33 protein-coding genes and 1 tRNA gene (1 of these 34 only partly in view) are annotated in these 47,472 nt (G+C 63.7%); 8 read left to right on the top strand and 26 right to left on the bottom strand.

What is annotated here, in order from left to right; genetic code table 11:
- Window positions 1-195: 195 nt before the first annotated feature.
- Window positions 196-462: a hypothetical protein gene (locus ACQ7JA_RS20910; protein WP_430901295.1), complete on the top strand. Its 267-nt coding sequence runs from the start codon at window positions 196-198 to the stop codon at window positions 460-462.
- A gap of 36 nt (window positions 463-498) precedes the next feature.
- On the opposite strand, the gene ACQ7JA_RS20905 is transcribed toward ACQ7JA_RS20910, so the two are convergent.
- Both ACQ7JA_RS20905 and ACQ7JA_RS20900 read right to left on the bottom strand, forming a co-directional pair.
- Window positions 499-813 (bottom strand): hypothetical protein, encoded by a 315-nt coding sequence (locus tag ACQ7JA_RS20905; RefSeq protein ID WP_430901293.1) that lies wholly within the window; start codon window positions 811-813, stop codon window positions 499-501.
- Window positions 810-10,805, bottom strand: coding sequence for an NBR1-Ig-like domain-containing protein (locus tag ACQ7JA_RS20900; RefSeq protein ID WP_430901291.1), 9,996 nt, complete (start codon window positions 10,803-10,805; stop codon window positions 810-812). The genes ACQ7JA_RS20905 and ACQ7JA_RS20900 overlap by 4 nt, the downstream gene beginning before the upstream one ends.
- Window positions 10,806-11,167: 362 nt before the next feature.
- Here ACQ7JA_RS20900 and ACQ7JA_RS20895 point away from each other — a divergent pair, with 362 nt between their 5' ends.
- Entirely contained in the window at window positions 11,168-11,482 is a 315-nt protein-coding gene (locus ACQ7JA_RS20895; protein ID WP_430901289.1) for a hypothetical protein, read from the top strand.
- Between the two features lie 7 nt (window positions 11,483-11,489).
- On the opposite strand, the gene ACQ7JA_RS20890 is transcribed toward ACQ7JA_RS20895, so the two are convergent.
- Window positions 11,490-11,693 carry a hypothetical protein gene (locus ACQ7JA_RS20890; protein ID WP_430901287.1) on the bottom strand — a complete coding sequence of 68 codons (204 nt, stop codon included), beginning with the start codon at window positions 11,691-11,693 and terminating at the stop codon, window positions 11,490-11,492.
- Between the two features lie 84 nt (window positions 11,694-11,777).
- Window positions 11,778-12,188, bottom strand: coding sequence for a hypothetical protein (locus tag ACQ7JA_RS20885; protein WP_430901285.1), 411 nt, complete (start codon window positions 12,186-12,188; stop codon window positions 11,778-11,780).
- 224 nt (window positions 12,189-12,412) lie between these two features.
- Between ACQ7JA_RS20885 and ACQ7JA_RS20880 the strand changes: the two genes are divergently transcribed.
- The 3 genes from ACQ7JA_RS20880 to ACQ7JA_RS20870 are packed head-to-tail and all read left to right on the top strand — an operon-like array spanning window position 12,413 to window position 16,448.
- On the top strand, window positions 12,413-13,246 hold the full coding sequence (locus ACQ7JA_RS20880; RefSeq protein ID WP_430901283.1) for an undecaprenyl-diphosphate phosphatase: 834 nt from the start codon (window positions 12,413-12,415) through the stop codon (window positions 13,244-13,246).
- Window positions 13,247-13,282: 36 nt separating this feature from the next.
- Entirely contained in the window at window positions 13,283-15,103 is a 1,821-nt protein-coding gene (gene recQ / locus ACQ7JA_RS20875) for a DNA helicase RecQ (protein ID WP_430901281.1), read from the top strand.
- 34 nt (window positions 15,104-15,137) lie between these two features.
- Entirely contained in the window at window positions 15,138-16,448 is a 1,311-nt protein-coding gene (locus tag ACQ7JA_RS20870) for a sugar MFS transporter (RefSeq protein WP_430901279.1), read from the top strand.
- Window positions 16,449-16,595: 147 nt separating this feature from the next.
- On the opposite strand, the gene trmB is transcribed toward ACQ7JA_RS20870, so the two are convergent.
- Window positions 16,596-17,276 (bottom strand): tRNA (guanosine(46)-N7)-methyltransferase TrmB, encoded by a 681-nt coding sequence (trmB, locus tag ACQ7JA_RS20865; protein ID WP_430901277.1) that lies wholly within the window; start codon window positions 17,274-17,276, stop codon window positions 16,596-16,598.
- A 160-nt stretch (window positions 17,277-17,436) separates the two neighbouring features.
- Here trmB and ACQ7JA_RS20860 point away from each other — a divergent pair, with 160 nt between their 5' ends.
- Window positions 17,437-18,552 (top strand): succinylglutamate desuccinylase/aspartoacylase family protein, encoded by a 1,116-nt coding sequence (locus ACQ7JA_RS20860; RefSeq protein ID WP_430901275.1) that lies wholly within the window; start codon window positions 17,437-17,439, stop codon window positions 18,550-18,552.
- Here ACQ7JA_RS20860 and ACQ7JA_RS20855 read toward each other — a convergent pair.
- Complete coding sequence (locus ACQ7JA_RS20855) at window positions 18,538-19,212, bottom strand: DUF6064 family protein (RefSeq protein ID WP_430901273.1); 675 nt, start codon at window positions 19,210-19,212, stop codon at window positions 18,538-18,540. The genes ACQ7JA_RS20860 and ACQ7JA_RS20855 overlap by 15 nt on opposite strands.
- Window positions 19,209-20,126: an aldo/keto reductase gene (locus tag ACQ7JA_RS20850; protein WP_430901271.1), complete on the bottom strand. Its 918-nt coding sequence runs from the start codon at window positions 20,124-20,126 to the stop codon at window positions 19,209-19,211. Before ACQ7JA_RS20850 ends, ACQ7JA_RS20855 begins: the two co-directional genes overlap by 4 nt.
- Window positions 20,127-20,188: 62 nt before the next feature.
- Here ACQ7JA_RS20850 and ACQ7JA_RS20845 point away from each other — a divergent pair, with 62 nt between their 5' ends.
- Entirely contained in the window at window positions 20,189-21,466 is a 1,278-nt protein-coding gene (locus ACQ7JA_RS20845) for a sialidase family protein (RefSeq protein ID WP_430901269.1), read from the top strand.
- A 1-nt stretch (window position 21,467) separates the two neighbouring features.
- On the opposite strand, the gene ACQ7JA_RS20840 is transcribed toward ACQ7JA_RS20845, so the two are convergent.
- The 3 genes from ACQ7JA_RS20840 to ACQ7JA_RS20830 form a co-directional block, all read right to left on the bottom strand.
- Complete coding sequence (locus ACQ7JA_RS20840; protein WP_430901267.1) at window positions 21,468-22,484, bottom strand: acyltransferase family protein; 1,017 nt, start codon at window positions 22,482-22,484, stop codon at window positions 21,468-21,470.
- Between the two features lie 172 nt (window positions 22,485-22,656).
- Window positions 22,657-22,730, bottom strand: a tRNA-Gly gene (locus tag ACQ7JA_RS20835).
- A 12-nt stretch (window positions 22,731-22,742) separates the two neighbouring features.
- Complete coding sequence (locus tag ACQ7JA_RS20830) at window positions 22,743-23,042, bottom strand: hypothetical protein (RefSeq protein WP_430901265.1); 300 nt, start codon at window positions 23,040-23,042, stop codon at window positions 22,743-22,745.
- Between the two features lie 14 nt (window positions 23,043-23,056).
- Here ACQ7JA_RS20830 and ACQ7JA_RS20825 point away from each other — a divergent pair, with 14 nt between their 5' ends.
- Entirely contained in the window at window positions 23,057-23,293 is a 237-nt protein-coding gene (locus ACQ7JA_RS20825; RefSeq protein ID WP_430901263.1) for a hypothetical protein, read from the top strand.
- 8 nt (window positions 23,294-23,301) lie between these two features.
- Here the strand turns inward: ACQ7JA_RS20825 and ACQ7JA_RS20820 are convergent, their stop codons facing one another.
- From ACQ7JA_RS20820 to leuS, 16 genes are all read right to left on the bottom strand, one after another.
- On the bottom strand, window positions 23,302-24,306 hold the full coding sequence (locus ACQ7JA_RS20820) for a TraB/GumN family protein (protein WP_430901261.1): 1,005 nt from the start codon (window positions 24,304-24,306) through the stop codon (window positions 23,302-23,304).
- A gap of 122 nt (window positions 24,307-24,428) precedes the next feature.
- Complete coding sequence (locus ACQ7JA_RS20815) at window positions 24,429-26,459, bottom strand: methyl-accepting chemotaxis protein (protein ID WP_430901259.1); 2,031 nt, start codon at window positions 26,457-26,459, stop codon at window positions 24,429-24,431.
- A gap of 16 nt (window positions 26,460-26,475) precedes the next feature.
- On the bottom strand, window positions 26,476-27,267 hold the full coding sequence (locus ACQ7JA_RS20810) for a TorF family putative porin (RefSeq protein ID WP_430901257.1): 792 nt from the start codon (window positions 27,265-27,267) through the stop codon (window positions 26,476-26,478).
- Window positions 27,268-27,440: 173 nt separating this feature from the next.
- On the bottom strand, window positions 27,441-28,940 hold the full coding sequence (locus tag ACQ7JA_RS20805; RefSeq protein WP_430901255.1) for a UdgX family uracil-DNA binding protein: 1,500 nt from the start codon (window positions 28,938-28,940) through the stop codon (window positions 27,441-27,443).
- Window positions 28,937-30,166, bottom strand: coding sequence for a putative DNA modification/repair radical SAM protein (locus ACQ7JA_RS20800; RefSeq protein WP_430901253.1), 1,230 nt, complete (start codon window positions 30,164-30,166; stop codon window positions 28,937-28,939). The genes ACQ7JA_RS20805 and ACQ7JA_RS20800 overlap by 4 nt, the downstream gene beginning before the upstream one ends.
- Window positions 30,167-30,401: 235 nt before the next feature.
- The gene (locus tag ACQ7JA_RS20795) at window positions 30,402-33,164 is read right to left on the bottom strand and encodes a M16 family metallopeptidase (protein ID WP_430901251.1); all 2,763 of its coding nucleotides are present in this window, start codon (window positions 33,162-33,164) and stop codon (window positions 30,402-30,404) included.
- Between the two features lie 276 nt (window positions 33,165-33,440).
- Complete coding sequence (locus ACQ7JA_RS20790; protein WP_430901249.1) at window positions 33,441-34,991, bottom strand: SEL1-like repeat protein; 1,551 nt, start codon at window positions 34,989-34,991, stop codon at window positions 33,441-33,443.
- Window positions 34,992-35,009: 18 nt separating this feature from the next.
- Window positions 35,010-37,226, bottom strand: coding sequence for an EAL domain-containing response regulator (locus ACQ7JA_RS20785; protein WP_430901247.1), 2,217 nt, complete (start codon window positions 37,224-37,226; stop codon window positions 35,010-35,012).
- A 4-nt stretch (window positions 37,227-37,230) separates the two neighbouring features.
- Window positions 37,231-39,396, bottom strand: coding sequence for an HDOD domain-containing protein (locus ACQ7JA_RS20780; protein WP_430901245.1), 2,166 nt, complete (start codon window positions 39,394-39,396; stop codon window positions 37,231-37,233).
- A 360-nt stretch (window positions 39,397-39,756) separates the two neighbouring features.
- Window positions 39,757-41,046: a multidrug effflux MFS transporter gene (locus ACQ7JA_RS20775; RefSeq protein WP_430901243.1), complete on the bottom strand. Its 1,290-nt coding sequence runs from the start codon at window positions 41,044-41,046 to the stop codon at window positions 39,757-39,759.
- Between the two features lie 6 nt (window positions 41,047-41,052).
- Complete coding sequence (locus ACQ7JA_RS20770) at window positions 41,053-42,258, bottom strand: THUMP domain-containing class I SAM-dependent RNA methyltransferase (protein WP_430901241.1); 1,206 nt, start codon at window positions 42,256-42,258, stop codon at window positions 41,053-41,055.
- Between the two features lie 83 nt (window positions 42,259-42,341).
- Entirely contained in the window at window positions 42,342-42,755 is a 414-nt protein-coding gene (locus ACQ7JA_RS20765) for a CopD family protein (RefSeq protein WP_430901239.1), read from the bottom strand.
- A 24-nt stretch (window positions 42,756-42,779) separates the two neighbouring features.
- A complete protein-coding gene (locus tag ACQ7JA_RS20760) occupies window positions 42,780-44,045 on the bottom strand; it encodes a glutamate-5-semialdehyde dehydrogenase (RefSeq protein ID WP_430901303.1) in 1,266 nt (421 codons plus the stop codon).
- A 139-nt stretch (window positions 44,046-44,184) separates the two neighbouring features.
- On the bottom strand, window positions 44,185-45,198 hold the full coding sequence (gene holA, locus ACQ7JA_RS20755; RefSeq protein WP_430901237.1) for a DNA polymerase III subunit delta: 1,014 nt from the start codon (window positions 45,196-45,198) through the stop codon (window positions 44,185-44,187).
- A gap of 12 nt (window positions 45,199-45,210) precedes the next feature.
- Window positions 45,211-45,720 carry an LPS assembly lipoprotein LptE gene (lptE, locus tag ACQ7JA_RS20750; protein WP_430901235.1) on the bottom strand — a complete coding sequence of 170 codons (510 nt, stop codon included), beginning with the start codon at window positions 45,718-45,720 and terminating at the stop codon, window positions 45,211-45,213.
- Between the two features lie 3 nt (window positions 45,721-45,723).
- Window positions 45,724-47,472 carry the 3' portion of a leucine--tRNA ligase gene (gene leuS, locus ACQ7JA_RS20745; RefSeq protein ID WP_430901233.1) on the bottom strand. 894 nt of this gene lie beyond the right edge of the window, so 1,749 of the gene's 2,643 nt are visible here — the last part of the coding sequence; its start codon lies beyond the right edge, outside the window; the stop codon is at window positions 45,724-45,726.

Raw genomic sequence — 47,472 nt, 5'->3', positions numbered from 1 at the left:
CAAATGCGGTATTTGATCAGCGCGAACAGGGCAAAAGAGCGTATTCAATCAAGCGGGTTTGGCATTGGCTAGCCCAGTTGCAGCAGAATTTCACGTAATTTCAGAGAGTTTGACTGAATTGCAAATACTTGCAGTGGATTGCAGATATTTGCAGCTTATTTCACTAGTTTTCAAGCTTTTTCAGGAAATTTCATCATGCCGAATATCCAGCCATCAGCAACCGCCGATATCGTATCGCTCGATGCAGCACGCCAGCGCCGGCATTACATCGACCTGGCTAACGCGCATCCAGCATGGCTGGAGATTAAAGCGTCATGGGCCTTGGAAGGCATTGAGCTAACCGATGATAACGCCATGAATGCAGGCCGTATGCTCGCTGGCGATGTCACTTATACCCAGCTCATCAACGAGCTGCGTATCAAACATGGCCGACAGCCATTGTCTGACAGCGCAGCGCCTTGATTTTGCAGACAAAGCAAAATGCTTCAAAAAACGCAATTACTGCGCCTCAATATCGTTCACTTTCTGAATTAATGAGTTCACAAGCACTTGAATCTCCTCATCAGTGCCCATTGGGTCTAAGGTATTTAAAATAACCTCGCTATCCAATCGATAATCATAAAGATGGTACTGGATTGACCCTGAACTCCAGAAATATAAAAATCCACCACAATGATCCGAATCAAACTGAACACCTTCAAGGTCCCCGAAATCACCTTGCTTTGCTGAGACGCTCTTGTACTCAAATTTAGACCCAAGTGTTGACTCTAAGTAGCGCAAAGCCAAATTGGATCGCTCACTAAATGACATCATTTTTTTACCGCCTGAATAAACGAAATATTTGAAACTGCTGGCGAAAGTTCACCCCCCTGTTTTCGGATTGCAGCTTGCATCGAACGAGATGCGTTAGCACTTACACCAGTCAGCCAATCAGCTTGCCCGCCTTGAACCACGCTATTTCTAGCGATGGAAAACTCAACGTAAACGTTGCCAGGTGCCGTCTGCCTGACGAAGGAAGCCGGCCCGCTAGTAGCCATTGAGGTCATGCCGCCAGCACCTTCTTGCAACTGGCCAGTCCGCTTCATAGCCTCGTACTCAGTTCGCGACATCCAGCGGCCAACACGAACCATTTCTGGCCCTGCTTCTGCCGCAGTTTTTGCCCCCAACCCAGCAACGCTCCTACCAGCAGGAACACCATCAGCTAAGTTTTGCACCTCAGACCCGAAACCAAAGAGTCCCAAAATTACCTGTCCGACTTTGGTGCTGCCCAACCAACCACCACCAAGCCCCCCCCCGAGCACGCCGGCACACGTTCCTTCGTGCCCCACACACGCCGCCCCCTGAGCAACGGCTGGGTTTGGGCTCGATAGCATTGCGTCGCGAACTATGTCATCCCTATTTGTGTTTGCCGAAGCTGCAGCCCCTCCCATTTTGGCTACTGGTGGAGCCGCCTTTGGGGACTTAGTCCACCAACCAATCGTGCCCATACGCGACGATCCGTAAGCACCATCACCGCCCCAGTGCTGACTAATAAACGTGCCCCTGTTGACTTTTTCTTCCTTTTCCCCCATTACAACTACTTTCTGCGGCTCAGGAGTCTCATCTCTCTTATTGGCATCAGAAGCGAACCCCGATGGATCTGTTCGGTTAGTTGGATTGTTAAGCACATAGCTATAACGATTGTAACTCTGGCTATCGTGCGGATCTTCCACCAATATGTCGGCGCTGATAAATTTAGCCGTTAATGAGTCATATACTCGGCCGTTCATATGCACCAGGCCAAGCTGGTCCAACATCTCGTGACCAGTATATCCCTTGTTGTCTATTCCCCCTTTGGATTTACGTTTGCCCCATGGGTCGTAAGTGTGAGTTTCAACCACGTTTCCGCTCGGGCCGACAATTGCGTAGACACTGCCCAGATAGTCCGTGTACGTCCAATTCAGCTCAGTAGGCTTATTCGGACGGTCAATCTCGACACCACTTCCACCAGGCCAGTACGTTTTTACAGTCACTGCACCGTTGGTTGTTTCAACCTCCTGAGCTCCCGCATAAATCAGGCTACTGTTGACGCCACCTTCGCTGCGATCCTGACGTAAACGTTGGTGTTCTGGTCCGTAGATGAAGCCTGCGGTAGTACTTCCTTGCGTAATTGTTTTCGGCATGTCGTAGCTTGTCCATGTATAGCTACGGCCGGCCCCATTCAACAGGTTACCGTTGTCGTCGTAGTTGAACGAGCCAAGTTGCGTACTGTTGGTAATTGCATGTGGACGGATAACTCCCGGCCCCGGTATAGGATAGCTATAGGTCCCAACGCCTGGCTTGCTGAGCAGATTACCCTGGGTGTCGTATGTGAACTCCTGCTCGGCCTGACCAAGCACTGTGCTATAGCGCAGACGATTCAATTCATCGTAGCGGAAGCTCTCCTGGAATCCTGCTTGGCCAACATATTGAGTCCTGTTGCTTACGTTGCCTAGCACGTCATATTGGTATCCTTCAGTGGCAACGGCAGTGCCTGCCGAAAGAAGGTTGACATCTTTCAGGCGGCCGGTACGCGGATCATGGATACGCTCTTGATTCAATCCGTTGCCGAAGCTAAGCAACGTTGGCTTTCCACTCGCGTCCTGCGTTTTCACTTCGTGCAAAACCATCGCGCCGCGAAGAATCTGAGACAGATAGCCAAAAGCATTGTATCGAGAGTCAAAAGCTTTCTCACCGTCCGTACCGCGCCGATAGCGCAGACGCGACACCCTGCCCCATGCATCAAAGTCCGTGTACGCGTAATACCAGTTATCGGTCAGCTTCTGGGAGGTTTGGATGAGCCGCCCGATGTTGTCGTACGTATAAAGCCTGCGGTAGTCTGGTGCGGCCGATGTACCCGTATGGGCTTCAGCCAATGCACCAATGCCGTTGGATGCCTTGTCGTAGATCCAGTGGCTTTCCAGATCTGGTTCCAGCTTGGCGGTCATGCGATCGAGCGCATCGAACTCCATTGTGACCTTCTTCGTCCCGATCTTGCGCACCTCCGGGCTACTGGTCTCGAATGTTCGGCCGAGTGGATCGACGCGGTATTGCTGCAGCCCCAAGTCTGGGTCGTTCAGAGAGATTCGTCGACCCAGGTCATCGTAGCCAATAGTGATGACATTGCCGCCAACATCGGTGGTCTTGCTCAAATCACCGAATGCCTCGAACTCGAAAGCTGTATCTTTTCCTAGCGCATCAGTAACTTTACTGATTTGATCGAGCATGTTGTACGACTCGATGCGCCGCTGCGATTTGAAATTAGTCAGCGTACGCACGAAGCCATTGTAATCAGTAGTACTGGTCCGCAACTCATTGCTTTCGTCGAACGAAGAAATCGACGTGATCCTATCGAGGTTATCGTACCCGAAACGTTGGGAAAAATAAGCGCTTTCATTTTCTTTTCGTGGCCGATCTGTTTCTTGCAGTCGCCCCTTTGCGTCGTAACGCTTATCCATCACGACTGGCTCGCCATCGAATCCCCAGCTCTTGGAACGCACTATACGACCGACATTATCGAGATAGGCCACCTCAGGCACACTGATGCGGTCGGTTCCACGGAAACGCTCTGTCACAACTGCGACTGTGGCGCCGAGGGGGCACGCTTGCTGGCAATCCTTCCGGTAATAACGCGTTTCGTTACCATCTGGCGTCAACGCCCGCGTGACTCTACCGAAACCGTTGGCTTCCCAACTCGTTTTCACGCTGTTTGCATCAAGAAGCTCGACCAGCACGCCGGTTGCGGGATCGTGGGTACGTGTCTCTGCGCGGAACAGGGCGTTACTCACGTTCTTCGGGAATCGCCCCATCGAGTCATAATCTGTCTTCGCGGAGACCCTGCTTTTATTCGCTTGTGAAACAGGATCGAGCCAAGTTTGCGTCGCCGCCGTGACCAGGCCAAACGCGTTATTGCCACGGTCGAAGGTGGTCTTTACTTCATACAATGGCCGCCCTGGCTCGACCGTTTGCGTCTCAACCAGTCCAGTCGTTGATGAATAGGTGAACTTGGTAGTACGCACCCGCTCGACGCTAGTGGCACTACGGCGTGTTTCCACAACATTGGTAGGCAATCCAACCAGCCAATTTGCGCTATCGTTGCTGTAGATCGTATCGACCTTCTTGAGGAACGTCTCGCTGTTGCCAGCACTCGTCACAGTCAAGTTTTCCAGGTTGCCCCAACCATCGCTGCTGTACACGTGCTTGGTCGTGATCTTGCCGAGGTCCGCACCATTCAGGTCGAGGCGGCTTTCCACCGTTTCCGAAATGTAAGGGAAAGCGGCTTGGGCAGTTACCTTCTGCTCGAGCGTATGAACGACGTCGGAAAGCAAAGTGCCATTGCTCGCACGACGCTGCACAGCTTCAGGCATGCCAGTAAAAGGCCATTGCTGTCGGTAGCGTGTGGTGATGTTAATACCGCTCTGCTCATCGGTTTCCTTCACTTCCGCAAAGCCGAGCGAGCCCCGTCCGTGCATATCGATCGCTTCATTCACATATTGGTAGGAACTAGTGCGCGGTGAACTCGCACCGTTGGCATGCCTGATACGGGAAACTACCTTTGCTCCCCTCGCTGTCAAGTGGCGTGGATAAGCCATGGTAGCGACACGTTGCGTGACGATGCCAGCCCCTAGCCCGTCCACATAGTCCACACTGGTAGATACTCCCTCACCATTGGTTACTTGGTGGATTTTGTCCAAGGCCTGTCCAGTTACGGCAAGATCACGTGGCGCATAAACCTCCCAACGGCCAGCTTGCTCCTGCCACTGTCCATTGGCGTCGAAGCTGCCCGGCCTGTAGATGACCAGCTGAGAGCGACCAGTTCCCATCAGATCCATGTAGAAGGCGGCCGGCTGGGCTTCGCGGAAGCCGTTGTCGCGTGGATACGTGACACCACTCCAAGGGGTGCAGTTCAGGTTGCTATCGCTGTTTTCTTCGAAGGGCGCTTTAGTTGTGTCGTCCCCCATGAGACGGCACACCTCCAGATTCCCAGTTGGTACGGGAAGCCGATCGGAACTGTTGTTCATTGTTTCTACCAATATTGCAGGTGCGCCGTCACCCACAAAGTCCCCGATCCCACGTACGCCCTTGTATTGCAATCCGCTAATTTTTTGGCGAACCCCGCAATCGAACGTCCGACCTGTAAATAGGCAGAATGTCGCTTCGGCGCGGCTCGCGTATGCGATACCAGTAGTCGGGTTAAGCTTATCCTCGACGAATCCGAACATGGTATTTGCATAACCAGATCCGTTGAAATCGGCAGCCAGACCCGCTGCAGCATGCGGGGTTTCGAAGTAATAAGGCGCGCGCGCGCAGCCGGCAAATGCGCATGGCATTACATACTCGTTATAAGAGTACGAAACAACTTTCCATGCGTTGGTAGCAAGCGTGGGATTAGCGAGCTCCGTCGCGATCATCTGGGGAGTCAAGTTCTCCCATCGATTGACGGAATGCACCTCGCCATTGGAGTCCGTCTCGAATTCCGTGAACCGCGACTGCGTCCATCGCACATCGTTTGGTTTGCCCGTACCCGTAAAATCAATCATTTTCACGAAGCTGACCACACTTTGCTCAGCCACTTCGGCCATTCCTGACCGAACATATTCGGGTGAAAGGATGGTGAGTGGCGGGGCAGTATCCGTAATACAAGCCGCTTGCAAACAAAACTTGGCGCTGCCGTTTTCTCTACTGATTGCAGAATATAGGCCAACACGACCGTCACCATTGACGTCTACTGGGTGTGGGAACTGAGTAATGTCGTTTGTGCCCATGCCAACGTAGTTAGCATTGCAGGTAAAGATGATTGGATTGGCAAGCCCGCTGTCGCCACCTTTTCCAAGAGGCGACAAGCACACTTTGGGACCGGTTGCGGTCGAAACGATGAGGTCCGGCGCACCGTCGCCATCAAAATCACTCGTCTCCAATACGGCGAAGTCCTGCGCAGGCTCGATGCGATACCTGTACTCGGTGAACCCAGTCCCGGTGTTATGGAAATAGCGATAGGAAGAACGTAAGGTCCCTCGAGGAATCGGGTTAGCCAAACTTGCAGCATCGCTTTCCTCTGAATATGGTTCTCCTGGCGATGCAACACGCTTCTCTAATACGTCCGTAAATCCATGGTTCTCGAAGTCGGCGTAGGCAAAGTAGTCGGCGTGGGTAGCCGAGAGACGCTTCCCAGAGACGGTGTTATGCGTGCTCAAGATAGGCGAATTCGGCCAATACCTCACAGGCTCAAACCCGGCAGTCTTGTTTAGATCAGGCTTGCCCCAGGCAAAATTCGTTTGTGGCAAACAGGTCTTTGCTCGGGTGCTCACATGGTACGCGCATGCCTGGACGGATTTCAGCAAGCTACGGCCGCTCGTTGGACTGCGCTCGTAGCTCAACGTGTAATCGCGTACAAGAACGTCCGGAGGGGCAGTGCTTGTAAGATCGGTCCGCACATAAGTCTTGATACGGCTGACCCTGCTGCGCAAATCGTTGCGGGTCTCGTCGACATAGCGCTTCCATGCATCGGGACGCGCCTCATACACCAACTCTACTGCGGCGTGTGCACTCAGCGTATTGCCGCCGTAGCGAATCCAGCGGAGCAGATGCTCACCTGTCTCGGTGCTCTGTTCGTACACGTAATTGATGTAATTACCGCTCCGGTCCTTAACCTGATCCATTGCCCAGAATTGCGCACCGGATTTCGCATCAGGCGTAAACGCTACCTCAGCGCTCGGGTCCATGCGTTGTACCGGCTTGACGATCGCTTTGACATAGCCGCTCTCCGTCGGACGGCCGAACGTTGCGATACGACCATTTTTGAACTCAACCTTGAAACTACGCTGGGCGACGCCCGTACCCTGGGCGCTGATCCGCGAGAAGCTGTCGATCTCGGTCCTGTACTGCGCATCGTCCGCCCAGTAGGTTTCGTCATTGTTGACGGTTTTGTTCACCAACACGAGGCGCTGCCCGTCGAGACACAGGCGATCGCGATTGGTAAAGGAAATCCGTTCATTGACGCCATCGGTCGCGATGATCTTGCCGCAACGGTGGATGCGCGAAACGCCGTTTAACCTCCAGCCCAAGCCAAGGATGTCATTGGCGCCGCTGCTGTCGTATTCCAGAGAGAGTTCCGGTTTGACGCCCGCAGTTCCCGGCGGAACCTCGATTGGCATGGAGTACGTCGCCGATCCGTTTGGAGATACCGCCATTGCTCCCGGCAGGGTGCCCGCATCCGGATTTGTCAGATGAGGTGGTGTGATATTGATCGACGTGAGCGTGCCGCCGCCTGCAGCCTGGGTTACCGTGACACTTACCGCTGCGGACTCCGCAACCTGGGCGCCGCTCGCGTCATATGCCCGCGCCACCAGGCTATAGGTGGCAGCAGTGGCCGGCGTCCATGTACCGCTCCATGTGCCACCCGTATTTGCGCCGGAGGCTGCATGAACATTGTTGGCAAAGAAGCGTACCGATGCTGCTGTACCCTGCACGGTTGCCGACAAGGCCTGGCTTACACCTTGCTGCAGAGTTGCGCCGTTGGCCGGACCGGTCATCGCGATGGTAATCGCCGAAGCTTGCTGAACGGTGAACTGATTCGCAACGCTCTGCAATGTTGTATTCCCTTTGCGCACCTTAGCATACACCGTGTAAGGAGCAGTGCGCGCCGTGAGTCCGGACAATGATGCCGAATAGGCGCCTGCGGTTGCCTCTGGCGATGCCGCGACCCATTGCCCGTCAACGACGAAGCCCACTTCATCGTAACTGCCGCTCTGGTTGGTCAGCTGCATGCGCATGAAGACCGGATTCGGGCTCTGAACTTTGTCGCCGTTGAGCGGGGTGGTCAAACCGACCCGCAGGGTGCCAGGCATCGTGCAGCTGTTATCGGCACACGGCAACGTGACCTTGGCGGCGGCACCAGCGGTTTCTGCATACACATACAAGGACCGACCGGCGTAACTTGACAGATAGGTGCTCAGATTGACGACGAAGTGGTGGCCAACACCCGGGGTGCTGCATTGGCTTTGCACCGATGCGTTATCGGCTTCGGTACTGACATTGGCAACTCCCTGCGTCAGTAGGGTACCGCCAGAGGCTAGCGTAGGACCGTCGAGCAGCACTTTGTACGCCAACGTTGCCGTGCTACCGGGCTGGCAAACCCATCCATACAGTTCAGGGTCGCCAGCGGCATTCGACCTCACCCCTGATACAGTACCAAGCAGCGAGCTGTTCGTGATATTGACGCGAACGATCGATGAATCAGTCTGCACGCCACTGCTGTCAGTTGCGCGCAGCTTGAATGCATAGGTCCCTGCGGCGAGATTCAGCGTGCTCGAATAGTTCAGTAGCGTAGCACTGCCAGTAGATGTATGCACTGGCGCCATGCCGAAACCTTTGCCGCTGTCCTGGAACAGTTCCAGTTTGGTCACAGAGCTACCCGCGCGCGTGCCATTTCCCGTGAAGGTCACGGCTTGCAGCTGCGCACCGCTCACACGTACGTTGCTTGGACTGGCCGACAAGCTCACGGTGGGGCCCGCCCCGGTGCTAACGGTAATCGGCACATTTTGGGTCAGGCCGCCGAACCAACCCACATATTCCTGCACCATCTGCCATTGGAAATTGTACGTACCTGGGCTGAAAGGCGCGGTAACCTGGAACGCAAATACCGCCGTGTCGCCAGGTGCGACGTTCCCGCTTAAAAAGGCCCGGTGTCCGAAGGTATTGTTGTCTTGCGGATTTTGGGCGCCCAAGCGGAAGTTGCTTCCATCGGTCCAGGTGCTTGTACCGTTATTCAACATGCGGACCGTCACGGTGTACGGTTGTCCAGCGCGCATTGTCGTAGGCACGGCCTGGCTTAGCGCCTGCGCGCTATTACCCGCTTTCGCCGACTGAACATCGATCGCGATGCTCGAACTCGTGCCTTGACCGCCAGCGGCATTGGTCGCGCGAAGCGACAGCATGTACACCCCTGGTGCGAGTTGGATGGTATTTGAATAAGCTGACGTCCCCGTTTTCGTGTCAAGGACCGTGGTGCCGTTGAGTAGCTCGAGTTTCGTGATGGCCGACCCGCCGACGGCCGTGGCGCTACCTTGAACAGAGACCGCAGCAGTCGACGAGGTGGCAACGAAATACGAATAATTGGCTGGCGCGGTGATGCTGGCAGTTGGCACTGGCGCAGGTGCATCTGTTGTCATCGTCTGGACGAATGTACTGCTCCCCCCGTTCCCAGTTGCCGTCCACGTACATGTGGATGGATAGCCGACCCACGCCGAGTTGCCTGTCTCGGTGCGATTGCCTGCCGTGGTAGGAAGCGTAATATTGCCAGCGTACCCGGTGCCTGATGCGGTGCAGCTACGCGTTACTGATGTAGCGTTTGTCGTGCTCCAGCTCACCGAGGAAGCTTGGCCGACAATCAATTTCAGCGGACTGGGCGAAACGGTAATGGTCGGCCGGGATGGATCTGTTCTCATTACTTGAGTAACACTGCTACTTCCACCCGCACCGCTCGCTGTCCATGTACATGTAGACTGATAGCCCACCCATGCAGTATTACCGGTTTCGGTGCGACTGCCGGACGTAGCAAGCGTCACGCTGCCAGCGTACCCGGTCCCTGATGCGGAGCAGCTGCGCGTGACCGACGTCGCGTTGGTCGAGTTCCACGATACAGTTGCCGATTGTCCCTCGATCAAATACAACGGACTAGGTGAAATACTAATCGTCGGTGCAGCGGCGCGCGTTGTCATCTGCTGCGAGACACTACGGCTCCCTCCGGCGCCAGTTGCGGTCCACGTGCAAGTCGACGGATAGCCCACCCACGCAGAGTTGCCTGTCTCAGAGCGGTTGCCAGACGTCGCTAGGGTGACATTACCAGCATATCCCGTCCCTGTTGCTGTACAGCTGCGTGTGACGGAAGTGGCGTTCGTCGTGCTCCATGTGACGTTTGCCGACTGGCCTACAACAAGGTCAAGCGGGATGGGAGATACATTAATTGTCGGCGCAGGCGCTGCCGGTGCATCGACACGCACTGTGACATTTGGCGTGTAGCCGCCAAACCATTCAACACCTTCCTGCAGCATACGCCATTGGAAGTCGTATGTTCCCGCTGTGCTTGGCGCGCGCACGGTGAAATTGAACGTTACGCTGTTACCTGCACCAACCGTTGTAGGCACCTGAACGCGTCCGAGCCCCCATGTCAAATTGTCCTGAGGGTTTTGTGCACCCAGACTATGCGGCTTGGTACCCCCCGGGCTCCACGCCATCGTCCCATTGTTTCGCATTGTGACCGAGACGTTGTAGCTCTGCCCTGCGACCATCGTCGTTGGCACGCTCTGGCTTTCATACAGTGCGTTGTTAACTGGCGCCGACGATGCGACATTGACAGTGAACGTTTGTGAAAAAGCTTCGCTGCCCCATTCGTGCTGCGCAGCGAGGCGCAACTGATGGGTTCCTACACCAAGGGGCACAACGATATTGATGGTTCTTGTGTCGTTACGCGGGTTTCCAAATTTGTCGTAGCTGATCGAATAAGCCTGGTATTGGAGATACTGTCCAGAACTATTTACGACCCAGACCGCATTGACAGCGTCTCCTGTGGTCGAGGCTTTTACGGTGCCAGTGAATGTAACGTTCATTAAGCCGTTTGCGTCCGCCGTTCCATTGGCGGGACTAACGGCTAAGTTAGTCCAGGTAGCTTGCGCAAGTGCAGACTGAGAAAAAACCAGACCACATAACAAAAGGCAGAGGTAGAAAATGCGTAACAACGACGCGTAGCTCGACGTTATTTTGTTTAACGTCATCGAAGATTGATGCATTTTCCAACTCCACTTGTGGGCACTCAAAAGAGGCACATATTGTTTGTATGTACTAGCAAGTTTGATTGGAAGTTTGTTGAGGAAGTCTATCCAATAGTAACAAAGAGCAATTTTTTCCTTTTTGCAAGGCGTTTATATGCATAGTTATGCAGGACGAGTACTTTGGACACGCAATTGGCGCTGTGAAGCCACAGAATGAGCTCGGAAGAACGCTTATTTGGACATCGGCAGCACCAGCGGTGAGCAGGCGATCAGGTAGCTGAACGAGCTTAAGCGGGCGACGGCGCCGAAAAGAACTGCTGCCTACCGACTACTCACTGGAGAACGAGCTACCATGGGGGCTTTCAACAGATAATTCATCCATGGATCTGTACGAGCTAGAAGAAGGCGATGTGCTGACGATCAGCCTGGATCAGGCCCACCGTCGTTTCGAAATAGTGGTGCGTACCAAGGACGGAAGCTGCTACGCGCTGTCGGCATGGAATCAAGGCGCAACGCGGATCGAGGTCACCTTCGGTGAGGTCCGTATGCGAGGCAACCTGACGAATCGGCACAACATGGGCGTGCTCGGCGAGCTCGAGAGCATCGGCGGTTCCGATGGCGTGCTGGTGCTCGAAGGCGATTTCGGCGACATCACCATCAAGGCGGATACCGTCGCCGTCCGGAAGCTGGACTAGCCGGCGATTAAGGGCCCTCGCGATCGGCCTCGGACACGAACAATCCGATACGCTTTTTCTTCTTTTTCACGACCGCAGTCTGCTCCTGCGCCGGCTTGGCGGCAGGCGGCGGCGCGACGGGCAATGGAAAGCCGAGGAAGACCATCACGAGGAAGATCGGCAGCAGCAGATAGAACAGCGGCCGCTTCCAGTTGAGTTTTTGCTTGAGCATGGCCGGCACGTGGGAACGTGCTGCCATAAATACAAGAGCCCGCCTTACCCAAGGCGGGTAATCTGCAGGCAGGGCTGCGAGCGCTCAGGCCGCAGCCGCTTTGCCGCGCGCCTGCTGCACCCGCTGGAACAACCCGCCCAAGGTCAATCCCTCGTGCCAGATCTCGTCGAGCATCAGGCCGTACTTGTCGCGCAGCGCCTTCGCCAGCGCTTCGAGCTCCTGCGCGTCCGGCAGCCGGCGGGTCGGCTTGACGGCGCGGTAGATGCCGAGCACTTCGTCGTCGGGGCGGAAGTGCAGCTTTTCGCTGTCACGGCAGGAAAAGGCCGACACGAACACCGACAGGAAGTCGCGAATGTCTTTACGGGAAGCGGCGGGGAATGAGCTGCGCCAGGCCCGGCCCTGGGAGGGGCGGTAACGCAAGGCGTTGGGCAGTTGCCAACCATGGAATGCCGCCCAGGCGAGCGCGGCAAGGATGAGGACCACGAAAATACTCATGGAGTTGAGTGTAGCACGCGTTCGCGGGGCCGGCGCACGACAGAAATGCATATGTCTCGCACGCGTAATAACCCAGCGGTAATGTCCACGCGGTACAATCTCATACTGGGCACAAGAGGCGGACGCGCGCAATGGCGTCGGTCTCGCGCATGCTAAGCTTCGACCCCGCCGCACCTCTACAACTCATCCATTACCACCTTCATCGCCGAACAAGTTAGGACTTCATGGATATCGTTCTCGCCATCAAGGCGATCATCATGGGCCTGGTCGAGGGCTTCACCGAGTTCCTCCCGATCTCTTCCACCGGCCACCTGATCCTGGCGGGCAGCCTGCTCAATTTCACCGGCGACAAGGTCAAGGTCTTCGAAATCGCGATCCAGGCCGGCGCCATGCTGGCCGTGATCTGGGAATACCGCCAGCGCATCGCCAATGTGGCCACCGGCCTGGGCTCGGATCCGAAGCAGCGCAAGTTCGTGACGAACCTGATCATCGCCTTCATCCCGGCGGCCGTGCTCGGCTTCCTGTTCAACGAGACGATCAAGGCGGAACTGTTCTCGCCGGTGCCGGTCGCGACCGCCTTCATCGTCGGCGGCCTGATCATCCTGTGGGTGGAACGCCGCCATACCGGCGACAAGCACGTGGCGCGCGTGGAAAGCGTGGACGACATGAGCCCGCTCGATGCCCTCAAGGTAGGTGTCGCCCAGGCCTTCGCCCTGATTCCCGGCACCAGCCGTTCCGGCGCGACCATTATTGGCGGCATGCTGTTCGGCCTGTCGCGCAAGGCCGCAACCGAATTTTCCTTCTTCCTGGCGATCCCGACATTGCTCTCTGCCACCGTGTACTCGGTGGTGAAGGAGCGTCACCTGCTGTCGATGGCCGACATCCCGATGTTCGGCCTGGGCGGCCTGGCCGCTTTCGGCTCGGCCTTCCTGTGCGTGCGCTGGCTGCTGCGCTACATCAGCACCCACGACTTCACGATCTTCGCCTGGTACCGTATCGTATTCGGACTCCTCGTTCTCGTGACCGCGCACTTCGATCTGGTGACCTGGGCGGAATAACCATCCAGCAGCTATTTCAGTAAGAACAATTTCAGCATGACTTCCGAGCTTCAAGCGCGCGCGCTGCACGTCCTCGAGACGGTCTTCGGCTATCCCGCCTTCCGCGGGCAGCAAGCCGAGATCGTCGAACACGTGGCGGGCGGCGGCGACGCCCTCGTCCTGATGCCCACCGGCGGCGGCAAGTCGCTGTGCTACCAGATCCCCGCGCTGCTGCGCGACGGGGTCGGCGTGGTCGTGTCTCCGCTCATCGCGCTGATGCAGGACCAGGTGGATGCGCTGGAAGAAGTCGGCGTGCGCGCCGCCTTCCTCAACTCCACGCAGACCTTCGAAGAAACCCTGCGCATCGAGCGCCTGGTGCGCAATGGCGAGATCGACCTCGTCTACGTGGCGCCCGAGCGCCTGTTGACGCAGCGCTGCCTGGAGCTGTTCGACGCTTCGCCGATCGCCCTGTTCGCCATCGACGAGGCGCACTGCGTCTCGCAGTGGGGCCACGACTTCCGGCCCGAGTACATCCGCCTGTCGGTCCTGCACGAGCGCTACCCCAACATCCCGCGCATCGCCCTCACCGCGACCGCCGACCAGCAGACCCGCGCCGAAATCGCGCACCGCCTGCAGCTCGACGATGCGCGCCAGTTCGTCTCGTCGTTCGACCGCCCGAACATCCGCTATTCCATCGTCGAGAAGACCACCGGCCGCAAGCAGCTGATCGATTTCATCTCGAGCGAGCACCCGCAGGATTCCGGCATCGTCTACTGCCTGTCGCGTAAAAAAGTCGAGGAAACCGCCGACTTCCTGAACGAGAACGGCATCCGCGCCCTGCCCTACCACGCCGGCATGGAGCACAGCGTACGCGCCGCCAACCAGTCGCGTTTTCTCCGCGAAGACAACATCACGATGGTGGCGACGATCGCCTTCGGCATGGGCATCGACAAGCCGGACGTGCGCTACGTCTGCCACCTCGACCTCCCCAAGAGCATCGAGGGCTACTACCAGGAGACCGGCCGCGCCGGCCGCGACGGCGCGCCCGCCAGCGCCTGGATGGCCTATGGTTTGCAGGACGTGGTGCTGCAGCGCCGGATGATCGACGAATCCGAGGCCGACGAGACCTTCAAGCGCGTGCTGTCGATGAAGCTCGACGCCATGCTCGGCCTGTGCGAAACGCTCAGCTGCCGGCGCATGCGCCTGCTGGATTACTTCGGCGAACGCTCCGGCCCCTGCGGCAATTGCGACACCTGCCTGATTCCGCCGGTGCAGGTCGACGGCACGGTGCCGATGCAAAAGCTGCTGTCCACCGTCTATCGCGTCGACCAGCGCTTTGCGGCCGGCCACGTGATCGACGTGCTGCGCGGCGCCCAGACCGAACGCATCAGCCAGTGGCACCACGACAAACTGACCGTCTATGGCGTCGGCGCCGACCGCTCCGAACAGGAGTGGCGCGCCATCGTGCGCCAGGCGATCGCGCTCGGCTTCGTCACGGTCGACCACGACGCCTTCAGTTCCCTCAAGCTGACCGATGCCGCACGCCCGGTGCTCAAGGGAGAACAAAAAGTGCAGCTGCGCCAGTACCAGAAACCGGTCAAGGCCAAGCGGCCCTCGTCGCGCAGCAGCGGCTACGAGGAAATGGAGCTGTCGCGCTCCGAGCAGCAGATCTTCGAGCGCCTGCGCTCCTGGCGCATGGGCACCGCGCGCGAACACGGCGTGCCGGCCTATGTCGTGTTCCAGGATGCGACCCTGCGCGAGATCGCCAAGGTCAAGCCGGCCTCGATCGACGCGCTGCGCGGCGTGTCCGGCGTGGGCGAGAAGAAGCTGGTGTCCTACGGCGACGAAATCGTCGCCATCATCAACGAGATGATGTAGTGTCTTGGATTGATTCAATTCAATCCAAGACACCATGGCAATTCCGACACCCACTCCCACCAGCACCACCGCCGCGCCTTCCAAGGATGGCGCCGACGCTTACGTTCCCGTGAATGTCCCGGGGCTGCAAAGCTTCGTCTTCGCGCTGTTCTTCGTCTTCGGCGGCATCACGAGCCTGAACGACGTGATCATCCCGAAACTGAAGGACCTGTTCACCCTCAGCTACGCCCAGGCGATGCTGGTGCAGTCGGCCTTCTTCGCCGCCTACTTCTTCGTCTCGATCCCGGCGGCGGCCATCGTCCAGCGCATCGGCTACATGCGCTCGGCCGTGGTGGGCCTGGTGACGATGGCGGTGGGCTGCCTGCTGTTCATCCCGGCTTCCTACTCCGGCGTGTTCGTGACCTTCCTGCTGGCGCTGTTCGTGCTGGCCTCGGGCATCACCATCGTGCAGGTGGTGGCCAACCCGCTGATCTCGATGCTGGGCAAGCCGCAGACGGCATCGAGCCGCCTGACCTTCGCCCAGGCCTTCAACTCGCTCGGCACCACCGTCTTTCCGTATGTCGGCGCGATCCTGATCCTGGGTTCGCTCGCCACGGTCGACGTCACCACCCTGAGCGGCGCGGCGCTCGACGCCTACCGCCAGGAAGAGACGCGCGTGGTGGTCAACACCTATATCGGCCTGGCGATCGCGCTGGGCCTGCTGGCCTTCGCCGTGTGGCTGAACCGCCGCAAGCTGGTGGAGACGGCGGCGCCGACGGAAAGCATCCTGCAGGCCTTCGACTTGCTCAAGCAGCCGCGCTTCGCGCTCGGCGCGCTGTGCATCTTCCTGTATGTGGGTGCGGAAGTAGCGATCGGCTCGATCATCGTGAACTACCTGATGGAGTCGCAGGTGCTGGGGCTTGGCGCCGAGGAAGCAGGCAAGCACGTGCCGCTGTACTGGGGCGGCGCGATGATCGGCCGCTTCATCGGCGCGGGCCTCCTGCGCCTGGTCGCGCCGGGCAAGGTGCTGGCCTTCGCCGCGCTCGCGACCATCGGCCTGCTGCTGGTGTCGGGCCTGTCCACCGGCGCGCTCTCCGGCTGGTCGCTGCTGGCCATCGGCCTGTTCAACTCGATCATGTTCCCGACCATCTTCACCCTCGCCTGCGAAGGGCTGGGCAAGCGCGCGGCGGAAGGTTCGGGGCTGCTGTGCGTGGCGATCGTGGGCGGCGCCATCGTGCCGCTCCTGATGGGCCATGTGGCCGACGAGGCCGGCCTGAAGATGTCGCTGGTGGTGCCGGCGATCTGTTATGCGGTGATCCTGTACTTCGGCTGGTACGCGCGCAGGTCCCAGGTAGCGGTCTCGTAGGGGTGATTTGGTCCAGTGGACCAAATCACGGTCTCCCGTCCGCGCGTTCAACGACACTGTGAATCGTCGCGCCGCGTCAATTCATCGGTGATTTGAACGCGCGGACGGCGAAGCCGTCCACCCTACGGCAACCCGGCGACAGCCGGGTTATTTTTTGGTGAAGACGAGATCCCACACCCCGTGGCCCAGCTTGATGCCACGATTCTCGAACTTGGTCAACGGACGGTATTCCGGCTGCGGCGCATAGCCCTCGGCCGTGTTCTGCAGCTGCGGCTCCTTGCCCAGCACGTCCAGCATCTGCACCGCGTAGTCTTCCCAGTCGGTCGCGCAATGGATATAGCCGCCCGGCGCCAGCTTGTCGCACAGGACCTTCACGAATGGCGGCTGGATCAGGCGGCGCTTGTTGTGGCGCGCCTTGTGCCAGGGGTCGGGGAAGAACACGTGCACGCCGGCCAGCGAGCCGTCGGCGATCATGTGGTTCAGCACCTCGACCACGTCGTGCTGGATCAGGCGCAAATTTGTAATGCCCTGCTCGCCGATCTGCTTGAGCAAGCTGCCCACGCCCGGCGTGTGCACCTCGACACCGATGAAATCCTTCTCCGGCATCAGGCGCGCGATGTGCGCGGTGGTGTCGCCCATGCCGAAGCCGATCTCCAGGATCACCGGCGCCTTGCGGCCGAAGGCGGCCTCAAGGTCCAGCGCTTCGCGCTTGTACTCGACCAGGTACTTCGGTCCCAGCTCTTCCAGCGCGCGCGCCTGCGCCGTCGACAGGCGGCCGGCCCGCGTGACGAAGCTACGGATGCGGTGTTCGGTCGGATCGTAAAGCATTTGCCGCGCCGGGCCGTTGTTGGGAGGCTTTTCAAGAGACATGGGAAGAAGAGGTGAGGAAAAACGGCTGTCATTATAGCCCAGGCGCCAACGTGCGAAGCGCCGCGCCGGAATCGCGCATAATCAGGTTTTCCCTTGCCGAGCCCAGGAAGCGCCCGCCATGCATTCGCTGAAACACCCGATCGCCATCGACGAGAACGTCGCCACCGCCCACCTGACGTCCATCCACTACGGCAGCCCGGGCAGCGGCAAGAAGGTCTACATCCAGGCCGCCGTGCACGCCGACGAGGTGCCGGCCATGCTGGTGGCCCACCTGCTGCGCCAGGAATTCGATCGCCTCGATGCCGAAGGGAAGGTCAAGGGCGAGATCATCCTGGTGCCGGCGGCCAACCCCATCGGCCTGTCCCAGGTCATCCACGGCGCCCCCTTCGGCCGCTACCACCTGCCGACCGGGATCAACTTCAACCGCATGTACCTGCACGTCGCCGACGCGCTGAAGAAGTCGCTCGACGGCCGGCTGGGAAGCGACATCGACGCCAACGTGCTTCTCATCCGCGAGGAAGCGCGCCAGCAGGTCTCCCTGTGGGAACCGAAGGACGACGTCGAGACGCTCAAGAAGACCCTGCTGTCGATGGCGATCGACGCCGACATCGTGCTCGACCTACACTGCGACAACGAAGCGCTGATGCACATGTACACCGGCACGCCACTGGTGGAGACGGTCGCCCCACTCACCGCCTTGCTCGGCGCGCGCGTGCTGCTGGTCGCCAAGGCCTCGGGCGGCGAAGCCTTCGACGAAGCCTGCAGCCGCCTGTGGTGGGACCTGGCCGACCATTTCGAGGGCACGGCGATCCCGCCGGCCTGCGCCGCCGTCACCGTCGAGCTGCGCGGCGAGAACGACGTGCGCTACGACTACGCGCGCGCCGACGCCCAGGCCATCCTGCAATACCTCGGCCATGCGGGCGTGCTCGACATTCCCCTGCTGCCGCTGCCGGAAACGCCCTGCCGAGCGACGCCGCTGAACGCCGTCGAACCGCTGGCCGCGCCGCACGCCGGGGTGCTGGTCTTCCACAAGCGGCTGGGCGATATGGTCGAGGCGGGCGAGCCGGTGGCGGACATCGTCAATCCGGTGACCGGGCAGGTGACGACCTTATCCTCTGGCCATGCCGGGCTGCTGTTCGCCAGTACGGCGCATCGGCATTTGCTGCGGGGCATGCACGTTTGCAAGATCGCGGGGACGGAGTCGTTCCGGTCGGGTGATCTACTGAGCGCCTGAAGAACGTCGTCGGTCTCTTGCCGGTAACCTGAACGCAAACACGACAGTAATCAGTGCCAGGGGCGGAAGCACCCAACCCTGCGCCGCTCGCAACTCGAACAGCGTCGCGCTGCTGATCGCACACCACGCCAAGGGGATGAGCCAAAGCGCCCATGGTGCGCGCCAGAACAGCAATGCTCCGAGCGTGGCGACGACAGTCGGATCGGGCGCGAGCCCGAAGACTTCCGCCTGCATCAGGCTGCGTCCGGCGAGCGGCGCAAGCAGAGGATAGGCCAGGGCTGCGATCATCAGGGACCGTGCAAGCCAGCTCTGGACGCCTGCTACCGGCTGCGCTGCCGTGCGCAGCGCCATCCAGGCCAGCAGCACAGCCTGCACACCGAATCCGGCAGCGAACCATGGCGCGCCCGTGTTGATGTCCGCGTAGCGCTCGAGGTGATAAGCCCAGCCGACCCAGGCCCAGGCCAGCGCCGGCGCGGCGAATGCGGCGCGGGATGCCGCCGCGCGCGGCTTCAGCATGCAGGCAAGCAGCAGCACCCCGGCCGCCAGCGCCAGGAGATGCAGCGGCCACAGCTCCCGGTTCATCAGCGCGAACTGGCGGTAGTAGCTCCTCGCCGAGAACATCAAAAAATCCGATAGCGAATAGGTCCACCACTCGCTCATGCCAGCCTTTCGACATCCTGCACGATCCGGCGGCGCAACGCCTCGTCGGGCAGCGCGCCGGTTGCAGCGAGCAGGTTCTCGCGCACGTGGGCGACCTGCGAGGTGGCAGGAATCGCGCACGTCACCGCCGGATGCGCGACGATGAACTTGAGCAGGGCCTGTGCCCAGCTGCCGCACCCGAGCTCCGCGGCCCAGCCGGGCAGGCGCTTGCCGCTGAGTGCCGCAGTGAGGTCGCCCTGGCGGAAGGGCCGGTTGACGATCACGCCGATGCGGCGCTCGCGCGCCAACGGCAGGATGCGCTGCTCGACCTCCCGGTCGAGCGGGTTGTAGGAGACCTGCACGAAGTCGATCGGCTGGCTCGCCATGATCTTCTCGATCTCGCCATGGCGCCGCCCTTCCGAGGTCGTGATGCCGACGTAGCGCAGCTTGCCCTCCTTCTTCATGCGCAGCAGCATGGGCAAGTGGGCTTCCCACCCCAAGAGATTATGCACCTGCAGCAGGTCGAAGCGCGGCACGCGCCACAGGCGGCGCGAGGCTTCCGCCTGGCCTGGTCCCTGCTCGCCGGAGCCGATCCAGACCTTGTCGGCCGAGAACAGCTGGGCCGGACGCAGTTTCGCCACGGCCTCGCCGATGACGTCCTGCGCCGAGCCGTACATGGGAGAGGAATCGATGAGCCGCCCGCCGCCCGCGAAGAAGGCACGCATGACTTCCTGGCATTCGGCGCGCGCCTGTGGGTCGCGGCCGACGTTGAAGGTGATCCAGCTCCCCAGGCCGACCAGGGGAATCTGCTCGCCGGACGAGGGAATCGCGCGCGTCAGGAGTGCGGGACGGCCTTGTGGCTGGGCGGTGGCGATGGCCGGCAGGACTGCGAGCGTGGCCAGCACGCGGCGGCGGATACGGAAGTCGGACTGCATGGCGGGCGCTCCCTCCCTGGCGTGGCGGATAGGATGCCAGCATACCGCGTCCCGGAATTCACATGCGCATCCATCGCCTTGGCCGGCTGCTCGCCGGCACAGTCCTGCTGGCGGCCCTGCCCGCCATTCCGGCGCCCGCCTCGCGCCCCCCGTCCTGGCTGCCGGTCGTGGAGATCGCCAGGGGCGGCGGCACCAGGGGACCGTGGCGCCAGAACGACTCGCACTACGACTACGTCGACGACGCCACCGCCGTTTTCCTTCCTGGTGGGGCGCTGGCGGTCGCGTGGGTCGACCAGCGGCGCAAGGAAGTCCTGCTGCGCGTGCTCGATGCGAACGGCAAGCCGCGGGGTGAACCGGTTGACGTCTCGCGCAGCCCGGCGACCTTCTCGTGGATGCCGCGCCTGGCCCGCGGCGAGGAAGGCGCGCTCCACGTGCTCTGGCAGGAGATTATCTTCTCAGGAGGCTCGCACGGCGGCGACATCCTGTTCGCGCGCTCGCCTGACGGCGGGCGCACCTTTTCAACGCCGCTGAACCTGTCGGCATCCAGGGGCGGCGACGGCAAGGGACGCTTAACGCGCGACATCTGGTCGAACGGCAGCCTGGACATCGCGGCCGGCCCGAACTGCAGCGTGATCGCCGCCTGGACCGAGTACGACGGCGCGCTGTGGCTGGCGCGCTCGCGCAACAAGGGCGGCAGCTTCATGGCGCCCCAGCGCATCGCGGGCACGGCCTCTTCTCCGGCGCGCGGCCCGGCGCTCGCCGTCGGCGACGGGGGCCTGGTCTACCTTGCCTGGACCGTCGGCGAAGATGCGGACGCCGACATCCGCGTCGCCCGGTCGCGCGACGGCGGCGCCACCTTCGGGCCGCCGGTGCTCCTGGGTGCGCCGGCTGCGCGTGCGGATGCGCCGCGCCTGGCCCTCGGCCGCGGCGGCCGGCTGCATCTGGCGTACATGGAACAAGCCGGCAAGGATGCGCCGGCGATCCGCTACGCGCGCGCCGGCACGGACCTGCGTTTCGGCGCCGTGCGCACGCTGTCCACGCCTGGTAAGGGCGCGACGGCGCCCCAGCTTGCCGTCGACGGGCAGGGTCGCGTGCACCTCACCTGGGAACAGGTGGATCGCAAGGGCATGTGGCATGTGGTCGATGCGGGCGCCGGCTTCAGCGATCCCTCTTCCATTCCCGGCAGCGGAGACGCGCATGGCCGCAGCGGCAGCCAGCAGGGCATCCTGGGGAACAAGCTGGCCGCAGGCAGGGATGGCGCCATCGCGGTTGTCGACAGCAGCCTGGCCCAAGGGCGCGGCAGCAGGGTACGGCTGATGCGTGCGCAGGACGTCCGGTGAGCTAGGGCTGGAGGGCCGGCGCGTCGCTCGCCGCTGGGGGCGCCGGGTTCGCCTTGCCCGTCCAGCGCGTGTTGAGGTAAGTGCGTGCCGGGCGCTCGATCAGGTAGAAAGCCGCCAGCCCCACGGCGATCGACAGGGCGAGGCCCAGCAGCGGCGGCATGCCGCGCTGGTGAACCAACTGGTAAAAGGGCTGCTGCCAGAGATAGAGCGAGAACGACACCGTTCCCAGCCGGCGCAGCCATGCCTGCTCGAACATCGCGAGGATGAGGCGGGGCGCATGCGCCATCGTGTTGAGCGCCAGCGCCAGGGCGCCCCAGCCCAGCAGGACGCGTACACCCGGAGGGACGCTCCACCAGTGCGCGGCGACGCCGATCAGCAGCATGAGGGGCGCCATCCAGCGCCATGCCGGACGCATGCCGCCGTAGTGGAAGGCCAGCAGCGCAAAGCCTGAAAAGAGGATGCCGAAGGACGCCACTTCGGTGCGGAGAAATGCGTTCGAAGGCGCCAGCGCCGGCGCCAGGGAGACCACGCCCGTCGCCAGGATGACCAGTCCGAGCACGAGTCCCATCGCGGACAGGCCGCGACCGCCGCGCACGCGCGACCATCCCGCCGCGAGCGACAGGACCACATACGAATGCTCCTCGACGCTGAGGGACCAGATGTGCCCGAATGGCATGGTCCAGTTGTCCGTTACGAAGTAATTGTTCGTGAAGCTCATGGCCGGCAGCAGTTCGGCGAGCACGACCGGTTCGCCGAGCAGCAGGTAGATGCAGGTGATGGCGGCCAGGTAGACGGCGACCGACGGGAACACCCGTGCGATGCGGCGCCGGTAGAAGGCGCCGAACTCGGCGCGCTGGAGGAAGAGCACCCGCGCCATGAGCAGACCCGAGAGCACGAAGAACAGCGCGACGCCGACGGTACCGAAATTGATGCCGGCCACCGGAAAGAAGTGCCCGGTCAGCAGGCAAGCGATTGCCAGGCCGCGCCATCCGTCGAGGTAGGGAATGTGTGTGCTCATCGGGACTCTCCAGGAATGCGGTCATGCTAGCGACCGAACATTTCCTGCAGATGACATGCTGAGCGGCAACATACCTGCCTTGCCCTCGACGGACTGGAGCACGAGCAAACGAGGTGGGGGGAAGCGGTGGACTGTGCGGGGGAGATGGAACGGGCGTTCAGCCGCGAGGCACTGGAGCGGGTGAAGGGAATCGAACCCTCGTCTTAAGCTTGGGAAGCTCCTGCTCTACCATTGAGCTACACCCGCGTTGCCTGCATTCTACGCGGGTTTGGCTGGGGATGACAACCGAAGGCGCTCGCGATAGCCGGCCGGCGTGGCCCCGAATGTGCGCTTGAACAAAGCGATGAAGGTGCTCGGCGTCGAATAGCCGATCGCGGCCCAGGCGGCCCATGCTTCCAGGCTGCGCTCGTCGGACGGTTCGTCGAGGATGGCCCGCGCGATGCGCAGCAGGCCGAGGGGATCGACCGGCAGCGTACGGATCTCGTCAAGGATCACGCCGGCGATGCGCTCGCCACGTTCGTCCAGTTCGCCCGCCGGCCAGGCCGCCGCGCGCAGCACGGCCTCGCGCAGCAGTGGGCACCACGCCGGAACTGCTCGATCAGCTGGCGGAGAACGGCAAGCGGCCCAGGACCGCCATCGTGGTGGCAGTCGACGAAGTGCTGTTCTATTGCGGCAAAGCGATCAACCGCGCCGGCCTGTGGAAGCCGGAATCGCACATCGATCGCGCCAGCCTGCCGGCGGACCGCAATAAAGCGGCCCGGCTCGACGCGCATTACAGCCACGCGGTGCGCCGCGATCTCTACGGTTGAGGATCTGCCTATTCCGGCTGCTCGACGGTATAGCCTTTCGCCGCCAGCGCGGCCACCAGGCCCTTCGGATCGAGCAGGTCCTTGATCGACAGCAGCGCGAAGGTCGATTCGTTCTTCTCCAGCGCCGCTTGCGCATTCGCGAGCCACAGCGCGCGCATGCGCGGTTCGGCCTCCTTGAAGGAAGGGTGGTCGCGCAGCGCCGCGTTGTTGCGCATGACGTTGCTGCAGCTTTCCTGGTGGTCGACGAAGTCGAGCTTGCGGATGCCCGCGATATCGCCCTTGGCCCATGCATTCGCGCGGACACGCATCGCGTCGATGTCGGTCTCCAGCCGCGTCAAGGTATCGGCGAAGCAGGCCAGGTCCTCGAGCGGCGCCTTCTTGAATTCCTTCAGGATGGCGCGCGGGTTGTCGACCTTGATGTCGACGGTGGAGCGGGTGACCTTGAGCTTGTTCTGGTCCACCATTTTCTCGATCTGCTTGCGCACCTCGATGCTGGTGGTAAGCCCGGCCTGGTGCAACGCGGCGCCGTACAGCTCATTGGCCACGATGATGGGGCGCTCCCGTTCCTTGTTCTTGGGCAGGTACTTTGCCTTGAGCGGCAGCCAGCGCGCGTACACCTCCGGCGGCAGGACGTCGCGCAGGGTGGCGTCGTCCGGATTCTTCTTGATGCCGATGAGCTGGGGCAGCGCCAGCGCGGTGGCGAAGATGGGCAGGTCGAGTTTCGCAGTGGGCGGCGCCAGGTATTCCTGCGAACGCTTGATGACGGCGTCGACCTCGTGCGAGCGCCAGTCCATCCTGATCGGCAGCGGAGAGTAGGTGCCGAAGATCCACAGCACGTGGCCGTCCTTCGACACCTTCCACATGCCGGGGCCGGGCTTCTGCCCGACCACCAGGATCTGTTCCGGCGCCGGCGGTGCGCCATCTGCGGGGACAGCCTCGGGTTCGGACTGGGCCCAGGACGGCGCGGCCCACGACGACAGGCATAGTGCGATGATGAGCAGGCGTTTGAGCATCGGGACATCCTTCTTGTTGGTGTCCGCCAAGCGTAGTGCCGCAAGATGAGCCGATGCTTAAATAAGCCCGTAAGCCGCGATTCCATGCGCGGCGCATGAACGCCGGAGATGCGCCCCTGCCCTTACGCCGCCTGCAGGGACAGCCTTGCCGGCGCCGCGGCCAGCGTGCCCGGCCGGGCTTCGTCCGCCGCCTCGAGCCTGAATTCGCCCACCAGGGCGACCAGCGTGGCGGCCTGCTCCTGCAGGCTTTCCGCCGCGGCGGCCGCTTCCTCGACCAGGGCCGCGTTCTGCTGGGTCACGCCGTCCATCTGCACGATGGCCTGGTTGACCTGGCCGATGCCGGCGCTCTGCTCGGTGCTGGCCGCGCTGATCTCGGCGACGATGTCGCTGACGCGGCGCACGCTCGACACCACGTCGTGCATGGTCTTGCCGGCTTCCTCGACCAGCATGGTCCCCATGCTGACCTTGTCGACCGAGTCGCCGATCAGGGACTTGATCTCCCTGGCCGCGCTGGCGGAGCGTTGAGCCAGGTTGCGCACCTCGGTCGCCACCACGGCGAAGCCGCGGCCCTGCTCGCCGGCGCGCGCCGCCTCGACGGCCGCATTCAGCGCCAGGATATTGGTCTGGAAGGCGATGCCGTCGATGACGCCGATGATGTCTACCACCTTCTTCGATGCGTCGCTGATCGAGGCCATGGTGTCGACCACCTGGGCCACCACCTCGCCGCCGCGCGCAGCGATGTCGCTGGCGGAGCCGGCCAGCTGCTTGGCCTGGCGGGCGTTGTCGGCGTTCTGCTTCACGGTGCTGTTCAGTTCTTCCATCGACGCCGCGGTTTCCTCAAGCGCGCCGGCCTGCTGTTCGGTGCGCACCGACAGGTCGGCATTGCCCTGGCGGATCTCGCCGGACGCCACCGCCACCGCGTCGGAGCTGGTGCGCACGCGCGCCAGCACGTCCTGGATCTTGGCCACGAAGACGTTGAAGCCGCGCGCGATTTCCGCCAGCTCGTCGTTGCCGCGCACTTCCAGGCGGGCGCTCAGGTCGGCGTTGCCGCCCGAGAGCTCGGTCATCGCGTGGCCCAGCACGCGCAGCGGACGGGTCAGGCGGCGCAGCACCGTCACCATCACGAACACGGCGGCCACGGCGCACAGCACCGAGACCAGCGCCGCGTAGCCGGCCAGCTCGCGCGCCGGCGCGGTCGCTACGCTGTGCGGAAAGGTCAGCGAGATGGCCCAGGGTGCGATATCGGGCGAGATGCGCAGCGGCTGCAGCACGTGCACCAGGCCCTGGGCGTCGCGGTATTCGTAGGACTTGCCCTGGGCGACCGCGGCCAGCGCCTCGGCCGGCAGGTCGTCGGCCTTCTTGCCGTTGCGGGCGTGATCCTTGTTGCTGGCGTACAGGCCGCGGTTCGAGACCAGGGACAGCGTGCCCTGGTCCATGATCTTCATCTCGGCCAGCATCGCGCCGAGCTTGGTGAGCTGGAAGTCGCCGGTGACCGCACCCTTGAACTGGCCGTTCACGCGGATCGGCGCGGCCAGCGAAGCGATCAGCACGTCCTTGCCGGCGATCGGGTACAGATAGGGCTCGGTGAAGTGCGAGCGGCCGCTGGCCTTCGGCACGTCGTACCAGTCGTTGCCGCCGGGGGTGGTCACGAACACGATGGGCTCGACGTTCACCTTGCCGTCCGGCGTACGCGACCAGTAGGGCATGTAGCGGCCGGTGGCATCGTACAGCGGCGCCTGGCCGGCGAACTCCGCGTCGCGGCCGTCCAGCGCATCCGGCTCGTAGGCGGCCGAGCTGCCGATGAAGTCTTCCGAACCGACCAGCGTCGCGCGCACCAGGGCGCCCACCTGCTCGCGCGTCAGCGCCTGTCCGCCATCCTGCATGGCGCCCAGCGTGGTGGCGACGCTTTCCAGCGTGGCCAGGTTGGCGGCGATGCGGCTCTTGAGCAGGGCCGACGCCTCCAGCGTCAGGGTGCGCGCTTCGCGCATCGCCGACTCCTCGGCGCTGGCGCTGTTCTTGACCGCGATGAAGGCGGAGGTCACGCCCATGCTCGCCACCACCAACATGGTGGCGGTGATGCAGATCTTGGCGGTCAGGGACAGCGAATTGAGGGAAAAGGAGGCGCGGCGCGTGCTGCCGGTGTGCTTGTTCATGGTCGTCTATCGCGTGTCAGAAGGTGCGGGTGAGGTTAACGGTGAAGGTGCCCTTGGCGGGATTCGAATAGGCGACCGCGCCGTCTGCGCGCGCCACGCCGGTGGTGTAGCGGTCGTAGGCGTCGGTGGCGCCCCAGGCGCGGGTATAGGCGGCGCCGAGGCTCCAGCCTGCGCCGACGGTCCTGGTCACGCCGGCCTTCGCGTCGCGCCAGTCCCAGACCTCGTTGCCGGCGCCGGCGACGCGGCCGTCGCCCAGGTGCAGGTTGAGCGTCCAGCCGCCGCCCAGGTCGTGGTTGGCGCCCACGTCCAGGTAGCCGGTGCCGCGCGCGTTCGCGATGCCGAAGAAGTCGCGCGACACGGTGCGGTAGTACTTCGCATACAGGGACTTGTAGCCCAGGCCGGGCGCCAGTTCGGTGTAGTCGAATTTCGTGCCGGTGGCGCCGATGCGCGCGCCCGGGTAGCGGTAGTGCACCGCCGTCAGGCTGTAGCCGAGGGGACCGAGCGTGCCGGCGTAGCCGCCATACAGGTCCCATTCGATGCGCCCGCCTTCGATGAAGCGGTCGCTGACGGTCGAGGCCCAGGCGCCGGCCGACCAGCCGCTCGCGTGGACGGCGTCGAAACCGGCTTGCAGTGCGGGGCGGCCCCAGGTCTGGCGCATGCCGCGCGACACGTACTGCGAGGCCAGGGTGAGCGTGGCGCTCGTGGTCAGCGCCGGCGCGGTGGAGGTGGCGGCGTCGCCCGCCTGGGCGACGCAGGTGACTGGCGCCAGCAAAAATGCCGGCAGGAGCCGGATGCACAGGGAAGTCATGGAAGTCTCGTCAAGATCCGGCGGGGCGTCATGGCGCCTCCGCTCGCTCAGCAATTAGTGCCGTACGGAAATTTTACGTGACGAATGTGAATATTCACGAAAATGTAAATATTCGATAACAGAATTTTTTACACCTTGCGGCGCCGGCGCAACAGTCGCGCCGGCGGACGGCATCACGCCGGGTCCGGAAGATCGGGCCGCTCGAGCAGCTCGTGCGCCAGCTTCAGGCCCTTGACCATGACGGAAAACGCTTCGTGCTTGGACGATTCGTCGGGCACCCGCAGGACATAGGACGGGTGGTAGATGGTGACCACCCAGCAGCCGTCGACGCGCACCGGCTTGCCGAGGAAGTCCTTCAATGCGACCGTGCCCTTGCGCATGACGGACTTCAGGGCCGTGGCGCCCATCGCCACGATGACCTTCGGCTTGACCGCGGCGAGTTCCTTCTCGAGCCAGTAGTGGCAGGCTTCGATCTCGCGCTGCACCGGGGTCTTGTGCAGGCGGCGCTTGCCGCGCGGCTCCCACTTGAAGTGCTTGACCGCGTTGGTCAGGTAGATGGTCTTGCGATCCACCCCGGCCTGGGCGAAGACCTGGTCGAGCAGCTTGCCGGCCGGGCCGACGAAGGGCTTGCCGGCCAGGTCTTCCTGGTCGCCGGGCTGCTCGCCGACGATCATGATGGGCGCGCGTTTCGATCCTTCCCCCGGCACGGCCTGGGTGGCGTACTGCCACAGCTCGCAGCGCCGGCATTCGTCGAGCTTGGAAGGCTGCTCGCGCTCCGGCTGGGCCTTCTCCGCCGAGATCGGGATCGTCGTCGCCCCGCGCTTGGCGCCGACCGCCTGTACCTGTCCGATCTTGCGTGCGCCGAGTTCGGCCTGGCTCACGAGCGACGGCACGATGGCGCCTTCCGGGAGGTTCTTCCAGAAGCGCGCCGGGATGTGGCTCTGCATCAGCTGGGCGTTCACGCGCGCCGGGTTGAAGATGCTGCGGTAGTAGGTGAGCCAGAGCGCCTCGCCGGCATCGTCGAGATCCGCCGCGCTCGACATCAGGGGGCCGGTGTTGTGCAGCGTGGCGCCGTCCCACAGGACGCTGGCCTCGGGCGTGGCGATCATCCAGCTCACCTTGCCCATGCGGGCGACGAAATGTTCGGCCACCTGGGGCAGGACGTCGTGGCGCGGCTCGAACCAGGCCACGAAGCGCGGCGGGCCGGCATCCACGGGCCGCTCGCGGAATCGGATGTAGGCATGCATGTCGTGCTCCTCGCGACGCACCGCCTTCACCATGGCGTGCAGGCGTCCGCCGTCCGGGTCGGCGGGCGACTGCACGTCATGCTCGCCCTGGGTCCAGCGCCACACCACGCGGTAGAGGAAGGCCCAGCGGTCCGGGTCGCGGAAGCAGGCGGCGCGCTGCAGCATCTCCATCAGCGAGCGTGGCAGGTGCGGCGCCGCTTTCGTTTGACTGGATGGGATGGCTGCACTATCGGGCGGCCCGGCGCTCGGCGTCGCACCCGAGAACAGGTCGTCGGCGCCCGGCCTGGTCCACGTCACCGCCTCGGGCGGCACGCCGGCGCGCAGCAGCTCGCGCGCCGCCTCGCGCCATTCGGCGAAGCTGTTCACCGCGAGGAAGGCGCCGCCGTTCGCGGCAGCGCCGGCGGCGCTGGCGGCGTCGGGATTCATGCCGCCTGCAGTTCCGGCCACAGGTTCATCTGCTCGGGCGCGTCGGCCAGGTGACGCCGCAGGATGTGGGAACTGGCGGCTCCGTCAGCCGGCTTGTAGTCGGCGGTGACGATGAAGGGAGCCAGCTTCTTCATGCTGCAGCGCAGGCGCGACAGGTCTTCCCAGCGGATACGGCGGATGCGGCGCAGCTCGACGATGCGCTTTGCATTGCGGATGCCGATGCCGGGCACGCGCGCAATCATGGTCTCGTCGGCGCGGTTCAGGTCGAGCGGGAAATGCTCGCGGTTACTCAATGCCCAGCCCAGCTTGGGGTCGACGTCGAGCGCCAGGTTGCCGGACGTCGGCATCAGCTCGCCCGCCGTGAAGCCGTAGCCGCGCAGCAGGAAGTCGGCCTGGTAGAGGCGGTGCTCGCGCAGCAGCGGCGGTGGCGCCAGGGGCACGCTCTTCGGGCTCTGCGGGATGGGGCTGAAGGCCGAGTAGTAGACGCGCTTGAGTTTATAGCTGCCGTAGAGCGTCTCGGCGGTGTTCAGGATGGTGTGGTCGTCGCTGCTGTCGGCGCCGACGATCATCTGGGTGCTCTGCCCGGCCGGCGCGAAGTTCGGCGCCTTCGGTTCTTCCGCCTTTTCGTCCAGCTTGCGGCGGATCGAGCCCATCGCGAGCTTGATGGTGTGGACGTTTTTTTCCGGCGCGAGGCGGCTCACGCTGTCGTGGGTGGGCAGCTCGATGTTGACGGACAGGCGGTCGGCCCAGCGGCCCGCTTCCTCGATGAGCAGCGGATCGGCATCAGGGATGGTCTTGAGATGGATGTAGCCGCGGAATTTATGGACTTCACGCAGCTGGCGCGCCACGGCCACCAGCTGCTCCATCGTGTAGTCGGCTGACTGGATGATGCCCGAGCTCAGGAACAGTCCGTCGATGTAGTTGCGCACGTAGAAATCATGCGTGAGCTTGACCACCTCTTCCACCGAGAATCGGGCGCGCGGCACGTTGGACGAGCGGCGGTTGATGCAGTACTGGCAGTCGTAGATACAGAAATTGGTGAGCAGGATCTTCAGCAGCGACACGCAGCGGCCGTCGGGCGTGTAGCTGTGGCAGATGCCCATGCCGGTGGTGGCGCCGAAGCCGTCCTTGTCTTCGGAACTACGTTTCGGCGCGCCACTGCTGGCGCAGGACGCGTCGTATTTCGCGGCGTCGGCCAGGATTTCTAGCTTGTCGGTAAGTTCCATCGCGAGAGGTGAACTGTATGGGCATACAGTATACTATCGCGCGCGTATGCACAGGTGAGCGGGGTCAACTGTGTGCGGTTCAAAGGCGGGGCATGTTCCTGATGAGGCGGTTCAGGTCCTGGTAGGGTGGGCAGATTCTGCCCACGCGTTCGAATCACGTCTCATGGCCCGCTCCGTGGCTCGAATCCGTTCGTTGACCGTGTGGGCGGAATCCGCCCACCCTACAACTGCCAGATCAGCGGATCGGCTTGCCGTCCGCATCCACCACGCTCACCGTCCCCCAGCCCAGCGAACGCACACCCGCCTCGATCTTGCGCAGGTCGCCGATCACGATCCACACCGCCTCATCCGGCTTGATGAACTTCGACGACGCGGCGCCCAGCTGCTCCGGGCTCAGGGCGCGCACATTCGACGCATACTTGTTCCAGTAGTCGTCGGCCAGGCCCAGGTTCACGGTTTCCAGCCCGGCCGCTTCCAGCGCGGCGAGGGTGGAGAAGCGGCCCGGCAGGCGCGCGGTCATGTTGCGCATGATGCTCTCGTACTCGGCGCCGACCAGCGGACGTTCGCCGGCCACGCCGCGCAGCTCCTTCTGCACTTCACGCATCGCTTCGACCGTCTTGTCGGTCTGGACCGGCGCGATGATGTAGAAGGGACGCTGGCCGCGGACGTCGGTCAGGCGGGCCTGGGTGCCGTAGCTCCAGTGCTTGTCCAGGCGCAGGTTGCGGTTCAGGCGCGAGGTCGCCATGCCGCCGAAGTTCATCATGACCGGCTCCATCGCCAGGTCTTCGGGCTGGCCCTGGACTTGCGAGACGTGGGTCGCGACGATGGTCGACTGCGGCGCGTCCGGCTTGTCGACCAGGATCAGGCGCTTGCCCTGGGTCGCAGGCACGGTGCTCATCTTCTTGGCGGGAGCTTGTCCCTGCTGCCACTTGCCGAAGCTCGCTTCCAGCATCGGCAGGAGCTTCTCCATGGTGGTGTCGCCGGCCACGACGATGGTGGCGCTGCCCGGCTTGAACCAGGTGGCGTGCCATGCGGCGAGGTCGTCGCGGGTGATCGACTGGACGCTGCCTTCGAAGCCGGAGGCCGGTTTGCCGTAGGCGTGTTCCGGGCCGTACAGGACCGCCGGGACCAGGCGCAGGGCCAGGCTGTTCGGCTGGGCCTTTTCCTGGCCGATGCCGGCGATGCGGCGGGTCTTCGCGAGCGCGAACTGGTCTTGCGGGAAGCTCGGCGCCAGCGCCGCTTCGGCCATCAGGTTCAGTGACGGCGCCAGGTTGGCGCTGGTGGCCTGCAGGCGCACCAGGGACTGGTCCTGGCCGGTACCGGTGGTCAGGCGCGCGCCGAGATTTTCCAGCGCGTCCGACAGGGCGAAGGCGTCACGCGACTTGGTGCCCTTGTCCAGCAGGTCCAGCGCCAGCGAAGCGGCGCCCGCCTTGGCGGCCGTGTCGGACGCCGCGCCGGCGTCGACCGCCAGCGAGACGTTGACGATCGGCGCGGTGTGGCGCTCGAGCAGCACGACCTTCAAGCCGTTCTTCAGCTGGCCGCGCTGCAGGGCCGGGAACTTCACGTCCGGCGCGTCGCCCAGGGCCGGCAGCTTCTTGCGGTCGATGGTCGACTTGGTCGCCGCCAGCTTGGCCGAAGGACGCACGGTCATGGTGTAGTGGTTGGCGCGCAGCCAGCGGTTGGCGGCAGCCTTGACGTCTTGCGGGGTGCTGGTGGCGAACAGCTCGAGGCGGTCGAGGTAGGCGTCCGGCTTGCCGCCGTAGGTCTCGCTTTCGGCCAGCACGTCGGAACGGCCGCCCATGCCGCCCAGGCGCTCCACGCTGCGCGCGAAGCCGGCCAGGTCGCTGGTCTTCACACGCTTGAGTTCAGCTTCGGTCGGGCCTTTTTCCAGCAGCTCGGCCAGCACGCGCTCCATCTCGCGCTCGACTTCCATCGGATCGGCGCCCTGCTTGACGGTGGCGGTCATGGTGAAGGTGCCGCTCAGTTCCGCGTCGTTCACGCCCGCGCTGACGCTGGTGGCCAGGCCCTTTTCGTACACCAGGCGCTTGTCCAGGCGTGCGCTCTTCGAACCGGCCAGCACGCCGGCCAGCAGGTTCAGGCGCTGGGTGTCGTCATCCTTCCACGAGGAGACGTGCCAGCTGCGATAGATGCGCACCTGGGGCACGTGGTCTTCCATCTCGTCGCGGATGTTGCGGTCGAGCTGGGGAATCCACTTCTCGGTACGCGGCAGCGGCGGGCCCGGCGGGATCGCGCCGAAGTACTTGTTGACGAGTTCATAGGCGCGCTCCGGCGTGATGTCGCCGGCCAGCGAGATCACCGCGTTGTTCGGGCCGTAGTAGGTGCGGTACCACTCCTTGATGTCCTCCAGCGAGGCGGCCTGCAGGTCTTCCATGTAGCCGATCGTCGACCACGAGTAGGGGTGCGAGTACGGGTACATCTTGGCGGAGATTTCCATGCGCACGCGGCCATAGGGCTGGTTCTCGCCCTGGCGCTTCTCGTTCGACACCACGCCGCGCTCGCGCTCCAGCATCTCCTTCGAGATGTAGTTGCCCAGGAAGCCCATGCGGTCCGATTCCAGGAACAGGGTGCGCTCCAGCGCCGACACCGGCACGTCTTCGAAGAAGTTGGTGCGGTCGGTGTTGGTGGTGCCGTTGCGGTTGTTCGCGCCCAGGTCGTCCATCGCTTCGCGGAAGCCGTGCGGGTAGTTTTCGGAACCGTTGAAGAAGAAGTGCTCGAACAGGTGGGCGAAGCCGGTCTTGCCGCGCTTCTCGTTGCGCGAACCGACGTGGTACCACATGTTCACGCCGACGACGGGCACGCTGTGGTCGGTGTGGACCAGCAGGGTCAGGCCGTTGGGCAGCACGAATTTTTTATGATCGATGCTGTAGGCCTTGCGGTCGAAGGTCGACGCGGTGGCGGACTTGGCGGCGGGGGCGGCATGCGCGGGCAGCGCTGCGAAGGCGAGGCCCAGCAGCATAGGGATGGCGAGTTTTTTCATGGCGTCTCGTGGACTGGTTGTTGTATGTACGTCCCGTCCACGCTTGCGCTGCTCGATGGCGCGGCCGGCACAGCCATTCACCCTACCCGAAAGGATGCGCCGGCGCTAGGTGCTTTGCCCTGCGCTTTGTTGCGATATTGTTTCCAGGTTTGCGTAGGGTGGGCGGTCCTCCGCCCACGCGTTCAACTCACAGAGGCAACGAGGCGACGCCCCTGATATTTGAACGCGTGGGCAAAGGATTGCCCACCCTACGACAGCTGTAAGGACGCAGAAAAGTCACACGAAGTTTTGCGCCTGCGCCAGCAGCTGCGGCTCCATGCGCGCGGCGATCTTCTTGAGGTAGCCGGAAGCCGCGGCCACGCCGGCGCCGCCGGCGCGCTGCAGCCAGGCATAGGCCTGCACCAGGTCGCGCTGCACGCCCTGGCCGGCCGAATACATCACGCCGAGGTTGAACTGGGCGCGCGCATGGCCCTGGCGCGCGGCGCACAGGTACCAGAAGTGGGCCGCTTCGTAATCGCGCTCGATGCCCTTGCCGCAGTCGTGGCGCAGGCCCAGCTCGAACTGGGCCAGGGCGTGGCCCTGGTCGGCGGCCTTGTGGAACCAGTCGGTGGCTTCCATCGGGTTGCCGTGTTCCATGCGGTCGATCAGGATGCCGACCATGTACTGGGCCGGCGCATAGTCCTGGTTCGCCGCGCGCCGGTACCAGTCGAGCGCCTGGGTCTCGTCGCGCGCCACGCCGATGCCGGCCTCAAAACGCAGGCCAAGGTCGAACTGGGCGCGCAGGTGGCCCTGCTCGGCGGCCTTGCGGTACCAGCGCACCGCCTCTTCCGCATCGCCCTGCACGCCCGAGCTGATCCCGGCATCGATCAGCTGGGCCAGGTGGTACTGGGCCGAGGGCATGCCCTGCTCGGCCGCCTCGCGGTACCAGTGTGCGGCTTGCGCCGGGTCGCGTTCGACGCCCTGGCCATGCTCGTAGCGCAGGCCGAGGGTGTCCTGGGCGCCGGCATGGCCCTGCTCGGCGGCGCGGCGGAACCATTCCAGGGCCAGGGTTTCGTTGCGCGGCACGCCGTGGCCGCTGTCGTGGATCAGGGCCAGGTTGAACTGCGAGCTGGCGTGGCCCTGGCTTGCGGCGCGTTCGTACCAGAGGATGGCGCGCAGGCTGTCCTGGGGGACGTCCTGGCCCTTGTCGTAGCGCAGGCCGAGGTTGAACTGGGCCGGCGCATAGCCCTGCTCGGCGGCCTGGCGGAACCAGTCCACGGCCGCTTCGCCGCCGCTCCGCAGGGCGAGGCTGAACTGCGAGCGCGCATAGCCCTGCTCGGCCGCGCGGCGGTACCAGCTGGCGGCCAGGTCGAAGTCCTGCGGCACGCCCTTGCCGGTCTCGTACATCATGCCCAGGTTGTGCTGGGCGCCGGGCTCTCCCTGTTCGGCGGCCTGGCTGAACCAGTGCAGGGCCTGCCCCACGTCGTTCGGCACGCCCTGCCCTTTCGCATACAGCCAGCCGAGGTTGTACTGGGCCGGCGCATAGCCCTGGCTTGCCGCGCGCTGGTACCAGTAGGCGGCCTGGCCGTAGTCCTGGCCCACGCCCTGGCCTTTCTGGTACATCACGCCGAGGTTGTACTGGGCCAGTTCCAGGCCGCTGGCCGCGGCCATGCGGTACCACGCCACCGCCATCTCGTCGTTGCGGGCCACGCCCTGGCCGCTGGCGTACATGAAGCCCAGGCTGTGCTGGGCCGTGGGCACGCCGCGCTCGGCCATGCCCTTCACGCGCAGGTATTCAGCCGTATGGCGTTCTTCGCCTTCGCTGGGCTGGGCCGGGATGTCGAGCATGGCGTTGGCTTGGCCGGCTTACGCCTGCACTGCGCGCAGGCCGAACAGGGTCGGCTGGGTGCGCAGCGCCTTCATGAATTCGGACAGCGGGATCGGGCGGTAGTACAGATAGCCCTGCATCGTCATGCACCCGTTCGAGCGCAGGTAGCGCGCCTGTTCCTCGGTCTCCACGCCTTCCGCGATCAGGTTCAGGCCCAGGCCGCGCGCGATCGAGATGATCGCCAGGATGACGGGGTAGTGGCCGCCCTCCTCGTGGATCTCTTTCACGAAGGACTGGTCGATCTTCACGGTGTGGATCGGGAAGCGGTGCAGGTAGGACAGCGAAGAATAGCCGGTGCCGAAGTCGTCGATCGCGACCGACACGCCGAGCTGGCACAGTTTGTTGAGCTGCTCGATCGCGTACTGCGGATTGCGGATGCAGATGTTCTCGGTGATCTCGACTTCGATCTGGCTCGGGGCGATCCCGTAGCGCACCAGGGCATTGCGCATCTTCTCGAAGAAGTCGCCGCGGTCCAGGTATTGCGGCGACAGGTTCAGCGACAGGCGCACGTGGTCGGTGCCGGTGGCATTCCACTGCAGCATGTCGCGGCACAGGGCGCCGATCATCCAGTCCGAGATCGGCAGCATCAGGCCGTTCTCTTCGGCGAAGGGCAGGAACTCGCCGGCCGACAGGAGGCCGCGGGTCGGGTGGTTCCAGCGCATCAGGGCTTCGGCGCCGACGATGCGGCCAGTGAGCGCATCGATCTGCGGCTGGTAGTACATCTCCAGCTCGTCCTGCTCGAGCGCGCGGCGCAGCGCCTGCTCGAGAGCGATCTTCTGGTGCGACACGTCCAGCATCGAGGTATGGTAGAAGCTGTGGCCGTTCTTGCCCTGGGCCTTGACCTGGTACATGGCGATGTCGGCGTGGCGCAGCAGCTCGTCGATCGATTCGCCGTCGGTCGGGTAGATCGCGATGCCGATCGAGGCCGAGATGTGCACTTCGTGGCCGTCCAGGTCGAAGGGTTCCTGCAGGGTCTCGAGGAATTTGTCGGCGATGATGCGCGCGTCGTCGCGGTCGCGCAGCTCGGGCAGCACGATGGTAAATTCATCGCCGCCCTGGCGCGCCAGGGTGTCGCCCTTGCGCAGGCAGGCCTTCAGGCGGGTCGCGGCCAGCTGCAGCAGCTCGTCGCCCTTCACGTGCCCTAAGGTGTCGTTGACCAGCTTGAAGCGGTCCAGGTCGATGAACATCACCGCCAATTCCGTCTGCTTGCGCTTGGCCTGGATCACCGCCAGACCGAGGCGGTCCTTGAACAGGATGCGGTTCGGCAGGTCGGTCAGGATGTCGTGGTAGGCCTGGTAGGAGATCACCTCTTCCGCGCGCTTGCGGTCGGTGATGTCGCGCGCCACGCCATAGGTGCCGAAGAACTCGAGCTTCCTCACCTCCTGGTCCGGCACGTGCATGCCGATCGCGTTCAGCGAGATCGTCATCAGGGTGGTGTTGAAGGTGCGGTCCTGGCTGTTCCCGCCGCGGCACTTCAGGCGCAGCTCGACGTTGCGCGAGGCGCGTTCGTCGACGCGGCGCTCGTTGAAGACGTAGCGCGCGCGCTCCAGGTCTTCCTCGTGCACGAGGATGGAATAGTGCTGGCCGAGCAGCTCGTCGCGCGTGTAGCCCAGCAGCTGGTAGGCGCGGTCGTTGACAAACGTGAAGCGGCCTTCGTGGTTCAGCGTGTAGATGATGTCCGGCGACGAGTCCACCAGGTAGCGGTACATCTTCTCGGAGTTTTCCAGCTGGGTCGCCATGCGCTGGTTTTCCAGCGCCAGGCGGCGGCCCTTCAGGGCGTTGGCGACCGTCGCCAGCAGTTCCTCGCGCGCATAGGGCTTGCGCAGGTAGTCGTAGGCGCCGCGCTTCAGGGCGCCGATGGCCGCGTCGATGCCGACCTCGCCGCTCATCACGATCACGTCGGCATTGATGCCCTTCTCGTTGATGAAGTCCATGATCTCGTGGCCGCCGATGTCGGGCAGGCGCAGGTCGAGCAGGACCAGGTCGAAGCGCAGGCGCGACAGGTGGGCCAGCGCCTCGCTGCCGGAACTCGCGGTGGTCAGGGAGTAGCCGCGGCCCTTCAGCAGCTCGTACAGCGACGACAGCAGGCGCGGCTCGTCGTCCACCAGCAGCAGGCGCGGCTGGCTGTCGAGGTCGAGCGTGGGAGAAAACGGTGCGGGTTCGCCGGCAAGCATGGCGTTGTGCGGGTTCATCATGACGTTAAGCTGAGCCAAGCGCGCGGGCCGGCAGCGCCACGGCAGTGCCGGCGCCGGATCCGGTCCATGCCGGCAGGAGAATTTCGAATGCAGTGCCGCTGCGGCCGCTGCGGCAGGCGATGTGGCCGCCCAGCTTCTTGACCAGGCTGTGCACGATCGACAGGCCGAGGCCATGATGCGCGCCGTCCTTGGTGCTCTTCACCGGCGAGAACAGGTGGGCCAGCACGTCGCGCGACAGGCCGGGGCCGTTGTCGCTGACCACCAGCTCCAGGTAGAGCTGGCGCTCGCGGTTCACGTGGCCGCGGTTGACGATCTCGATGCGTCCACCCGTATTGCCGAGCGCCTCGATGGCGTTCTTCACCAGGTTGACCAGGATCTGCTTGAGCACGTCGGCGTCGCCCTCGATGCGGGTCGCCTCCTCGTGCATGGTGACCGCGATGTCGACCGTGCCCGGGACGAAGCCGGTGCTGCGGAACAGGCGCTGCACTTCGTCCACCACCTTGGCCACGTCGGTCGGGCGCGGGCCGTTATCCACTGGCTTGAGGTCGGCCAGGCTGCCGACCAGCTGGCCGACGCGGTCGATCTCTTCGTTCAGGATCGACATCTCGCTCGTCACCGGTTCCTGGCGCGCCAGCTTGCTGTCGAGGACACTCAGGTAGTTCTTGATGATCGACAGCGGATTGTTCACCTCGTGCACCACGCGGCGCGAGGCCTCGCGGTATTCCTCGGCCACGTGGGCGAGCTGGCGGCGCGCATGGCCGCGTTCGGCCAGCATGGTTTCCAGTGCGGCCGCGGCCTGGGCGCCGAAGGACTGCATGAAGCGCTCGCGGCGCTGGCAGTACGGGATCTGCCAGGCGGCGATACCGCCGATCAGCACGCCGAGGCAGCGCGCACCGGCGACCAGGGGCACGCAGACCAGGCTGTCGGTGCCGAGCATGCGCAGCAGCTGTTCCTCGGCCAGGCCGAGCGGCTCGCCGTCATGGACCTCGCGCTGGATGAAGGCCGGACGGCGCTCCAGCGCGCTCTTGGCGATCGGGCCGCCTTTCGCGAGCGGCACGGCGAATTCGGCGATGCGCTGGCTGCCCTGGGTCGGCGCGCCCACCAGGGCGTGGCCGGTCGGATTTTCCAGCAGGACGACGGCGTTGCCGAAGTCGAAGAGGATGCGCGCCGAGCGCGTCATCGCTTCCAGCAGGCCCGATTCTCCCTGCTGGCGCGCGAAGCTCTGGCCCACTTCCGAGACCAGCACCATATTGCGCACTTCTTCCGACAGGCGCTGCTGCACCGGGTCAAGGGTGGGCGGCGCATAGGCCGGTGGGGCCGGGATATCGTCGGCGCCGGCGAGGTCAATGCCGAGGTGGGCGGCGGCCTTGTCGACCTGGCGCGACGCGCCCTCGAGCAGCTGGCCGATCTGCCCGGCGTCGATGCCGCACAGCTTGGCCGCGTCCAGCACGGCCGCCTCGTCCTGGGGGTGGCTGGACAGCACGTGGGCCAGGCGCACGATGCGGATCAGGGGATGGGCCGATTCCAGGCGGTCGCTCGGCTCGTGGTGGTAGAGCACCGCGTCGGCCAGGAAGGAATCGAGCTGCCAGCGTTCGATCAGCCAGGCGCCCGCTTCGGCGTGGGTGATCTGCAGGGTGCGCTGCTCGACCGCGCACAGGTCTTCGTCGTCGCGCGCGGTGAAGTTGTAGGCGTACTCTTTCGGCGCGGTGGCGAGCAAGGCCAGGCGGCCGACGTTGTGCAGCAGGCCCGCGAGATAGGCTTCTTCCAGGTGCGGGTACTCGACCAGGCGCGCGACCTCTTTCGCGATCACGGCGCCGGCCAGGGAATTCTTCCAGAAGGCGCGCAGGTCGGTGCTGCCCGAATGCGGGAAGTTGTTAAAGGTCTGGAACACCGAGTCGCTGATGACCAGCGTCTTGATCATGTCGGTGCCGAGGGCGACCAGGGACTGCTCGAGATTGACGTTGCGGTGGTGGCGCTGGTAGGCGGAGCTGTTGGCGACCGCGAGCAGCTTGCCGGTCATGCCGGCGTCCTTGGAGATCAGGGAAGCGAGTTCGGGCATCCCGAGGTCGTCGGCCTGCAAGTGCTCGATCAGACGCACGAGGATCTGCGGCATGGCCGGCAGTCTGGCAATCAATAAACGATTGCGGATGTCCTGATCCGATTGTTGCATGATCTCAAAGCGGCCGCTTTACGAGGTTGCGAGGTTTGTCCAAAGCTTCCCAGGACGGGTTGCCACAATGTCCAGCCTGTCGATCGTACAAACAGAACGAGGTTGACATGTTTGTTCTGGGCACGAAAAACTTATCTTAGCATATAGACATTTCTGATCGGGAACAATACTTTCGATTAAAAGTGTTGCCGAGAGGCCGCTCTAATAGTAGGAGCGAAAACGGCCCTCGTCAGAGCGGGTGAAATAATATACCGATTTGTATGTATATTTGAAAGAATATTTCATTCAAAAAGCAGGGCTGGCGAGTCGCCAGACCTGCGCCCGGCGCAAGACCGGGCCTTCATTCGAAACGAGGGTGTTTCAGGGCAGCTGCTTGCCCTCGCGGATCTGGCCGCGCCGGTAGCGGCGCGCCGTCGCCCACAGGGCGATCGACAGCAGGGTAAAGCCGGCCTGGCCCAGCGCCAGCGACAGCACCGAATGCGACAGCATCGGCGACACCACGCCGGCGACGATGGCGCCGGCCAGCGTCGTGACGAAAGACTGGCAGGAGGCCACCGTGCCGCGGATGTGCGGGAACAGGTCGAGCGCCATCAAGGTGGCGCCCGGCGCGATGATCGAGCTGCCGAAGGTGAAGAAGAACATGTGCAGCACGCTCCAGGGCAGCGCGGGCGGCAGGAAGCTGTGGTACGCCACGTTGAAGGTGACCGCACCCAGCATGAAGAAGAAGCCGACGCGGATCTGGCGCGCGAAAGTGAGTTTGCCCGCCATGCGGTTGGCCGCCAGCGCGCCCAGGAAGATGCCGCTCACGGTCGGCACGAAGAGCCAGGCGAACTGCGAGGGGCCCAGCTCAAGGTGCTCGGGCAGCATCACCGGCGCCGAGGCAATGTAGAGGAAGAGGCCGGCGAAGTTCAGCGCCACCACGCCCGCCTTCATGTGGAAGAGGAAGGAGCCGAAGATCGCGCCGTAGCTCTGCGCCAGGAAGCGCGGATTGAAGGGCTGGCGCTTTTCCTTTGGCACGGTCTCGGGCAGGTGCTTCCAGGAGAACCAGCCCAGGCCCACGGTGTAGATGCACAGGGCCAGGAAGATCGCGCGCCAGTCGAAGAAGGTGACGATCCAGCCGCCCAGCACCGGCGCCAGCGCCGGCGCGATCGAGAAGATCATCGTCACCATCGACAGCAGGCGCGCCGCCGCCGCATCCGAATACAGGTCGCGGATGATGGCGCGACCCACCACCACGCCCGCACCTGCGGAGACGCCCTGCATGATGCGGAACACCCACAGATAATGCACGGAATTCGCGGCCGCGCAGCCGAAGGTGCCGATCGCGAACACCACCAGGGCGATGAGCACCACGTTGCGCCGGCCGAAGGCGTCCGACAGCGCGCCGTGCCACAGCGACATCCCGGCGAAGGCCAGCATATAGGCGGTCAGGGTCTGCTGGACTTCGAGCGGCGTCGCGGCGAGGTCGGCGCGGATCTGCGGGAAGGCCGGCAGGTAGGCGTCGATCGAGAAGGGCCCCAGCATCGACAGCATGGCCAGCAGGGTGGCCAGGCCGCCGGCGGACAGCATCGCGACCTTGTGGGGCGTTGGCAGAGGAACCGGCGTGACCGGGTCCTTGGGCAGGTCGTCGGGTTCGCTCGGCGGCAGCATCGTTGTTTATTGTTCCTGTTTGGGTTTCGCTTCTTCGCGGCGGTTGAAACCGGCCACCATATCGAAGCGGAACAGGCGGCATTCGAGCGCGCCGTTGAAGAAGGGAGTCTTGCGCGCTTCCTTCAGGCGCAGGAGCTTGGGCAGCTGCAGGTCCGCCGTGAACAGGAACACCGTCCAGCCGGCGAAGCGCTGCTTGAGCGTGGTGCCCAGCGCCGAGTAGAAGGACACCGCCATCTCGTCCTGCGGCACCGTCGAGTCGCCGCGCACGCCGATACGTTCGCCGTAGGGAGGATTGGTCAGCAGGATGCCCGGTTCTTTCGTCGGCGGCGAGACGTGCTGGGCCTCGATCTGCTTCAGGGGCACCTCGAACAGGACGCCGGCCACCTTCAGGTTATGGCGCGTCATCGCGACCATGTCGCCCGAGATGTCGGAACCGAAGATGGTCGGCTCGGCAGGAATCGGGTTCGGCTTGATCTCGGCCTTCAGTGCGGCCCAGGCCTCGCGGTCGAAATCGGCAAACTTCTCGAAGGCGAAGCGGCGGCGCGCGCCCGGCGGGATGCCCTGCACCATTTGCGCTGCTTCGACGAGGATGGTGCCGGAGCCGCACATCGGGTCGAACAGCGGCACGCCCGGCTTCCAGCCCGCCACGCGCAGCATGCCGGCGGCCAGGTTTTCGCGCAGCGGCGCGTCACCGGTCTCTTCGCGCCAGCCGCGCTTGAACAGGGCCTCGCCCGAGGTGTCGAGGTAGATGATGAAGTTGCGCTGGTCGAGGAAACCGACGATGCGCATGTCCGGCTCGCGGGTGTTGACCGAGGGGCGCTTGTTGAACTGGTCGCGGAAGCGGTCGCAGACGGCGTCCTTGATCTTGAGCGTGGTGAATTCGAGGCTCTTCAGCGGCGACTTCACCGCCGTCACGTCCACGCGGATGGTGTGGTTGACGCCGAACCAGTCTTCCCAGGGCTGCTCGAGCACCAGGTCGTAGATGTCGTTTTCGTTGTTGTAGCTGCGCTGGCCCATGCGCATCAGCACACGGGAAGCGATGCGCGAGTGCAGGTTGATGCGGTAGGCGTCCGTCATCGAGCCGGAGCAGTGTACACCGCCCGGCACCTGGTTGTGCACCCGCATCGTGGTGCTGTGTTGGGCGATTTCGCCGAGTTCTTCGGCAAGCGCCGCTTCCATGCCGCGCGGGCATGGGCAAAAGTAGGAGGCCATGAGGAGTACCCTTTGTCCGTTGATTAATAAATCGTTACACGCCGCCGGTCCGCACCGGCGGCTTCAATTGCAAGTGATGCTGTTCAAAAAGGCTTGACGACGACCAGGATGACGATCGCCAGCAGCAGCAGGACCGGCACTTCATTGAAGTAGCGGAACCACTTGTGGCTGCGCTTGTTCTGCCCTGCTTCGAACTTTTTCAGGAGCGAGCCGCAGGCATGATGGTAGCCGATCACCAGGATCACCAGCGCCAGTTTCGCGTGCAGCCAGCCGCCCCGGATGCCGTAGCCCAGCCACAGCCAGATGCCCAGCAGCAGGGCCGGCACGGCCAGGATGGTGGTGAAGCGCAGCAGCCGGCGCGCCATGCCCAGCAGGCGCTCCACGACGGCAGGATTGCTTTCCTGCGCCAGGTTCACGTAGATGCGCGGCAGGTAGAACAGCCCGGCAAACCAGGAGGCGATGAAGACGATGTGCAGGGCCTTGATCCAGAGGTACATGCGTGCCTTTTTTATTCGTTATTGTTATTGACGGATTTCGCCGTGACCGAACACGACGTACTTCAGCGAGGTGAGTCCTTCCAGCCCGACCGGCCCGCGCGCGTGCAGCTTGTCGTTCGAGATGCCGATCTCGGCGCCCAGGCCGTATTCGAAGCCGTCGGCGAAGCGGGTCGAGGCGTTCACCATCACCGAGGCGGAGTCGACTTCGCGCAGGAAGCGCAGCGCGGCGCTGTAGTCTTCGGTGACGATGGACTCGGTGTGCTTCGAGGACCAGGTGTTGATGTGGTCGATCGCCGCGTCCAGCCCCTCGACGACGCGGATCGCCAGGATCGGCGCCAGGTATTCGGCGGCCCAGTCCTGTTCGGTCGCTTCCTTCAGATACGGGTAGCCGGCCAGGATCGCATGCGCCTCGCGGTCGGCGCGCAGCTCGACCTGCTTTTCCGCATACAGGGTGGCCAGCTGCGGCAGCACGGTCGGGGCGATCGAACGGGCGACCAGGAGGGTCTCCATCGTGTTGCAGGTGCCGTAGCGGTGGCACTTGGCGTTGAAGGCCACCGGCAGCGCCTTGGCGAGATCCGCCTTGTCGTCGATGTAGACGTGGCAGATGCCGTCCAGGTGCTTGATCATCGGGACCGTCGATTCTTCCATCAGGCGCGCGATGAGACCCTTGCCGCCGCGCGGGACGATCACGTCCACGTACTGCGGCATGGTGATCAAGGCCCCCACCGCCGCACGGTCGGTGGTGTCGACCACCTGCACGGCGTCCAGCGGCAGGCCGGCGCCCTGCAAACCCTCGCTCACGAGTTTGGCCAGCGCGCGATTGCAGTGGATGGCTTCCGAGCCGCCGCGCAGGATGGCCGCGTTGCCGCTCTTGATGCACAGGCCGGCCGCGTCGACCGTCACGTTCGGGCGCGCCTCATAGATGATGCCGATCACGCCCAGGGGCACGCGCATCTGGCCGACCTGGATGCCGCTGGGGCGCGATTTCATGTTCGTGATTTCGCCGACCGGGTCCGGCAGGGTGACGATCTGGCGCAGGCCTTCGACCATGGTCTCGATGGCGCTGTCGGACAAGGCGAGGCGGTCGAGCAGGGCCGGTTCCAGGCCGCCGGCGCGGGCGGCTTCCATGTCCTGCCGGTTCGCGGCGCGCAAGGCATCGGCCTCGCGTTCGATGGCGTCGGCAATCAGCAGCAGCGCACGGTTGCGCGTCGCGCCGTCGGCGCGCGCCATCGCGCGCGAAGCGGCCCGCGCCTTGCGGCCCATCGCGTGCATGTATTCGGTGATATCCATCATGTAGCCCTGTCGTTGATTTCGTAGGGTGGTCGGCTCTGCCGACCGCGCGTTCAAACCAGGCCCGCAGACCCGCTCGCGTGATTTGAACGCGCGGACGGCGAAGCCGTCCACCCTACGGTATCGCGGTATGCGACCGTTACCGGGCGACCCGGAGCGCCAGCTGCAGCATCGCATCCCACGCGTCGCCCGCAAACGCCTTCGCGCGCAGGCCCTTGACCATGCGGTCCACCTGCGCCGCCTCCTGCAGCGCGGCCTCCAGCGTGGCGATCGACACGCGCCGCACAGCCGGCTCCATCATGCGCTCGCGCGGGCCCCAGATGCGGTATTCCTTCAGCAGCGCGCCCAGCGGCCGGCCCTGCGCCATCCCGGATTTCAATTTTAGCAGCGTGCGGATTTCTTCACTGACGGCCCACAGAACCAGGGGCAGGGCCTCGCCCTCCCCTTTCAGGCCGTCGAGCATGCGCGCCAGCCGCGCCGCGTCCCCGGCCAGCATGGCTTCCGACAGCTTGAACACATCGTAGCGCGCCACGTTCAATACCGCATCGTGCACCTGCTCGAAACTCAGCTTGCCCGGTTCGTACAGGAGGCCCAGCTTCTGGATTTCCTGGTGCGCCGCCAGCAGATTGCCCTCGACGCGGTCGGCGATGAAGTCCAGGCTCTGGCGTTCGGCGCTCTGCTGCTGCGCGCCGAGGCGCATGCCGATCCAGCCCGGCAGCTGGGCCCGTTCCACGTTCGGGATCTCGATATAGACCGCGGCCTGCTGCAGCGCCGTCACCCACGAGGCTTTCGCCGTCTGCCAGTCCAGCTTGGGCAGGGTGATGAGCGTCAGGTTGTCCGGACTGAGATCCTTGGCATAGCTCTGCAACGCGGCGCTGCCGTCCTTGCCCGGCTTGCCGCCCGGGATGCGCAGCTCGATCAGCTTCTTGTCGCCGAACAGGGACATGGCCTGGTTCGCGGCCAGCAGCTCGCCCCACTTGAAGGTGCGCTCGACCGTGAGCACGTCGCGCTCGGTATAGCCCTGGGCCCGCGCCGTCTTGCGGATGCGGTCGGCCGCTTCCAGCGCGAGCAGGTGCTCGTCGCTGGTGATCACGTACAAGGGCGCGAGGCCCTTGGCCAGGTGGCCCTCGAGGGCCTCAGGCCGCAGCTGCATCGTTCAGTCTCTTCACGCCGCGGGTTTGATGGCCGCCAGGCGGCGCAGGATCTGCTGCACCAGGTCGGACTGCATGTCGCGGTACAGCAGCGCTTCTTCCGATTCCTTGGCCAGCACCTGCGATTCGTCGAAGGCGATGTTGCGGCGCAGGGTGATCTCGGTCGGCGCCAGCAATTCCTTGTTGTTGGCGTCGCGCACGCGGAAGACCAGCGTGTAGCTGAGCGAGTACTCGCGCACCCGGCCCAGGCTGTTCAGGGACAGGATCGACTTGCCGCGCGTCTCGCCCAGCACGTCGAACAGGGCCTGCGCCTTCGAGGCATCGTTCTCGATGCGCACGGAATCGCCCGCGCGCAGGTTGCGCTTGAGCTCCGTCCCAAGCGGCGAGGTCTCGGGGAAGGCCAGGTAGATGCTCTGGAAGGGCATGTTGTACTGGCCGCTCGAACCGCGCAGCTGGAAGCCGCAAGCCGTCAGGCTCGCAGCCACCAGCAGGCTTGCTACTGCTCGCACCACGGTGGTCTTCATCGCTTACACCACGATGTTGACGAGTTTACCGGGGACGACGATGACCTTCTTCGGCGTGCCCTCGATGAACTTCTGGACCGATTCCTCGGCCAGCGCGGCGGCTTCGATGCTCGCCTTGTCGGCGTCCTTGGCCACCTTGACCGAGCCGCGCAGCTTGCCGTTCACCTGGATCATCATCTCGATCTCGGACTGTTCCAGCGCGCTGGCGTCGACTTCCGGCCACTGCACGTTGAGGATGTCGCCGTAGACGGCGGCGTAACCGAGGTCGGTCCACAGCGCATGGGTGATGTGCGGCGCCACCGGATTCAGGAGGCGCAGGAAGATCGAGAAGCCTTCGGCGATGACGGCATCGCTCGCGACACCTTCGGCCAGCTTCGCGGATTCGAGCGTGTTGAGCATCTTCATGCAGGCCGACACCACGGTGTTGTACTGGATGCGCTTCAGGTCGTAGTCGGCCTGCTGCAGCACCTTGTGCACTTCACGGCGCAGGGTTTTCTGGGCGTCGTCGAGCACACCTTGCTGCTGGCCTTTGAGGGCGTTGGCGATACGCTCGCGCTGCGCATAGCCATAGGCCCAGACTCGGCGCAGGAAGCGGCTCGCGCCTTCGACGCCGCTGTTCGACCATTCCAGGGTCTGTTCCGGCGGCGAGGCGAACATGGTGAACAGGCGTGCGGTATCCGCGCCGTACTGCTCGATCTGGGCTGCCGGGTCGATGCCGTTGTTCTTCGACTTCGACATCTTCTCGGTGCCGCCGATGTTCACGGGTTGGCCGTCCGACTTCAGGACGGCGCTGTGCGGGCGGCCCTTGTCGTCGAAGGTCAGCTCAACGTCGGCCGGGTTGAACCAGGTCTTCTTGCCGGAGGCGTCCTCGCGGTAGTAGGTCTCGTTCAGCACCATGCCCTGGGTCAGCAGGTTGACGAAAGGCTCGTCGAACTTGAGCAGGCCGAAGTCGCGCATCACCTTGGTCCAGAAGCGCGCGTACAGCAGGTGCATGACGGCGTGCTCGATGCCGCCGATGTACTGGTCCATCGGCATCCAGTAGTCATTGCGCTCGTCGACCATCTTGTCGTTCGAGCCCGGCGAGGTATAGCGCATGTAGTACCAGGACGAATCGATGAAGGTGTCCATCGTGTCGGTCTCGCGGCGCGCCGGCTTGCCGCACTTCGGGCAGGTGCAGGCCAGGAAGGCTTCGTCCTTGTTCAGCGGGTTGCCGCTGCCGTCCGGGACCAGGTGCTCGGGCAGCACGACCGGCAGGTCGGCTTCCGGCACCGGCACCGCGCCGCAGTCGCCGCAGTGGATCATCGGGATCGGGGTGCCCCAGTAGCGCTGGCGCGAGATGCCCCAGTCGCGCAGGCGGAAGGTGACTTTCTTGTCGCCCAGGCCCTGGGCGGCCAGGTCGCCCGCCACGGCATTCACCGCAGCGATGTAATCGAGGCCGTCGTACTTGCCGGAGTTGATGGTGGTGCCCTGCTCCTTGTCGCCGTACCACTCCTGCCAGCCTTCCAGCGAGAAGGTCTGGCCTTCGACGGCGACCACCTGTTTGATCGGCAGGCCGTATTTGGTGGCGAAGCCGAAGTCGCGCTCGTCGTGCGCCGGCACGCCCATCACGGCGCCGTCGCCGTAGGTCATGAGGACGTAGTTGCCGACCCAGACCGGGATCTGTTCGCCGGTGACCGGGTGGGTGACGTTCAAGCCCGTGGGCATGCCCTTCTTCTCCATCGTCGCCATGTCGGCTTCGATGACGGAACCCAG

It is taken from the genome of Massilia sp. BKSP1R2A-1 (assembly GCF_050586525.1).
GTDB lineage: Bacteria > Pseudomonadota > Gammaproteobacteria > Burkholderiales > Burkholderiaceae_D > Telluria.
This window is presented reverse-complemented; position numbering and strand designations above follow the sequence as displayed.

Excerpts from the sequence above, each read along its gene's own strand:
- ACQ7JA_RS20780 (WP_430901245.1), bottom strand. The coding sequence starts at position 39,396 with ATGCAACAATCGGATCAGGACATCCGCAATCGTTTATTGATTGCCAGA.
- recQ (WP_430901281.1), top strand. The coding sequence starts at position 13,283 with ATGACTTCCGAGCTTCAAGCGCGCGCGCTGCACGTCCTCGAGACGGTC.
- ACQ7JA_RS20815 (WP_430901259.1), bottom strand. The coding sequence starts at position 26,459 with ATGAACAAGCACACCGGCAGCACGCGCCGCGCCTCCTTTTCCCTCAAT.
- ACQ7JA_RS20850 (WP_430901271.1), bottom strand. The coding sequence starts at position 20,126 with ATGCAGTCCGACTTCCGTATCCGCCGCCGCGTGCTGGCCACGCTCGCA.
- ACQ7JA_RS20900 (WP_430901291.1), bottom strand. The coding sequence starts at position 10,805 with ATGCATCAATCTTCGATGACGTTAAACAAAATAACGTCGAGCTACGCG.
- ACQ7JA_RS20870 (WP_430901279.1), top strand. The coding sequence starts at position 15,138 with ATGGCAATTCCGACACCCACTCCCACCAGCACCACCGCCGCGCCTTCC.
- ACQ7JA_RS20795 (WP_430901251.1), bottom strand. The coding sequence starts at position 33,164 with ATGAAAAAACTCGCCATCCCTATGCTGCTGGGCCTCGCCTTCGCAGCG.
- ACQ7JA_RS20890 (WP_430901287.1), bottom strand. The coding sequence starts at position 11,693 with ATGCTCAAGCAAAAACTCAACTGGAAGCGGCCGCTGTTCTATCTGCTG.
- ACQ7JA_RS20820 (WP_430901261.1), bottom strand. The coding sequence starts at position 24,306 with ATGCTCAAACGCCTGCTCATCATCGCACTATGCCTGTCGTCGTGGGCC.
- ACQ7JA_RS20790 (WP_430901249.1), bottom strand. The coding sequence starts at position 34,991 with ATGCTCGACATCCCGGCCCAGCCCAGCGAAGGCGAAGAACGCCATACG.
- ACQ7JA_RS20910 (WP_430901295.1), top strand. The coding sequence starts at position 196 with ATGCCGAATATCCAGCCATCAGCAACCGCCGATATCGTATCGCTCGAT.
- ACQ7JA_RS20800 (WP_430901253.1), bottom strand. The coding sequence starts at position 30,166 with ATGGAACTTACCGACAAGCTAGAAATCCTGGCCGACGCCGCGAAATAC.
- ACQ7JA_RS20810 (WP_430901257.1), bottom strand. The coding sequence starts at position 27,267 with ATGACTTCCCTGTGCATCCGGCTCCTGCCGGCATTTTTGCTGGCGCCA.
- ACQ7JA_RS20885 (WP_430901285.1), bottom strand. The coding sequence starts at position 12,188 with ATGAGTATTTTCGTGGTCCTCATCCTTGCCGCGCTCGCCTGGGCGGCA.
- ACQ7JA_RS20840 (WP_430901267.1), bottom strand. The coding sequence starts at position 22,484 with ATGAGCACACACATTCCCTACCTCGACGGATGGCGCGGCCTGGCAATC.
- ACQ7JA_RS20785 (WP_430901247.1), bottom strand. The coding sequence starts at position 37,226 with ATGATGAACCCGCACAACGCCATGCTTGCCGGCGAACCCGCACCGTTT.
- trmB (WP_430901277.1), bottom strand. The coding sequence starts at position 17,276 with ATGCTTTACGATCCGACCGAACACCGCATCCGTAGCTTCGTCACGCGG.
- ACQ7JA_RS20805 (WP_430901255.1), bottom strand. The coding sequence starts at position 28,940 with ATGAATCCCGACGCCGCCAGCGCCGCCGGCGCTGCCGCGAACGGCGGC.
- ACQ7JA_RS20845 (WP_430901269.1), top strand. The coding sequence starts at position 20,189 with ATGCGCATCCATCGCCTTGGCCGGCTGCTCGCCGGCACAGTCCTGCTG.
- ACQ7JA_RS20895 (WP_430901289.1), top strand. The coding sequence starts at position 11,168 with ATGGATCTGTACGAGCTAGAAGAAGGCGATGTGCTGACGATCAGCCTG.
- ACQ7JA_RS20880 (WP_430901283.1), top strand. The coding sequence starts at position 12,413 with ATGGATATCGTTCTCGCCATCAAGGCGATCATCATGGGCCTGGTCGAG.
- ACQ7JA_RS20860 (WP_430901275.1), top strand. The coding sequence starts at position 17,437 with ATGCATTCGCTGAAACACCCGATCGCCATCGACGAGAACGTCGCCACC.
- holA (WP_430901237.1), bottom strand. The coding sequence starts at position 45,198 with ATGCAGCTGCGGCCTGAGGCCCTCGAGGGCCACCTGGCCAAGGGCCTC.
- ACQ7JA_RS20760 (WP_430901303.1), bottom strand. The coding sequence starts at position 44,045 with ATGGATATCACCGAATACATGCACGCGATGGGCCGCAAGGCGCGGGCC.
- ACQ7JA_RS20770 (WP_430901241.1), bottom strand. The coding sequence starts at position 42,258 with ATGGCCTCCTACTTTTGCCCATGCCCGCGCGGCATGGAAGCGGCGCTT.
- ACQ7JA_RS20775 (WP_430901243.1), bottom strand. The coding sequence starts at position 41,046 with ATGCTGCCGCCGAGCGAACCCGACGACCTGCCCAAGGACCCGGTCACG.
- ACQ7JA_RS20765 (WP_430901239.1), bottom strand. The coding sequence starts at position 42,755 with ATGTACCTCTGGATCAAGGCCCTGCACATCGTCTTCATCGCCTCCTGG.
- ACQ7JA_RS20905 (WP_430901293.1), bottom strand. The coding sequence starts at position 813 with ATGATGTCATTTAGTGAGCGATCCAATTTGGCTTTGCGCTACTTAGAG.
- ACQ7JA_RS20855 (WP_430901273.1), bottom strand. The coding sequence starts at position 19,212 with ATGAGCGAGTGGTGGACCTATTCGCTATCGGATTTTTTGATGTTCTCG.
- lptE (WP_430901235.1), bottom strand. The coding sequence starts at position 45,720 with ATGAAGACCACCGTGGTGCGAGCAGTAGCAAGCCTGCTGGTGGCTGCG.